At 71.5% G+C, this 57,671-nt stretch carries 44 protein-coding genes and 2 pseudogenes (1 of these 46 running past the window's edge); 26 read left to right on the top strand and 20 right to left on the bottom strand.

What is annotated here, in order from left to right; translation table 11 throughout:
• Together FJ309_10640 and FJ309_10635 are read left to right on the top strand one after the other, a co-directional pair.
• Positions 1-252, top strand: the 3' end of a protein-coding gene (locus FJ309_10640; protein MBM3955053.1) for a MarR family transcriptional regulator. 255 nt of this gene lie to the left of the window's left edge; 252 of the gene's 507 nt are visible here — the last part of the coding sequence; the start codon falls outside the window, past its left edge; the stop codon is at positions 250-252.
• Positions 245-937 (top strand): hypothetical protein, encoded by a 693-nt coding sequence (locus tag FJ309_10635; GenBank protein ID MBM3955052.1) that lies wholly within the window; start codon positions 245-247, stop codon positions 935-937. The genes FJ309_10640 and FJ309_10635 overlap by 8 nt, the downstream gene beginning before the upstream one ends.
• Positions 938-1,165: 228 nt before the next feature.
• Here FJ309_10635 and FJ309_10630 read toward each other — a convergent pair.
• The 3 genes and pseudogenes from FJ309_10630 to leuB form a co-directional block, all read right to left on the bottom strand.
• Positions 1,166-2,208 (bottom strand): annotated as a pseudogene (locus FJ309_10630) (PEP-CTERM sorting domain-containing protein).
• Between the two features lie 375 nt (positions 2,209-2,583).
• Positions 2,584-3,126: a hypothetical protein gene (locus tag FJ309_10625; GenBank protein ID MBM3955051.1), complete on the bottom strand. Its 543-nt coding sequence runs from the start codon at positions 3,124-3,126 to the stop codon at positions 2,584-2,586.
• 551 nt (positions 3,127-3,677) lie between these two features.
• Positions 3,678-4,787: a 3-isopropylmalate dehydrogenase gene (leuB, locus tag FJ309_10620; GenBank protein MBM3955050.1), complete on the bottom strand. Its 1,110-nt coding sequence runs from the start codon at positions 4,785-4,787 to the stop codon at positions 3,678-3,680.
• 230 nt (positions 4,788-5,017) lie between these two features.
• Here leuB and FJ309_10615 point away from each other — a divergent pair, with 230 nt between their 5' ends.
• The 7 genes from FJ309_10615 (at position 5,018) to FJ309_10585 (ending at position 13,054) form a co-directional block, all read left to right on the top strand.
• The gene (locus tag FJ309_10615; GenBank protein MBM3955049.1) at positions 5,018-6,067 is read left to right on the top strand and encodes a sialate O-acetylesterase; all 1,050 of its coding nucleotides are present in this window, start codon (positions 5,018-5,020) and stop codon (positions 6,065-6,067) included.
• Between the two features lie 71 nt (positions 6,068-6,138).
• Positions 6,139-7,911, top strand: coding sequence for a cyclic nucleotide-binding domain-containing protein (locus FJ309_10610; protein ID MBM3955048.1), 1,773 nt, complete (start codon positions 6,139-6,141; stop codon positions 7,909-7,911).
• Between the two features lie 218 nt (positions 7,912-8,129).
• Positions 8,130-8,387 carry a nucleotidyltransferase domain-containing protein gene (locus FJ309_10605; protein MBM3955047.1) on the top strand — a complete coding sequence of 86 codons (258 nt, stop codon included), beginning with the start codon at positions 8,130-8,132 and terminating at the stop codon, positions 8,385-8,387.
• 19 nt (positions 8,388-8,406) lie between these two features.
• Positions 8,407-8,889 carry a hypothetical protein gene (locus tag FJ309_10600; GenBank protein MBM3955046.1) on the top strand — a complete coding sequence of 161 codons (483 nt, stop codon included), beginning with the start codon at positions 8,407-8,409 and terminating at the stop codon, positions 8,887-8,889.
• A complete protein-coding gene (locus FJ309_10595; GenBank protein ID MBM3955045.1) occupies positions 8,886-10,184 on the top strand; it encodes a hypothetical protein in 1,299 nt (432 codons plus the stop codon). The genes FJ309_10600 and FJ309_10595 overlap by 4 nt, the downstream gene beginning before the upstream one ends.
• A gap of 306 nt (positions 10,185-10,490) precedes the next feature.
• The gene (locus FJ309_10590) at positions 10,491-11,960 is read left to right on the top strand and encodes an FAD-binding oxidoreductase (GenBank protein ID MBM3955044.1); all 1,470 of its coding nucleotides are present in this window, start codon (positions 10,491-10,493) and stop codon (positions 11,958-11,960) included.
• 83 nt (positions 11,961-12,043) lie between these two features.
• The gene (locus FJ309_10585) at positions 12,044-13,054 is read left to right on the top strand and encodes a 6-bladed beta-propeller (protein ID MBM3955043.1); all 1,011 of its coding nucleotides are present in this window, start codon (positions 12,044-12,046) and stop codon (positions 13,052-13,054) included.
• A gap of 92 nt (positions 13,055-13,146) precedes the next feature.
• On the opposite strand, the gene FJ309_10580 is transcribed toward FJ309_10585, so the two are convergent.
• The gene (locus FJ309_10580) at positions 13,147-13,491 is read right to left on the bottom strand and encodes a hypothetical protein (GenBank protein ID MBM3955042.1); all 345 of its coding nucleotides are present in this window, start codon (positions 13,489-13,491) and stop codon (positions 13,147-13,149) included.
• Positions 13,492-13,715: 224 nt separating this feature from the next.
• Complete coding sequence (gene rnc / locus FJ309_10575) at positions 13,716-14,471, bottom strand: ribonuclease III (protein ID MBM3955041.1); 756 nt, start codon at positions 14,469-14,471, stop codon at positions 13,716-13,718.
• Between the two features lie 441 nt (positions 14,472-14,912).
• Between rnc and FJ309_10570 the strand changes: the two genes are divergently transcribed.
• The 4 genes from FJ309_10570 (at position 14,913) to FJ309_10555 (ending at position 21,367) form a co-directional block, all read left to right on the top strand.
• Positions 14,913-16,484, top strand: a complete 1,572-nt coding sequence (locus tag FJ309_10570; protein ID MBM3955040.1) for a Do family serine endopeptidase — start codon at positions 14,913-14,915, stop codon at positions 16,482-16,484.
• Between the two features lie 116 nt (positions 16,485-16,600).
• A complete protein-coding gene (locus tag FJ309_10565) occupies positions 16,601-17,317 on the top strand; it encodes a pyridoxine 5'-phosphate synthase (protein MBM3955039.1) in 717 nt (238 codons plus the stop codon).
• Positions 17,318-17,507: 190 nt separating this feature from the next.
• Entirely contained in the window at positions 17,508-18,611 is a 1,104-nt protein-coding gene (locus FJ309_10560; protein MBM3955038.1) for a fatty acid desaturase, read from the top strand.
• A 26-nt stretch (positions 18,612-18,637) separates the two neighbouring features.
• Positions 18,638-21,367 (top strand): phosphoenolpyruvate carboxylase, encoded by a 2,730-nt coding sequence (locus tag FJ309_10555; GenBank protein MBM3955037.1) that lies wholly within the window; start codon positions 18,638-18,640, stop codon positions 21,365-21,367.
• 14 nt (positions 21,368-21,381) lie between these two features.
• Here FJ309_10555 and FJ309_10550 read toward each other — a convergent pair whose 3' ends face one another.
• The 7 genes from FJ309_10550 to FJ309_10520 form a co-directional block, all read right to left on the bottom strand.
• Entirely contained in the window at positions 21,382-22,476 is a 1,095-nt protein-coding gene (locus FJ309_10550) for a beta-lactamase family protein (GenBank protein MBM3955036.1), read from the bottom strand.
• The gene (locus tag FJ309_10545) at positions 22,473-23,006 is read right to left on the bottom strand and encodes an aldehyde-activating protein (protein ID MBM3955035.1); all 534 of its coding nucleotides are present in this window, start codon (positions 23,004-23,006) and stop codon (positions 22,473-22,475) included. Before FJ309_10545 ends, FJ309_10550 begins: the two co-directional genes overlap by 4 nt.
• A gap of 185 nt (positions 23,007-23,191) precedes the next feature.
• Positions 23,192-24,031 carry a cyclase family protein gene (locus tag FJ309_10540; protein MBM3955034.1) on the bottom strand — a complete coding sequence of 280 codons (840 nt, stop codon included), beginning with the start codon at positions 24,029-24,031 and terminating at the stop codon, positions 23,192-23,194.
• An 83-nt stretch (positions 24,032-24,114) separates the two neighbouring features.
• Entirely contained in the window at positions 24,115-25,482 is a 1,368-nt protein-coding gene (locus FJ309_10535; GenBank protein MBM3955033.1) for a hypothetical protein, read from the bottom strand.
• A 47-nt stretch (positions 25,483-25,529) separates the two neighbouring features.
• On the bottom strand, positions 25,530-26,645 hold the full coding sequence (locus FJ309_10530) for a nuclear transport factor 2 family protein (protein MBM3955032.1): 1,116 nt from the start codon (positions 26,643-26,645) through the stop codon (positions 25,530-25,532).
• A 64-nt stretch (positions 26,646-26,709) separates the two neighbouring features.
• Positions 26,710-29,298: a penicillin acylase family protein gene (locus tag FJ309_10525; GenBank protein MBM3955031.1), complete on the bottom strand. Its 2,589-nt coding sequence runs from the start codon at positions 29,296-29,298 to the stop codon at positions 26,710-26,712.
• Positions 29,258-30,574 (bottom strand): hypothetical protein, encoded by a 1,317-nt coding sequence (locus tag FJ309_10520; protein MBM3955030.1) that lies wholly within the window; start codon positions 30,572-30,574, stop codon positions 29,258-29,260. Before FJ309_10520 ends, FJ309_10525 begins: the two co-directional genes overlap by 41 nt.
• A 162-nt stretch (positions 30,575-30,736) precedes the next feature.
• On the opposite strand from FJ309_10520, the gene FJ309_10515 reads away from it, so the two are divergent.
• On the top strand, positions 30,737-32,089 hold the full coding sequence (locus FJ309_10515; protein MBM3955029.1) for a Gfo/Idh/MocA family oxidoreductase: 1,353 nt from the start codon (positions 30,737-30,739) through the stop codon (positions 32,087-32,089).
• A 52-nt stretch (positions 32,090-32,141) separates the two neighbouring features.
• On the opposite strand, the gene FJ309_10510 is transcribed toward FJ309_10515, so the two are convergent.
• From FJ309_10510 to FJ309_10495, 4 genes are all read right to left on the bottom strand, one after another.
• Positions 32,142-32,645 carry a hypothetical protein gene (locus tag FJ309_10510; GenBank protein ID MBM3955028.1) on the bottom strand — a complete coding sequence of 168 codons (504 nt, stop codon included), beginning with the start codon at positions 32,643-32,645 and terminating at the stop codon, positions 32,142-32,144.
• 139 nt (positions 32,646-32,784) lie between these two features.
• Positions 32,785-34,053, bottom strand: a complete 1,269-nt coding sequence (locus FJ309_10505) for an NAD(P)/FAD-dependent oxidoreductase (protein ID MBM3955027.1) — start codon at positions 34,051-34,053, stop codon at positions 32,785-32,787.
• 34 nt (positions 34,054-34,087) lie between these two features.
• Positions 34,088-34,585 (bottom strand): MarR family transcriptional regulator, encoded by a 498-nt coding sequence (locus tag FJ309_10500; protein MBM3955026.1) that lies wholly within the window; start codon positions 34,583-34,585, stop codon positions 34,088-34,090.
• Between the two features lie 140 nt (positions 34,586-34,725).
• A complete protein-coding gene (locus tag FJ309_10495) occupies positions 34,726-36,678 on the bottom strand; it encodes a YjhG/YagF family D-xylonate dehydratase (protein ID MBM3955025.1) in 1,953 nt (650 codons plus the stop codon).
• A 96-nt stretch (positions 36,679-36,774) separates the two neighbouring features.
• Between FJ309_10495 and FJ309_10490 the strand changes: the two genes are divergently transcribed.
• The 3 genes from FJ309_10490 (at position 36,775) to FJ309_10480 (ending at position 39,964) form a co-directional block, all read left to right on the top strand.
• Positions 36,775-37,659 (top strand): fumarylacetoacetate hydrolase, encoded by an 885-nt coding sequence (locus tag FJ309_10490; GenBank protein ID MBM3955024.1) that lies wholly within the window; start codon positions 36,775-36,777, stop codon positions 37,657-37,659.
• A gap of 73 nt (positions 37,660-37,732) precedes the next feature.
• Positions 37,733-39,295, top strand: coding sequence for an aldehyde dehydrogenase (NADP(+)) (locus FJ309_10485; protein MBM3955023.1), 1,563 nt, complete (start codon positions 37,733-37,735; stop codon positions 39,293-39,295).
• A 57-nt stretch (positions 39,296-39,352) separates the two neighbouring features.
• Positions 39,353-39,964, top strand: coding sequence for an HD domain-containing protein (locus FJ309_10480; GenBank protein MBM3955022.1), 612 nt, complete (start codon positions 39,353-39,355; stop codon positions 39,962-39,964).
• A gap of 22 nt (positions 39,965-39,986) precedes the next feature.
• Here the strand turns inward: FJ309_10480 and FJ309_10475 are convergent, their stop codons facing one another.
• Entirely contained in the window at positions 39,987-40,925 is a 939-nt protein-coding gene (locus FJ309_10475; protein ID MBM3955021.1) for a histone deacetylase, read from the bottom strand.
• A gap of 72 nt (positions 40,926-40,997) precedes the next feature.
• Here FJ309_10475 and FJ309_10470 point away from each other — a divergent pair, with 72 nt between their 5' ends.
• A complete protein-coding gene (locus FJ309_10470) occupies positions 40,998-42,248 on the top strand; it encodes a hypothetical protein (protein ID MBM3955020.1) in 1,251 nt (416 codons plus the stop codon).
• A gap of 343 nt (positions 42,249-42,591) precedes the next feature.
• A complete protein-coding gene (locus tag FJ309_10465) occupies positions 42,592-43,134 on the top strand; it encodes a hypothetical protein (protein ID MBM3955019.1) in 543 nt (180 codons plus the stop codon).
• A 60-nt stretch (positions 43,135-43,194) separates the two neighbouring features.
• Here FJ309_10465 and FJ309_10460 read toward each other — a convergent pair whose 3' ends face one another.
• Both FJ309_10460 and FJ309_10455 read right to left on the bottom strand, forming a co-directional pair.
• Positions 43,195-44,073, bottom strand: coding sequence for a hypothetical protein (locus tag FJ309_10460; GenBank protein MBM3955018.1), 879 nt, complete (start codon positions 44,071-44,073; stop codon positions 43,195-43,197).
• Between the two features lie 114 nt (positions 44,074-44,187).
• Positions 44,188-45,171, bottom strand: coding sequence for an rRNA methyltransferase (locus FJ309_10455; protein ID MBM3955017.1), 984 nt, complete (start codon positions 45,169-45,171; stop codon positions 44,188-44,190).
• Here FJ309_10455 and FJ309_10450 point away from each other — a divergent pair.
• The 4 genes from FJ309_10450 to FJ309_10435 all read left to right on the top strand — a co-directional run bounded on the left by FJ309_10450 (position 45,166) and on the right by FJ309_10435 (position 52,566).
• A complete protein-coding gene (locus tag FJ309_10450; protein ID MBM3955016.1) occupies positions 45,166-46,140 on the top strand; it encodes a sugar phosphate isomerase/epimerase in 975 nt (324 codons plus the stop codon). The genes FJ309_10455 and FJ309_10450 overlap by 6 nt on opposite strands.
• Before the next feature lie 100 nt (positions 46,141-46,240).
• Positions 46,241-47,944 (top strand): amidohydrolase, encoded by a 1,704-nt coding sequence (locus tag FJ309_10445; protein MBM3955015.1) that lies wholly within the window; start codon positions 46,241-46,243, stop codon positions 47,942-47,944.
• Positions 47,941-48,363, top strand: a complete 423-nt coding sequence (locus FJ309_10440) for a YjbQ family protein (GenBank protein ID MBM3955014.1) — start codon at positions 47,941-47,943, stop codon at positions 48,361-48,363. The genes FJ309_10445 and FJ309_10440 overlap by 4 nt, the downstream gene beginning before the upstream one ends.
• A 141-nt stretch (positions 48,364-48,504) precedes the next feature.
• Entirely contained in the window at positions 48,505-52,566 is a 4,062-nt protein-coding gene (locus tag FJ309_10435; GenBank protein ID MBM3955013.1) for a hypothetical protein, read from the top strand.
• 6 nt (positions 52,567-52,572) lie between these two features.
• Here the strand turns inward: FJ309_10435 and FJ309_10430 are convergent, their stop codons facing one another.
• Complete coding sequence (locus FJ309_10430; GenBank protein ID MBM3955012.1) at positions 52,573-53,502, bottom strand: D-2-hydroxyacid dehydrogenase; 930 nt, start codon at positions 53,500-53,502, stop codon at positions 52,573-52,575.
• A 146-nt stretch (positions 53,503-53,648) separates the two neighbouring features.
• Between FJ309_10430 and FJ309_10425 the strand changes: the two are divergent.
• The 3 genes and pseudogenes from FJ309_10425 to FJ309_10415 form a co-directional block, all read left to right on the top strand.
• Positions 53,649-54,671: pseudogene (locus tag FJ309_10425) on the top strand (HlyD family efflux transporter periplasmic adaptor subunit).
• 2 nt (positions 54,672-54,673) lie between these two features.
• Positions 54,674-57,415, top strand: a complete 2,742-nt coding sequence (locus tag FJ309_10420; GenBank protein ID MBM3955011.1) for an ATP-binding cassette domain-containing protein — start codon at positions 54,674-54,676, stop codon at positions 57,413-57,415.
• 1 nt (position 57,416) lies between these two features.
• On the top strand, positions 57,417-57,671 hold a 255-nt coding region (locus FJ309_10415), incomplete at its 3' end, for a hypothetical protein (GenBank protein MBM3955010.1).

Below are 57,671 nucleotides of genomic sequence, written 5' to 3'. Positions count from 1 at the left end.
CCGACGGCCCATGCGGCACTGCCGCTTTCGGAACTGATCCACGCCGACCTCGATCCGATTCCCGTCTGGCCCGACGCCCAGGGGGAGGCCCGCGGCGCGGCGATCGAGCCGCTCTATCCGTCAGTGCCCGCGGCCGCAAGGAACGACCCGCAGCTCTACCAGTGCCTGGCCCTCATCGACGCCCTCCGCAGCGGCCGAGCCCGCGAGCGGAACCTCGCCACGGAACACCTCACGAGGCTGCTCGATGGCTGACCGGGTCTCCGACAACGTGGCCATGCTGATGCAGGTCGCGGATCGCCTCGGCCCGCTCCGGGAGCGGCTGGTGTTTCTCGGCGGCATCGTCACCGAGTTTTTCATCACCCAGCGAGGCGGCCCGGGGCCACGACAGACCAAGGACGTGGACGTGGTCATCGATGTCGTGAACCTCGGCGAATACTCCGAGATCCTTCGCGAGCAGCTCGTGGCCCTGGGACTCCGCGAGGACACCCGCGAAGGCGCTCCTGTCTGTCGCTGGATCCTCGACGACGGCATCGTGGACATCATGCCCACGGGGGGCGAGATCCTCGGCTTCTCGGCCGAGTGGTACCCCTTGGCCTACGAGACGGCGACGCCCTTCACGCTGCCCGACGGCACGGTCATCCGTCTCGTGACGCCCGCCTGCTTCGTCGCCACGAAGCTCGCGGCCTTCGGCAACCGCGGCCGCCGCAACCCGATGGCCAGCCACGATCTCGAGGACGTGATCGCCGTGATCGACGGGCGGCCGGAGATCATCGCCGACGTTGCCGCGGCCCCGGCCGAACTGCGGGCCGCGATCGCCGCGCGGCTCGAGGCGGTCTTGGCTCTGCCCGAGGCGGAGGACGTGATCGCCCCCAGCTTCTGCCCGACGCCAAGAGCCAGGATCGCCTCCCGCTCGTACTCGACCGCATTCGCGTCCTGATCGCCGCCGCCTGACCGCCCCCGCAGCCGGAGCAAGCAGTTCCGCCGGTCACGGAAGGAGTATCGCAGCGTCCCATAGGGCGACACGCCGCGAAGCATCGCCGCCGCGAGACAGCGACGGCGACGCCCCGGCAGGGAGACAGCCCCTGCCGGGGCACACGCCGACCTCACTCCCATCCGCAATCAAAAGGGGACAAAGGGTCAAAGCGACAAAGCTCGCAGGCAACCGTCAGCGGCCGTGCCGGCGTCGCTCCAGGAGCGCCAGTCCACACACGATCAACCCCGCCACCAGGCGCGCTCCCGCCGCGTCGATCTCCGGTACGCCGGCGGGGCCGCTGACCGGACTTGCGAGACGAAAACCGAGGTAATTGCCTTCAACAAACGTGGGGGGCATGCCACTGACGGAGGACGACATGCTATACGCGAAAGAGCCCCAGGAGCCGCCCCGCTGCCCACGAGACGAGCCAGGGGTGCCGTCAAGATCGTTCCACTGCGTCACATTGCCGCTCTGGTCAAATGTGCCGTAGAACGACGCGGAGTTTGGGAAGGCGTCCACGTTCGTAAGGTAGTTCTGGGCCGATGAGAATATCCCCGACTGCGTCACTGAATACCCTGCACCCGTGATGTAATTCGCCTGATTCGTCCCGCTGCCGATATTGTTGCCCGGAGCAGTGTCGCTCTGCGTAGCGTAGGTGTAGTAGCCCGGCGAGCCCGGCCCGCCCTTTACTGGCGAGTAATACGCCGCCTTGTACCACTCGTTCTCCGTAGGGATGTAGAACGTGGCACCGGCATTCTTCGCCGGGGCCACACCGCTCGTCTGGCCGCCCACGAGCGTGTACGCTCCTGTCTCCGTGCTCCCCGACCCTTGGCCGTTCTGCATCCAGTTGGCAAACGGGCCGCGTCGAACCACGAGACGTACGTGACCGGTCGGTTTCCGCTGAAGCCGCCGTTGTTGATCACGCTGTAGGTGTGCGACCCACTGTCTCCGCTTCGCTGTATCCCGGCAATGTTCAGGTCGGTGGCCATACTCGAGTTGTAGAGCGAGTAGGGGTCGCTCTTGGCAGCGGCGTTCAGAAAGTCCGTGTACTGCTGGATCGTCACGCCGTACTTGCCGATCTGGTACGAGTCGGCGACGGCACCATAGCCTGTCGTGTCATTGGCATTTCCCGGGTTCCCCACCGTCACCATGTCGATCGTGACGGCGCGGGCTGCTCCGGCCGAGAGCGCGACCAGCACGAGCGCGGCCAGAGTCTTGAAGCAAAACGCATTCATCAGTCATTCTCCTTTGAAGAGTGGTCAAAAACGAAGACGCAGCAGATTCAGGAAGGCGAAACCGGGCGCAGCCGCTGACCACGGCACGAGGCGGTATCGGAGGCTTGCACGCGGGTGTCAGGTGGTCAGGCGGACTTCGGGAGTAACGAGGTGCACAGGCACGCACCTCGTCACGACACTCCCCCGGCGGCAGACGCAATCACCGCGCAGGCTCTCCGCGGGATATTCACCCCGGGGAAAACCCAAGCACCACCGGCAGACACGAGGAGAAAAACTCCCCGCGAGAAAAACGCCGGTCAGATTGCCGTCGGCAGCCGATGGCCGTCGCGACGGGTGGGTGCTTGCAGGAGCGGATCCGTGGTTCTCGAGCAGTATCTACCAGCCTCTTGGCCGGTAGGAGGTCGCACTGTCAGGACTACGGCACCACGGCGGTAAATCTGACGCCGGCTTTTTCGGCCGGCCGATTTTTCCAGCATCCGCTTTACGCAAGCCATTTTCTGGACTGGGTTTGCGATCCCTAACAATCCTGGCCGCGTCGCGGCCAGCCAGCCAAGCAACGGCCCGATGGCTCCGCCCCGTCGCCTTCACCATCGCCACCATCCCGGCCCGGACCGCGTCGGGCAGTCGCTCCCAGCACTCGACGACAAGCGGCGGGTCGGTCCGTGTCATCCCCACGCGCCGACGCCCCCATGTCAACGTGTCGAACTGCACCTGCGGATCAAAAACCACGACTGGCATCAGCTCTGCCACCACACGCTGGGTCGGTTCGCCGTCAGCGGCATCGACGACGACATCGACGTCACTGGTCGAACGGGGAACGCCGTAGATACTCGTGGCAAAGGCTCCGGTGAGCATGTGCTCGACACCGGCCTGCTCACAGGCGCTGATCACCGCCGCGGCAAGCTGTTCGACGGTCATCGCGGTACCTACTCGCTGTCGGCAGATGCACCGTTCGGCGGCAACCCGCTTCGCGCTCGCACCGACCGAAGTCGCTCCAAGCGCCTGCGAATCTCCCGCCAGGCGGTTGCTGCATCCGCCGTTTCCAACTCGGCCATCACCCCTTCGTGCATGCGCCTGAGAACGCCGTTGGTGAGGGCGAATGCCTCTGCCAGCCGCTGATCCTCGGTCAGCCGCCGGGCTCGGGCGACACGCGTTTGCAGCAACTCATGCTGCAGCCGTGCCAGATCGGCAGAAGAGTTGTCAGACGCAGCCGGGGCAGGTCGCATGACCGAATCTTATGCGAAAGAGCTGCCGGATAAAGCAGCGACCCTTCTGGAGATCGCGAGTGCAGAGGGGGGTCGTCTGGCGCCCCGGGGTCTTCTATCCCTCAGCTCGCGAGCGTCCCGGCTGCCGCCGGACGTAACCTCTCGATGCGGCTTCGATGGCCAGTCGCAGCCGTTCGGGATCTTCCGCATCGCGGCCGATCAGGGCAGGAAGATCGCGATACAGCCTGAGTTGGCCCGCTTCCGTCACAGCCGAGCGAGGATCGCTTCACCCAGCGCACGGGTTCCCACGGCCGGGCCGCCGGCGGCGATGTCGGCCGTGCGGATACCGGAGGCGATCGCCCCCTCCACCGCGGCTTCGATCTGTCGCGCCTCGGCCTCCATGCCGAACGAGTGGCGGAGCATGAGCGCCGCCGACAAGACCTGCGCACAGGGATTGGCTTTGTCCTGCCCGGCGATGTCGGGGGCCGTCCCGCCGGCCGGCTCGTAGAGCCCGAACGGGAAGCTGTGGCGATTCGCTCCGATCCCCAGCGAGGCCGAGGCCAGCATCCCGAGCGACCCGCAGACGACGGCCATCTCGTCGGAAAGGATGTCGCCGAACATGTTCTCCGTGAGCAAGACATCGAATCGCGCGGGGCGCAAGACGAGCTGCATCGCGGCGTTGTCGACGTACATCGTCGTGAGGCTGACGTCGGGGGCGAGCGACCGCACTCTCTCGCCGACCACCTTCCGCCAGAGCACCGAGGTTTCGAGGACGTTCGCCTTGTCGACGAGCGTGAGGTGCTTCCGCCGCGCCCGCGCCGCGGCGATCGCCACGTCGGTGATCCGCTCGATTTCCGAGCGGCGGTAGACCATCGTGTCGATCGCCTCGACGTCGCCATCGGGGCTGCCGTCGGCAGGCACCGGCCGGGTCGATTTGGCACCGAAATAGAGTCCCCCGGTCAACTCCCGGATGCAGACCATGTCGATCCCGTCGGGAATGCGGTCGGGCCGCAGCGGCGAGGTATCGACGAGGGCCGGGAGGAGCCGCCCGGGGCGCACGTTCGCGAACAGCCGGAAGTGCCGGCGCAGCGGCAACAGCGCTGCCCGCTCGGGCTGCTCGGAAGGCGGGAGGCCCTCCCACTTCGGGCCCCCGACCGATCCGAAGAGGATCCCATCGGCCGCACGGCAGGCTTCGAGCGTCGGATCGGGAAGCGCCTTGCCGTGGCGGTCGATCCCCGTGCCGCCGACGTCGCAGACGACGTGGTCCAGGGTGTGGCCAGACCGGCGGAGCACGGTCTCGAGGATCGGCAGGGCGACATCCATGACCTCGGGGCCGATGTAGTCGCCGGGCAGGACCGCGATGGAAAGTTTCATGCTCGGAATCGTAGCAGGCCATGATGACGAGCCCCACAGGTCCACGAGGACTCCGGCTCGGGGCCTGCCCCCACGGTCAAGCGCGAGCCCGGTGACCGTCCTGAAATCGACTCCCACGGTCGCGTTGGAAGGATGTCGACACCCCTGGGCGACCGTTGTCGTTATCTTTCTTGTTGCGATCGTCACCACGCTTCTTCCGATCGTCGCCTCGTCTGTTCGCGGAGATCCCGATGCGCCATCGCCACGCGGCCCGATACTCGCAATTGCATCTGGCGCGGCGAGCCTGGCTCGCCGCCTTCGCCTCGTCGGTAGCGGTCGCCTGCGCCGCCGAGCCGGCACCGGTGGGCGAGCGCGTCGCGCGGGTGTTCGTCCTCGCGGGCCAGTCGAACATGGAGGGTCAGGCCGTCGTCGATCTCGACGGGCGCGACTACAACGACGGCAAGGGCACGCTCGCCACGCTGTTTCGCGAACTGCCGTTCGCCACGCGGTTCGCCCACCTCCGCGGCACCGACGGCTCGTGGACCACGCGCGACGACGTGTTCGTCTCCTACCAGCGCGAGAATCGGCCGCTCCTCGCCGGCCCGCTCGGCATGGGCTACGCCGTCTACGGCGGACGGCACCACTTCGGGCCCGAGTTGCAGTTCGGCCACGTCGTCGGCGACTTCTTCGCACGGCGCGGCGAACCGGTGGTGCTCGTCAAGACCGCGTGGGGGGGCAAGAGCCTGTTTGCCGACTTCCGCCCGCCGTCGGTCGGCCCGACCACCGACACCCGCGGCAGAGACGTGCCGGCGCCGGGGCCGTATTACACGCGGATGATCGCCGACGTGAAAGAGGCCGTCGCCGCCGTGCCCGCGCTCGTGCCGGGCGTGCGCCGCGGGGAACTGACGGGGTTCGTGTGGTGGCACGGGTGGAACGACGGCGTCGACCCGAAACTCGCGATCCCGGCCTATGAAGAGAACCTCGCCGCCCTCGTCCGCGACGTGCGCCGCGACCTCGCCGCACCGGGGCTTCCGGTGGTCGTCGGCGAGCTCACCGGGCCGTGGGTCGACGCACCGCCGGAATGGGAACGCCTCCGCGCGTCCCAGAAGGCCGTGACGCAGCGCGACGAGTTTCGTGGTACGACGCGGTTCGTGCCGACGCGCGACTTCGTCCGCGCCCCGGAGCAGTCGCCGAATCCTGGCCACGGACATCATGAGTTCGGCAACGCCGAGACCTATCTGCTCGTCGGCGACGCCCTCGGCCGGGGCATGGTCGAGCTGCTCGATACGCGGCCCCGCTGAGCCCCGCTGCCCGGGAGCGGCGGTCCCGGCATGTGGTAGGATCCCGTCTCTGTCGGCGGGGGACGACGGCGATGACCGACGTGATCGTGATCGGGGCCGGGATCGCGGGGCTCGCCGCGGCGCGGGCGCTGGTCTCGAAGGGGCTCCGGGTGGTGGTCGTAGAGGCCCGCGACCGGACCGGAGGACGGATCCACACCCGCGAGCGATTCGATGCCGGCGCCCACTGGATCCACGGCACCGAGGGCAATCCGCTCACCAATCTGGCCCGCAGCGAGGGCCTCGCCACCTACTTCGTCGGTGGTGATTCGACCTACACCGGCGGCTGGGACCGGATCGTGTTTCCCGGCCACGACGACGACGAGATGGACAGGAGCATCGTCGCCGCCGACATGCTCTTCGACGCGCTCGACGCGGCCCGAGGCACCGCCGACCGCTCGCTCGCCGAGGCCGTCGAAGCCGTGCTCCCCGCGCTGGCGCTCGACGAGCCCCGTGCCCGCCTCGCCCGCTGGCACCTCCAACTGCTCGTGCGCGAAGACTGCGCCACCGACGCCGACCGGCTCTCGGCACGCCACTGGGACGAGGGATTCGAGGTCTATGGTTACGGCGACAGCATCCTCCTCGACGGCTTCCAGGCGCTCACCGACCGGTTGGCAGTCGGCCTCGACATCCGCCTGGGCACGGTGGTGCGTCGGATCGAGTATGGGCACGGCGGTGTCCGCGTCATCACCGACGGTGGCGAGCTGCGGGCGCGGCGGGTGGTGGTGACACTGCCGCTGGGGGTGCTCAAGGCGGGCCGCGTGGCGTTCGATCCACCGCTCCCGGTGGCAAAACAGCACGCCATCGAGCGCCTCGGTGTCGGCACGCTCGCCAAGGTCGGAGTGACGTTCGAACGGGTCTTTTGGCCAGCGCAGGTGTATGTGTTCGGCCTTGCCGACGGGGCCGGCGACGGCGCGACGGTGGCCGTGAGCAAGGCGGCGATCGACGGCACGCCGGTGCTCGTGCTCCTCGCCGGCGGCGCGCTCGGCCGCCGCGTCGAGGCGCTCGACGATGCCGCGGCGCGCGACTGGGCGACAGAGCAACTGCGGCGCACGTTCGGCGCGGGGGTCCCCGAGCCGATCGCGGTCTGCCGCACCGGGTGGTCGCTCGACCCGTTCGCGCTGGGGTCGTATTCGTTCATCGCCGTCGGCTCGAGCCCCGCCGACCTTGCCGCGCTCGCCGAGCCGGTGGACGACCGGCTGTTCTTCGCCGGCGAGGCCACCAATCCGACGCAGTGGGCCGTGGCTCACGGGGCGTATGTTTCGGGCCTCCGCGAAGCCGCCCGGATCACCGGCGATGCGGCGCTGCTGCCGCCGCGCAACTTCACCGAGAACCGGCGCTGGCGCGCCCAGCTCGGCCGTGCGAGCCGGTTTTTCAACCTCCGCATCGCCGCCATCGATCCCGACGAGCTGGCCAGGCGAGCCCGGCTGCTGTCCGGGTGCGAGCCATTTGCCGATATCGCCCCGGCCGAGGTGCGCTTGCTTGCCACGATGCTCGAGCCACGTTCCCTCGCCGCCGGCGACTGGCTGTGCCGCGCGGGGGACGACGCGGCAGGCGTGTTTCTCGTCGCCGCCGGACAGCTCGACGTGTTCGTCGCCGATCACGCCGAGCGCGTCCGCACCCACGGGCCTGGTGATCTGACCGGCGAATACGGTCTGTTTGCCGGACGGCGTCGGACGGCATCGATCAGGGCACTGTCGGCCGCGACCGTCTACGAGCTCGACTACACGCGCTTCGAACGCTTCCTGCTCGCCTTTCCGCAGGCCAGCCTGGCGCTGCTGCGCCGAGCGGTGACGGCGTTTGCGTGAGCGGACGCGGACTGCGACGCATACGCACGTGTCTGCCATCGCCGCTCGGGACCGATACCCGCCGACACGGGCCTTCACCGCACGCTATCGACGTGTGATCGGCTCGGCCTCTGGTTCCGATGTGAACGAGGTACACTTGACCAACAGGTCGGCCTTCTCACCCAAGGCGATGCACCGTGCGTCTTTCACTGGCAGACCGGCAACTGATTCGGCAAACCGTGGCCGCTCGGGCGGGGCCAGCGGCGGAGATTCGACTGTTCGGCTCGCGCGTCCGAGATGACCGTCGAGGTGGAGACATCGATCTGCTGGTCGACCTGCCGGATGCGGTTGCGAATCGGCTGCACCTGGAGTGCGAGATTGCCGCCGCCCTGGAACGGGCTTTCGACGGACGGCGAGTCGATGTCGTGATCGCCGCCCCGAATGTTCCGCACCTTCCCATCCATGCCATCGCCAGAGCGACCGGCATTCCCCTCTGACGTGTGGCGACGAAGCCGAATGACAGGCACGCCCGACGATCCTGACCGCATCCGCCTCCGCCGCCTGCTCGCCACCGCGGCGGCCGAGGAGCGGAATCTGCGCGATACCGACAGGCGGCTTTTCACAGCGGCATCGGCGGCAGATGTCGCGGCGGCTGCCGCGAGCGACCCGGTGATCGCCGAACGGGTCGAAGCCTTCGTCGCCCGGTTCAGTCGCTTCCAGGACATTCTCGGCGACAAACTTCTGCCGCTCGTGCTGCGAATGAGTGGCGAGGAGCCACAACCGGTCATCGGCAACCTCGACCGCGCGGAACGGTTTGGTTGGTTGTCCTCGGCCGACGACTGGCTGCGCGTGCGGAAGCTCCGCAACCGGATGGTGCACGAGTACGTCGACCTCGCCGCGGACATGGTGGCCGCCCTGGCAGAGATTCACGGTGCCGTTGCCACTCTGTGTGAATTCCTGGCACACGTTCGCTCCTACGCCCACGCTCGTCTCCTGTGAGCCCCCTCGTCCTCGTCGCCCTGCTCCTCGTTGCCGCGCAGTGCGCGGGCGCCACCGAGCCGCCGGTTGCCGCGGCGACACACGGTGCCCCAGCGCGCCCGCAGGTGGCCGTGGGTTACACGGCCCACGCCACGGCGCTCGCCGGCGGCCGGCTCGCCAACGTCGCCACCAGCCGGGCGCTGCTCCTCCTTCCCGACCGCGAGCCGGTGGAGCTCGTGCCGCACCTGGCCGCCGAAGCCGACTCATGGACGCAGTTCGCCGGCTGGTTTCCCGACGGTGCGACGGCGATCGTCGTCCGCGGCTGGGAGTCGCGCGACAACGCCGCCTGGGAGGAAGAGCACGGGCAGTTCCGCTTCCGGCCGGGCGACTGGCTCGTCGACACGTGGCTGCTCGACATGGCCACCGGCCGGGCCGACAACGTCACCGCGGTCGAGCGCGTGAGCGATTACAACAGCGGCCTGTTTGCCTGGCCGGGTGATCCGACGCGGCTCGGGTTCACGGCGCTCGTCGACGGCGTCTCCAAGCCGTTTGCCATGGACCGCGACGGACGGAGGAAGACCGACCTGGCCCGCGAGTCGCGCGGGTTCGCCTACGGTTTTTCCGGATCGCCCGACGGCAGCCGCGCGGCCTGGCACGAAAACTACCAGGTGTGGCTCGCCGACGCCGATGGCGGCAACCGGCTCAGGATCGACACCGGCCGGCCCTTCAACTTCGCCCCGTCGTGGTCCCCCGACGGCCGCTGGCTGCTGTTCCTCGCCGGCACGCATCACGACTGCCATCCGCACGTCGTCCGCTCCGATGGCAGCGGCCTGCGAAAACTCGCCGACCGCGGCGGCTACCGCGGCGTGACACAATTTCTCGACGTGCCCGACTTCCATGACGGGTCGAGCGACGTGCCGACCTGGTCACACGACGGCCGCGCCGTGTTCTTCACCGCCAGGGTCGACGTCCCACGGGCGGCTGGCGACGCCCCGCCGCCCCCCGAGACCGTCGAGCTGTTTCAGGTCCACCTCGACGGCGATGCCGAACGCAGACGCCTGACGACGTCACCGCCGGGCACGACGCACTACCACCCGCGCCCTTCGCCCGACGGAGCCTGGCTGCTGTATGGCTCGCGGCGCGCCGTCGCCGGCGGCATGGCGCGCAATCTGTTTGCCCGGCGGCTCGCCGACGGCATCGAGGTCCAGCTCACCGCCGAGCCCCCGGGGCGCGCGGCGATGCACGGCCACTGGCAGCCGGTCGCCGTCCGCCCCGCGCCGGCGCTCGTTCCCGCGGCGGCCGCGCCGGCGAAGTGAGCGACGCACCGAGCCGACGGGCGGCTCACTCGAACCCGGCGGGCCCCGCACCGCCGGGCACGGCTCCGGAAGCGAGACAGACCATCAGCACCGCGATCAACCACATGGCCCGCGTCATCGGATAGCCCTCCCCTACGGCGGCGGCATGGCCCCGATCACGCGCACCGCGCGGAATCCTACGGCGTATTGCTGCAGGGGGGAAAACCGGTTTCAACACCAAGGGCGTGTCGTCGTTCCCGGCACGTCCGGTCACGACAGGCTGCGGGACGGTGCCGCCACCGGAGCCCCTGCGATATCCTGGGTTCCATGAGTTTCCCGACCCGCCGCCGCGTCCTCCGCCGGGCTGCAGCCGCCGCCGCAGGCCTGGTCGCCGCACCGGCCGGTGCCCGCGATCCCGGCGCCGCGACACCGCCCGTCGATGCCCGGGCACTCGTCGCCCTTCGCGAAGCCCTCGACGGGTCGCTCGTCGCACCCGACGACGAGGCCTACGCTCTCGCCCGGCGCGTCTTCTACACCAATCCCCGCACCGCCACGGCACCGCGCGCGATCGTTCGCTGCGCGACCGAGGACGACGTCGCCCGCGGGATCGGGTTCGCGCGGCGCCACCGGCTCGAGATCGCCGTCCGCGCCGGGGGCCACGCCCACCTCGCCTGGAGCAGTTCCGACGGCCTCGTCCTCGACCTTTCGCCGCTGAAGCGCGTCGTCGTCGATCACGAGCGCCGCGTCGCGCACGTCGGCGCCGGGGCGCTCGGCGGCGAGGTCGCCCGGGCCTGCGCGCCGTTCGGGCTCGTGCCCGTGCTCGGGCAGTGCCCGGGGGTGGGGGCGACCGGCGTCACGCTCGGCGGCGGGCTCGGCTGGCTGTCGGGGCTGTTCGGCGCCAGCTGCGACAACCTCGTCGCCGCCCGGATCGTGACCGCCGACGCGCGCCTGCTCGAGGTCGACGCCGACACCGCGCCCGATCTCCTCTGGGGTCTGCGCGGCGCCGGTGCGAATTTCGGCGTCGCCACGACGATCACGCTCCGTCTCCATCCGCTCGGCGACGTTCTCGGCGGCGACGTCCACTATTCGGCCGCCCATGCCCGGCAGGTCGTCGCCGGGTTCGGCGATCTGATGGCCGGATGCCCGGACGCCTTCCAGGCGACGCTCAACCTCACCCCGGGCCCGCGCGGCCTGTTCGTCAGCTTCTCCCACGCCGGCGACGCGCGCGAGGGGGAGCGGCTGCTCGAGGCGCTGCGCCGGCTGGCGCCGCCGACCCGCGAGGCGGTGCGCAGGCAGCCGTTCGCCGACCTCGCGGAGAAGGCGGCGGCCACCAATCCGGGGAACACGCCGGCGCCGGTCGCCCGGGCGATCGAGACGGTGTACCGCGAGCGGATCGACGACGACCTGATCGGGATCGTCGTCGACCGGCTCGCGCGGGCCGCCCCCGAGACGGTCCTCGGCCTCAGCCACTTCATGCACGGCGCCGTCTGCACTGTCGATCCCGCGGCGACGGCGTTCCCCCACCGCCAAGCGCACTCCGTCCATCTCCGCCTCGCCACCACCTGGACCGACCCCGCCGAGTCGGCCGCGCGGTTCGCGGAAGGAGAGGAATGGCTGCGGCTCCTGCGCCCCGCGCGCGACGAGCGGATTTATTCCAACTACCAGACGTATGCGGCGCCGGCCGGCGCCGCGGCGATCTACGGCGTCAACCACCCCCGACTCGCCGCGCTCAAGGCACGGCATGATCCGGACAATCTGTTCCGCCGCAATGCCAACGTGCCGCCTGCGAGCGGATGAGGCATGCAACCGGCGTTGACCGCCCCCGGGCCGCCGTCCACCGTCGACCGACTCCCGTACCCTCGTCCCCCTGGAGGATCGTCATGGAAGCCATCCGCCCCTTCGTCGCAGAGCTGTGCATCCTCGCCGCATTGCTCTCCGCCGCCGCCAACCCGGTCCGTGCCGCCGAGCCGGTGCGGATGGGCTGCGGGACGATGACGTTCGACACCGTGCCCGGCTGGGGGCTCGGCGACGACGGCAAGTCGGTCCTCGGCTCGACCCATGGCGGCGTCGCGATCGGCCGCGACGGCACGATCTGGACCAGTTCGAGCCTCGGCCTGTTCGGCTTCTCACCCGACGGGAAAGTCGTCCGCCGATTCCTCGGCGATGCCTACTCCAACGTCCATGACCTGAAAATCGAAGCGGACGGGGACCGCGACTTCCTCTACGGTGCGCGGAACGTTGCCGGCGAGGGGATCAAGGTCGATGCGGTCAGCGGCGAGGTCGTGCTCCGTCTCGGGATCCCGGCCGAGTCGGGGCTGGGCCTCACGAAGTGGGCGCCGACGGCGATCACCGTCGCCCCCGACGGGGCGATCTTTCTCGCCGACGGCTATGCCTCGAATCACGTGTTCAAGTTCGATCGGACCGGAAAATACCTCGCCCACTTCGGCGTCAAGGGGAACGGACTGAAGGAGTTCAACACCGCCCACGGGATGACGCTCGACCCGCGCTACGATCCGCCCCGGCTGTTGGTCTGCGACCGCAACCACGAGCCCAAGGGACGGCTGGTCCACTACGACCTCGACGGGAACTTCATCGAAGAGGTGGTGACGGGCCTGGGGATGCCGACATCGGCACGCGTCCAGGGAGACTACGTCGCCGTTCCCGATCTTCACGGCCGGCTGGTGATCCTCGACCGGAGCAACACGATCATGGCCGTACTCGGACACAATCCCGACCCCGCGACCCGTGCCAATTTCAACGTGCCCCGGGACCAGTGGCGCGAGGGAATTTTCAGCGGCACCCATGGCTCCGCATGGGACGCCGAGGGAAACCTGTACGTCCAGGACTGGAACGTGTCGGGGCGGATCATGAAGCTCGTGCGCATGAAGTAGCGCGTTGCGATCGACTCCATCACGCGTCGCCCTGCAATGGCCGGAGATCACGGGGATCACCGGCCATTGCGAGGCTCGACGACCGAGAGCGGTCACGACAGGCGGGCGAGGGCCCGGAGAGCGTCGATCGCCCGTTCGGCACTGCCGAACTGCTCCACCACCTTCTTGGCCGCGATCAGATCCTCGATGCTGATCGCCGACTTGGCGGCCGCACGGCCAGCCGCCGGCTTCGGCCCCGTCGCCCGGGCCTTTCGCGCCCGGCGCTTGAAGCCGGCCCGCTTCAGGACCATCGAGCACTGCGGCGAGGAAACCGTGATCCCCTGCTTCTTGAGCAAGTCGATGATCGCCTTCGGCGAGATCTTCTGCCCCTTCGCCTTGAGCTCGTTGGCGACGCGGCGGATCTCCTCGGACTTGTTGATGTCTTTCTTTTCAGCCATGGAATTCACGGGACTCCGGGGGATGTGACAGACTTCGAAACCAGCAGCTCGTGCCGGAAGTGACGACCGGCCAAGCCAGATGATAGTTCACACGGGTCATCGGTCAACCGACCGGCAACACCGACCCTCGCCTCAGGGGATGTTTCCCCGGGCTGCCATGGAGCCCCGACATTATCACGACGTTCACACCGCGTGCAGAAACCCGTCAGCGGCGCCGCATGGCTTTACTCGACGGGCGCGAGCGGCGCCGGATCGGGATCGTCACCCACGGTGACCCCACGCAGCTGCGCCAGGGCGTTGGAAGCGGCCCGTTGCTCGGCTTCCTTCTTGTTACGACCCCAGGCCGGGGCGTAGCGGCGGGCACCGATCTGGGCCGACACCTGGAAGCTCTTGCTGTGATCGGGGCCGGTCTCCTCGACGACCTCGTAGGTGGGCGTGACGCCGTAGTCACGCTGCGCGACCTGCTGGAGGACCGACTTGTGATTCGACCCCTCTTCGCCGCTGGCGACCTTGAGAATTTCCGGTTCGAGGAGCCGGGTGACGAGGTCGCGCACCGGCTCCAACCCGGCATCGAGATACACCGCGGCGACGACCGACTCGAACAAGTCGGAGAGCACCGACAGCGGCACCTCCTGGTTCGCCACCAGCCCCTTGCCGACGATCAGGAAATCGGTCAAACCGAGCTGCCGTGTGATCCGGGCACACGTCTCCCGGCTCACGACCACCGACTTGATCCGCGTCAGATCACCCTCGAGCGAATCCGGGAAGGCACGGTACAGGTATTCGCAGACGATGAAGCCGAGGATCGAGTCACCGAGAAACTCGAGCCGCTCGTTGCTCGCCAGCCGGTGCTGGGCACCGGACGCATGCGTCAGCGCTGCCCGGAGCAGGGCACGATCGGCGAATGCATGACCGATCCGCCGTTCGCACTCGACGACGTCGAGGACTGCCGCCGTCTCGCCCCGCGCCCGCTTGGCCATGCACGAAACCCTGGCAGGCCCCCGGGAGGAACGCCGCAGTAGCCGGACGCCGCGCCGATCGCGTCACACGCGGGGGCGGATCGACGCCGTCTACCGGCCGGGCCGACCCTTTTCGAAACCGTCCAGACTAAAAACGATCGCGGATCCCTGTCAAACCGGCATCCCGGCGGAAAGCCGGCGCACGCCCCGGGGACTGGCTATTCCGTCCGACTCCCGGCCGACGCCATGCGGGCCGAACCAACCGTCGACCGGCCCCGTATCCACTCGGTGGCGCCCATCGGTCGGTGCGCCATCCGGACGCTTCGCAGCGGACGCGACCTGCCCGCTGGGCTACAATCCGCCGCCGTGAGCGTGAACCGCACGCCCGGCGGAGCGCCGTGACGCGACGGGAGATGGTCGCGGGCACGGTTCACACCAACGTCGTTACCAGGAGTGTCACTCATGATCGTGCCAGGTTCGATTCGGGCCGCCGTCGCCGGGTGGCGTGCCGCGCGGTGGCAGCGGGTTTTCCTCCTCGGTCTCGCCGCCGCCGCGGCGGCCGGCTCCTCCACCCCCGCCCTCCGGGCAGACGAGCCTCCGGCCGAGGCGATGGCCCATGCCAACGCCCTGTCGCGGGCGTTCCGCTACGCCGCCGGGCGGGCGACGCCGAGCGTCGTCGTCGTCCGCAGCGAGGTCCAGGCCAGGCGCCAGCCCAGCGGTGGCCAGCGGCGCGACAATCAGCAGAACAACCAGGAGAACCCGTTCAAGGGCACACCGTTCGAGGACTTTTTCCGTGACGGCGTCCCGGAGGGCTTCCAGTTCGGCCCCGACGGTCCGATGCCGGGCCCCGGCGGCCGCGGCCGTTCGGGCGTCGGCTCCGGTGTGATCGTCGACTCGAAGGGGATCGTGCTCACCAACAATCACGTCGTCGAGGGTGCCGACGTCGTCACCGTCGAATTGTCCGACGGACGCGAGTTCAAGGCGGCCGAGATCAAGACCGATCCGGCCAGCGACCTGGCGGTGATCCGCCTCGCCGACGCCGATTCGCTTCCGGTCGCGAAACTCGGCAACTCCGACGATCTCGACATCGGCGACTGGGTGATCGCGATCGGCAATCCGTTCGAGCTCGAGACAACCGTCAGCGCCGGGATCATCAGCGCCAAGGGGCGCGAGCTCGACAACGTGCGCCGGGCGAAGTTCCTCCAGACCGATGCCGCCATCAACCCCGGCAACTCGGGCGGGCCGCTGGTGAATCTCGCCGGCGAGGTGGTCGGGATCAACACCGCGATCGCCTCCAACACCGGCTCCTACAACGGCATCGGGTTCGCCATTCCCGTCAACCTCGCCAAGTGGGTCAGCAATCAGCTGATCGCGCGCGGTAAGGTCGAACGCGCCTGGCTCGGCGTGTCGATCGGCTCACTCGACGGTCCGATGGCCGCCAAGCTCGGCGTCAAGGACCGCCGCGGCGTGCTCGTCACGGAGGTCATCCGCGATTCGCCTGCGGCGCGGGCCGGCGTCGAGGAGCTCGACGTGATCACGGGATTCGACGGGGCCGCGGTCGACGGTCCGCGGACGCTCCAGGAGGTCGTCGAGCGGGCCGAGGTCGGCCGGTCCCATTCGCTCGCCGTTCTCCGTGACGGCCGCAAGGTGAACCTCGACATCAAGGTCGCCCCGCTACCCGACCGGGTCGCCGCCGGCCCCGACCCGCGCCCCCGGCGCCTCGAGCGCGAGGACAGCTTCACGTCGGAGGCGTTCGGGCTCACGGTGCGTGACAAGGAGGCGGCCGTCGGCGAGGGGGAGGATCCGTTCGCGGGATTCGACGGTGTGATCATCGAAAAGGTCGCCCCCGACGGGGTCGCCGACGACAGTGGGCTCGTCCCCGGCCTGCTCATCCGCAAAGTGGGGCGCGTGCCTGTCGCCACTGCCGCGGACTTCGCCGCGGCGATCGAGCGGGTGTCACCCGAGGATGGCGTGATGCTCCAGGTGCGGACGCCGCGCGGCAACGCCGTGATCCTCCTCAAGAAGGGCGGCTGAGCCCCGTTTGCCTCCGCCGGCCCCGCTGGCCATCACAGCCGCGGGGCCGGCAAGGGGCGCGCCTGCCGTCCGGTCGCGACCGGACGGCATTCCAGGTTTTGGAGTCTTCCGCCGCGATGGCCACGCTGGGCGTCAACATCGATCACGTGGCCACGATCCGCCAGGCGCGGCGGACGGTGGAGCCCGATCCCGTCTGGGCGGCAGCCCTGGCGGAGCTCGGCGGCGCCGACACGATCACCGTCCACCTCCGCGAGGACCGCCGCCACATCCAGGATCGCGATCTGGAGGTCCTGCGACGGACCGTCCAGGTGAAGCTGAATCTCGAGGCGGCGATCGCGGCCGACATGATCGCCATCGCCTGCCGCGTCCGCCCCGACCACGTGACGCTCGTGCCGGAGCGGCGCGAAGAAGTGACGACCGAAGGGGGCCTCGACGTCGTCGGCCACCGCGCGGGGACGGCCGCGGCCATCGCCCGTCTCCGCGACGCGGGCATCGGCGTGTCGCTGTTCATCGACGCCGACCCGCGCCACATCGACGTCGCGGCCGAGCTCGGCGCCGACGCCGTCGAACTGCACACCGGCCGCTACGCCGACGCGCCGACCGCCGCCGAGCGCGAGGCCCGGCTCACCGAACTGGCCCATGGCGGAAAGCTCGTCACCGGCGCTGGGATGGAGCTCGCCGCCGGGCACGGGCTCACCTACCGCAACGTCGGGCCGGTGGCGCGGATCGACCGGATGGGCGAGCTCAACATCGGCCACTCGATCGTGGCCCGCGCCGTGCTCGTCGGTTTCACCCAGGCGGTGCGCGAGATGAAGGCGCTGATCACCGGCTGAGCGCGACGACGGCCCGCCTGGCCCTCGCAGGTCGTTTCTGGTCTACTCCGCCGCCGAGGCGTCGGTCGTGCCCTCCTCGGGCCCGAGTCATCGCGACACCTGCCGGAACGGTCTGGCGGCCGGGGCGCGGCCGCCGGCTGTGCTCGCTCGATCGACAGGCCAGCGGGGTCGTCCCGCAGGGAGACGCCGGATGGCCAGCGAGATTCTCGACACCGCGCGCGGTTCGGCCACCCACTCGGCCCCTGAAGGTGGCCACGACGGTGCCGTCTGGATCCGTGACGCGCGCTGCGCCGTGAGCGGTGGCCCGGAGGATTATTTCGCCGTCGATCCCTGGCGTTACTGGGTCGATTTCCTCGTCGCTCTCGTCTGCGGCTACGGGGCCGCGACCATCTACCTGCTGGCCCCGCTCGGCTCTTGGGCGCAGCTGGTCGCGTTCCCGATCGCCGTCTTCTGGCTGTACCGCCTCGGCTCGTTGATCCACGAGGTCTGCCATCTCGGCCACCACGAGATGCGCGCCTTCAAGGTCTGCTGGAACCTGCTCGTCGGGGTGATGACGTTCACGCCGTCACCGTTCTTCACGCGGCACCACCGCGACCATCACAGCCTGCGGATGTACGGCACACCGGAGGATCCCGAGTACGTCGCCAACGTCCTCACCGGCGGTGACTGGCGCAGTGCCCTCGGCTACGGGGCGTTCATGCTCGTGTTCCCGTTGCTGGTCTACCTCCGCTTCCTGCTGGCCCCGCTGACGTTCCTCCACCCGCGCCTCCGGAAGCTGGTGCTCGAGCGGGCCAGTTCGCTGACGCTCAACACGCGCTACCGCCGCCGCGTCAACGCCTTCGACCGCCGCGCGATCACGGCCGTCGAGCTGCTCTGCTTCCTGCGGGCCGCGGCGATCCTCGTCGCCGTCGGCAGCGGAGCCGCCCACCCCAGCCGCATCCCCCTGCTCTACCTGCTCGGCCTGGCGACGTTCGTGATGAACCAGATGCGGCAGCTGGCCGACCATCACTTCCAAGGCGACGGGTCGGTGGCCCCCGTCGAGCAGCACATCCTCGACAGCTGCAACTTCCCGGCCACCGATCCGCTCACCTGGCTGTTCTTCCCGTTCTCGATCCGCTACCACGCCCTCCACCATCTGTTCCCGTCGCTTCCGTACCACAACCTCGCCGCTGCCCACGCCCACCTGATCCGCACGCTGCCGGCCGACTCCCCGTACCGCGGTCTCGACCAGCCCGGCTGGTGGCCGGTCGCGCGGCGGACCGTGTGGGGGCGCGGCGCCGTCCGGGCCGGGTAATCGGGCCATCGCCCCGTCGCCACGCCATGCCCGCCGACGAACCGCTCGACCGCGACGTCCGTCTCCTCGCCGACATGCTCCGGGGGACGATCGTCGCCCTCGCCGGCAGCGCGGCGGCCGACCTCGTCGAGCGGATCCGCGGGCTGGCGCACGACCGGCGCCTCGGCCGGCCCGGTGCCGAGCCGGCACTGGCCGCCTGCATCGAGGGGCTGTCGCCGGCCGAGGCCCGGTGCGTGACCCGGGCGCTGAGCATCCTCTTCGACCTGACGAACATCGCCGAGGACCGGCAGCGCGTCCGCGTCCTCCGCGAGCGTGAACGCCAGCGCTTTCCGGCCCCGCCGGCCGAGTCGCTCCCCGCGGCGATCGCCGAGCTGGCCGACCTCGGCTGGCCCGCCGCCGCGGTCCAGGCGGCGCTCGACGGCCTCGCCATCGAGCTGGTGTTCACCGCGCATCCCAGCGAGGCGAAGCGGCGCTCGATCCGCGCCAAGCTCCGCCGGATGCGGCAGTGCCTCGAGCGCCTCGACGGCGGCGATCTCCTCGCGCGCGAGCGCGAGGCGATCGTCGGAGCCCTCGCGGACGAGCTCGCCGTCCTCTGGCAGACCGAGTTCCTCCGCCCCACGCGTCCCACGGTCCTCGACGAGGTCGACCGGGGCCTGTCGATCATGCCGCGCCTCTGGGAGGCGGTACCGGCGGTGTATGCGTCGCTGCGCCACGGGCTGGCGGCGCGCTATCCGGGGACGACGTTCACGATTCCCCCGTTCCTGTCGTTCGGCTCCTGGATGGGGGGCGACCGTGACGGCAATCCGTTCGTCACCGCCGACGTCACGCGCGAGACGCTGCTCCGCCTGCGGACGGCGGCCATCGACGCCCACCTGGCGTGGTGCCGCCGCCTTCACGGCCAGCTGACGCTGTCGGCCGCCGCCGGGCACGGCGCCGCCGGTCTCGAGGGGCGGATCGAGGAAGCGCGGCGGGCGTGGCCCGACCTCGGGCCAGCGCTCGACGCCATCGCCCCCCACGAGATCTACCGCCGCTGGCTGCGCGTGATCCGCCACCGGCTCGAGCGATCGCGCGACGTCGGGCTCGACGGCCCCGTGCCGGCGGGGGCATATCGGCCCGAGGAGTTCCGGGCCGATGCCGAGGCGCTGCTGGCCGGGCTCCACGCCGATCTCGCGCCAGGAACGGAGACGGCGGCGGGGCAGTGGCTCGACCTGGTTCGCACGTTCGGGCTCCACATGACGAGCCTCGACGTCCGCCAGGACGCCAGGGCCTACGAGTCGATCATGGACGAGCTGCTCGCCGCTGCCGGCCAGCCCGCCAAGGCCGTCGGCGCCGACCACCGCCGCCGCCGGATCGTGGCCTCGATCGACGCCACGCCGCCGATCGCCACGGCGGGCCTCTCGCCCCTCGCGCTCGACACCCTTCGGCTGTTCGACGTGCTCCATGCCGCGGTGACGCGGTTCGGGCCTGAAAGCGTCGGCGCCGCGATCGTGAGCCTCACCCGGCACCCGACCGACGTCCTCGCGGTGCTCTGGCTGTGGCGCGGGGCCCGGCGGCGGGCCGAGGCGCGGGGGGAGCCGGCTGCCCCCCGCGACCTGGCGATCGTGCCGCTGTTCGAGAAGATCGCCGACCTGTCGGCCAGCCAGGACACGCTCGCGGCGATCCTCGACGAGCCCGCCTACGCCACCCATCTCGCTGCCCGCGGCGCTCGACAGATCGTGATGCTCGGCTACTCCGACAGCACGAAAGACGGCGGGTACCTCGCCGCCTGCCAGGGGCTGCAGGTCGCCCAGGGCCGGCTTCACGCCGTCGCCGCCGCCCGCGGCGTCGCGCTGACCTTCTTCCACGGCCGTGGCGGCTCGCTCGGCCGTGGCGGCGGCCCGGCTGCCCGCGGGATCCTCTCGCTCCCCGCCGAGACGCTCGACGGCTCGTTACGGCTCACCGAGCAGGGAGAGGTGCTCGCCGAGCGCTACGACGACGTCCAAATCGCCGTCCGCCACCTCGAGCAGGTGTCGTGGGCGACGCTGATCGCCTCGACCGCGCGGAGGCAGGTGCCGGCGGCCGAATGGACCGCGCTGCTGTCGCGATTGGCGGAGCGGTCGTTCGCCGTCTACCGCGAACTGGTCGACCAGCCGGGGTTCATCGGCTACTTCGCCGACACGACACCGATCGACGACATCGAGACCCTGCCGATCGGATCACGGCCGTCGCGCCGGCGCGGCCCCGACGGCGCCCGCTCGCTCGACGACCTCCGGGCGATCCCCTGGGTGTTCGCCTGGACGCAGAGCCGGTGCATGATCCCGGCCTGGTACGGGCTCGGCGCGGCACTCGTCGAGGTCAAGTACGACGACCGCCATGCCTGGCAGGCGATCCAGGACATGTACCGCCAATGGCCCTTCTTCCAGGCGACGATCGACAATGCGGCGCTCGCCCTGGCCAAAGCCGACATGTACATCGCCCAGCGCTACTCCGAGCTCGCCGCCGACGACGACGCGCGACGCCGGATCTGGCAGCGGATCGCCGCGGAGCGCGACCGGACGCGGCAGGCGATCCTCGACACCGTCGGCGGGGGTGAGCTGCTGGCGACCACCCCCTGGTTCCAGCGTTCGATCGAGTCGCGCAATCCCTCGATCGATCCCCTGAACCTGATCCAGATCGAGTTCCTCCGCCGCCGCCGCTCGGGCCATGGCGACGACGGCGGCGACCTCCCCCGGCTGTGCGTCCAGGGGATCGCCGCGGGGATGCGGACGACCGGCTGACGGGGGCCCGTGGCTCAGCCGCGCCGTGCCGCGATCAACGCCGCGCAGGCGTCGTCGCAGCCCTTCGTCGCCGCAGCCCCCCCCTGATTGGCCGCGGCGACGACACCGAATCCGCGCTCCGGGGCCAACCAGGCGACGCAGTACCAGCGGGTGTTGGAACCGGCATGATTGAGGACCCTGCCGCCCCATGGGCGCCGGGCGGTCACCCACCCCAGCGCCTCGCCCGGCGGCGTCGGGGACGGGCGCTGTAGGTCGGGCAGAAGCGGCGCGAGTGCCGCCAGCGCCTCAGGCAACGGGCCGCCGAGGTGGACGGCGAGGAACCGGGCCCAGTCGGCGACCGTCATGTGGAGTGTGCCGGCCGGGGCGATTGCGGCGGGGTTGTCGGCGTCGTCGGGCTTTCCCGCGCCGTCGTGGCCGACCGGGGCGTCGGGCTGCAAGGCCGACGGCGGGCCGAATCCCGCACTCGTGATCCCCAGGGGCACCAGCAGCCGCTCGCCGAGCAGCGCTTCGTAGGGGCGGTCGGCCACCGTCTCGAGCATCCTCCCGGCGATGGCGTAGCCCTGATTGGAGTAGTGGTGTTCGCCCCGGCGCTCCGGTGGATCGTCGGCCAGCAGCCGGCGCACGAACGCCTCCCGGCACTCGTGCGCCGGCTTGCCGCACTCCCAGGCCTCGCGCCAGGCGGCCGGCGGCGCCTTCTCGGGCGCACCGCCGCGGTGGCGCAGCAACTCCTCCAGCGTCACGTCGCGCCACCCGCGGGAGATCACCGGTTCGGCCGCGAGCGTGCTGCCGACGGTCGCGCCCCAAGCGATCCGCCCGTCGGCGACGAGCAGCGCCGCGAGGGTGGCCGTGAACGCCTTGGTGCAGGATCCGAGATGGATCCGGTCGTCGACGGAAAACGCGGCGTCGCCCCCCTGCCGGCGCACGCCCGCCGTGACCGCATCCGCGAGGCCATCGCGTTCGACGACGCCGGCGACCAATCCCGGAAGCTGGTGGCGCGTGCGGATGGCGTCGAGCGGCGGACCGGCAGGCTCCTCGGCTCGAATGCCCGATGCATACGGCAACCCGACCATCGCCGCCCCGACGGCCGCGCCAAAGCGCCGCCGCGTCATAGCTCCCCCTTCACGCCCAGTTCGTGGAAGTAGTGGCCAACCTTCGCCTGGTTTTTCAACAGCCAGTCGATCGAAGGCTCGTTGTGCATCGCTTTGTGGATCGCCTTGGCCGTCGCCTCGCGGTGGGTGCGGAACAGCACCTCGTGGTCGATCTTCGTCTTCGCGTCGGCGACCGCCGGATCGAGCCATACCGCCACGATGATCCCCACGTCGTTGACCGCGGCCTTGGGGATGTCGCCGGCGCGGACGGCGTCGAGGACCGCGTTGGCGATCGCCGCCTGGACAGTCCCCATGAGGATGTTGGTGTAGCGGGCGTTGGGGGCGGTGTACTTGCTGACCATCAGCGTCGCGGGGCGCACCTGGACGTCGCTGTTGAGGATCGCCCACACGCGCGTGTGCCCCTTGACCTGGTCGCCGATGAGCGTGGCGATCGCGTGGCCGACGGGGCCGTCGAGCTCGCCGATCACCACCTCCGGCTCGGCGGCGCTCCACGCCTCGTCGGCCTCGACGAGGGCCTCCCCCGACCGCATCACGATCCGCTGCCGCCGCGTCGAACGGACCCGCGCCACGATGCATCCTCCCCAGCGCCGCGAGCCGCCGCCCGGCGACCGCGCAGAGAGTATGGCGGCGGCGATCCGAAGCTGCCACCCTCGACCGACAGGGTCCGGCCAGCGGGTGCCCGCGCACTTGGGCCGGAACCCCTTGGGCCACGCCGTCAGCGGGCCGCGCCCGGCACCCGGGCGACGATTCGGAGGGGCCCACCACTCCCGCCGGCGATCTTCATCGGCAGGGCGACGACGAAGCTACCGGTCGGAGGCACCCGATCGAGAGACGCGACGTTCTCGAACACCGGAATGTTCGCCCCACAGAGGACCACGTGGCTGCCGAAATGGGTACTCGGGCCATGGTCGATGCTCGCCGTGTCGATCCCGACTGCCAACGGCCGGCGGTGCTCGGCAAGCCACCGCGCCGCATCGGGGGCGAGGCCCGGAAAGCGCAGCTTCGCCACCGCCTCCGGGCCGATGGCAGCGGTGCCCAGGTAAGCCGACCGGTCGCCCCAGCGAGCGCCCCAGCCGGTGCGCAGCAGCACGATCACGTCGACGAGTTGCCGGCCATGAGCCGCCTCCCACGCCACCAGCTCGTCGGCGGTCACCTCGTGGACCGGATCAGCCGCGCAGCGCCCGGAGACGTCGACCACCGCCGCCGGCCCGACGAGCCGCTCCAGCGGGATCGCGTCGGCCGTCAGGCCCGTGGCAGAGAAATGGCGCGGCGCGTCGAGGTGGGTCCCGCCATGCTCGGCCGCGGCGAACCGGTTGGCCGCATAGTAATAGCCCTTCGCGGTCGGACCGTTGCTCCCCGGCTCGAAGAGGAACCCCCGCTCGGTCGGCCAGTAGATCGTGCGCTGGCCGAAGGGATGCGTGAGGTCGATCCACGGGCCGTCCGCCGTCGACGGGTCGGCCGGCTCGCCGCGTGCCGCGACAGCCTGCTCCTGCGCGGCCGCACCGTGCGGCGCCACGACACCTGGAACCACAACTCCGGCGATCACGGTCGCCATGAGGCGGCTCCACCGGGCAACCACCGCTCCGGCCGTGCCGGCGTCGGACTGCCGCCACCGACGAATGGCGACCGCGGCCACCATCAGCGATCACCGCCACCCGGAGGATCGACGTCGGCCGGCGGCGCGTTCCCCGCTCCGCCGGCGGCTTTGGCGGCGTCGCCGCCTTGCGGGTTCTCGACGCGCACGAGCAACAGTTGCTCGACGGCTGCCTTCCCGTCCTTGCCGTCGCGGTGGACGAGGATCGTCGTCTGCTGCTGGAGGAGGTTCGTCAGGCCGGCCTCGTAGACGGTCGTCTTCTTGTCGCCGATCGTCCAGGCGGCGCGCTGCGTCTTCTTGTCGACCTTGCCGGTGATGTTGATGCTCGTGTCGGAGACGGCGTCGTAGTACGTGCCGCGGAGCAGCCCGGCCTGGTCGAGGGCGAGGCTCATGAACGTCGAGGGACTCGTCTCCTCGCCACGGGCGACGGCGTACACGCCCAACGGCCGCCACTGGTCGTCCTTCGCGATCTGGACGTCAGCGTTCCCCGACGCCGCGATCGACTGCGCCTGGGCGGCATACTCCTCGGCCGACCCGACGCGCGTCCCCTGCACGTAGACGCCGTCGTCCTGGTAGCAGACGGTGGTGCCGTAGTTGTAGGCGACGGGCGCGGCGGCGTAGCCACCCCACGAGGCGAGCCCGCCCCAGGCGAGGCCACCGAGCATCCCCACGCCCAGGCCCCAGCCGAAGCCACCCCACCAGCCGCCCGGCCACCAGGCATTGAAATGGTTGGCGTACCAGCCGCGGCCGCCGTACCAGCCGCCGTTGTAAAAATTGTTGCGGATCATCGTGCCGCGGTTGGAGAGATTGGCGATCGAGTAGGGGCGGACGCCATTGACGATTCCGCGATTGGCGACGCGCTGGAGATCCCCGCGCGAGATGCCGGCATCGCCGGCGAAGTGACCGGCCCCGACGCGGTCGAAACCACCCCGATCGAAGCCGTCCCGGTCAAAGCCACCCCGATCCAGCCCCCCGCGGTCGATGCCGCCCCGATCCAACGCCCCGCGGTCGATGCCTCCCCGGTCCACTCCGCCGCGGTCTTCTCCGATCGGCCGGCCTTCCCCGATCGGCCGGCCGCCGTCGGACCCACCGGGACGGAAACCGCCGTCGAATCCTCCCGGGCGCATGCCGCCGTCGAACCCACCGGGGCGCATCCCGCCATCGAAGCCGCCGGACCGCATGCCTCCCCCCTCGAAGCCACCGCCGCTGAACCCGCCCATGTGAGCGCCGCCGCCCCCCATGTGCATCCCGCCGGCCATGCCGCCCATGTGGCCACCGCCACCGCCGTGTGCGAACACCACTGGCGGGGGCACCGCGACCACGGCGGCGAGCATCCAGGCGACCGTCGCGCGGAGGCGCGGCGTGATCGCCAGCGGCAACCGGCCGGTGGCACGAACGGGCGACGACGACATGGCAACCTCCGGGTGAACGGGGACAGGACGCGGGGAACCGGCGCGCGTCACGGCTTGCGTTTCAAATGCCAGGGGCGACCGTCGGGAACCGGGCGGCCGTCGAGCGACCGTTCGATGGCCTGCATGACGAGCGTGTCGCGGTCGGTCGGGACCACCATCTGGACCCACGAGGTCCGCGTGCCGGCGCTGCCGGGAGCCGCGGTCCCCTGGTAGACGCGGTTGAAAACCGTGCCGTCGGTCTCGAACACCCCCTCGGCGCGGGCACCGGTCGAGTCGAACACCCAGGAGCGGACCGTGCCGCTGGCGGCGTCGGCGTGGATCACGTCGACCGACTCGAGCACGGCACCTTCCTTGGGGGTGATCTTCGTCCGGCCGATGATCACGTGGCCGTCGGCAGCCCGCTCGTAACGGCATTCGAGGACGGCGCCGTCGGCGGGGTCGCTCGCGGTCCAGGTGCCGAGCAGCCAGCCGAGCTGCTCCATCGCCACGTCCTGGCTGGGGGTGACGATCGATTCCGCCAACCGCCACTTGCCGTCGACGCGGACCCGGAGGCTGACGAATTGGGAGTCCACTGCCCGAGCGCCCGGCTTCGGCACGAAGCGCATCGTGCCCCGTACCCTGGCGATCGTGGCCCCGAGCGGCACGACGCCGGTGAGTGCGATCTCGAGCTTCGCCTCGGGGTACCGCCCCGCCCACGCACCGATCGACTGGATGATCTGTTCCCGTCCGACCAGTTGCCCCCCTCCTTCGACGAGCAAAGCGCCCGCGGTCCACTGATTGGACAACGCCGTGTAATCACGGGCGTTGAACGCCGCCGCATACTCGGCGGTCGCCTGCTCGAGTTGGGCGCGGAGATCGGCGTCGGTGGGGGGCTGCGTGTCGCCAGGTTGCTCGGCCGTCGCCGCGGCGGGGGCGGCCGACGGGTTGGCCGGGGCCTGGACCACCTTCCCAGGGGCCCCGGGACGCGTGCCCGGCTGCGGCTGGCCGTCTGCCGGCGGCGCGGCCGATGTCTGCGCACGTGCCAGTCCCGCGGCGGGTCCCACGGTGAGCCCCGATCCGATCAGGCACACGAGCGCCGCCCACGATCCGCCACGACAGCCCATGCTCGGTCTCCTCGACGGGCAGCGACGGGACCGGCCTCTCCGGCCGCCCCGGGCAAACATTCCAGCACCGCGCAATGTACCGCGTCCTACGGACCGCGACAGCGTCGGGCGCGGCACCACGCCGTCAGGGGCGGAGCACGAGCGTCTGACGCACCGGCCCGGGGATAAACGGGGTCGGCTCGCCGCGGACCCAGGCCTCGTGGCCGTCGCCGTAATGGCGGGAGAGCGGGTGCCCCGACTGCCCGGCCGGCATGTGGAACATCCCCTCTTCCTCGCGCCCGGGGGAGACCACCATCCGCTGCGAGGCCCCCGCCTGCGGCGCCTGGACGCGCGGCATGTGGGCGTCGCCCGGCAACGGCTCGGCCGGCATGTCGAGCCAATCGGACAGCGCCGGCACGGCGGCGGAGAGGGGATGGCGGATCCGGGCGGTGTTCCATTCACCCCAGGTGCGTTCCGAGAGCGGCCCCTCGTCGTCGAGGCCGTCGAGGGCCTCATCGAGCCCGGAGAGGAAGAGGTCGTCCCAGTCGCGGTGCCGCGGGTCGAGCAGATGGGTGGGACGCCCGACGACCAACTGCCACAGCGGCTCCTCCCAGCGGCGGAACGTCGCCAGGTAATCGCAGCGTGGGTCGGCGGCTGCGACCGGCGCCGTCAGCGATCCCAGCGCCCGCCGGGCCACGGCGCTGCGGAACGCGCGGACGATCCGGTAGCCGGCCGACTCCACCGTGGCCCGCGCCCCCCAGGCCTCGACCAGCCGGCGTACCTCCGCCCGGCGTGGAACAGCGGCGACGTGGGCCGGAGTCAGCAGGTCGAGGAGGAGTTGCTGCCAGCGCCCGAGGAACAGCGCCCGGTCGTCGAGTTGGAGGGCGAGCATGTCGGCCGCAGTCGCCTTGTCGAGGGCGAGCAGGGTGTCGCGGATCTGCCCCTGGCGGGCGCCGAGGTCCTGCCCCTCGTCGCCGACGAGTTTCGCTCCTTCAGGGTCGGCGACGCGCGCGTTGGCGCTCCACAACCTGCCGGCCGGCGGGTCGACGAGCCGCGGATGGTCGTCGCCGGCCAGCCAGCCGTCCCAGCCGCACGAGCCGTCGGCCCAGGAGACCGGCAGTTGACCGTCCCATCCGCGCCGTTTCGGGATCCGGCCGATGATCGTCCAGGCGATGCGCCCCGACGCGTCGGCGCAGACCAGATTCTGCGCGGGCACGCCGACCGACGGGGCGAGGCGCACGGCGGCGTCGACGTCGGCCACCTCCTCGAAGTCGACGAGGCGGAGGTTGACGGCGGCGGGGTCGTGGGCGGTCCAGCGCAGCGCGCGGCGCCGGCCGCGGTGATCGCTGTCGAGCACCGGTCCCCAGATGGTCGTGAGAATCTCGAGCGTCTCGTCGGCCGCACCACGGACCGCGATCGTCTCGGTCGCGCGGCCGAACGGACGCGGGCCGTCGGGCGTGCGGTAGCTGGCCGGATCGGCCGGATCGGACTCGATCACCACCAGATCGGCCCAGTCCCCTTCGGTGTTGGTGAACGCCCAGGCGACGCGGCCGTTGCTGCCGGCGACGACCGCCGGTGTGCCCGGCAGCGTCACGCCGACGACGCGCCGGTCGCCATCATCGACAGGCCAGTGGAGTGCCGCGCGGTACCAGATCCCGGGAACGCCGAGACGGAGGTGCATGTCTCCTGCCAGGAGCGCCCCTCCCGACGCGCTGTGCGCGCCGGCGACCGCCCAGTTGTTGCTCCCGATCACCACCTCGCCACGTCGGCCTCCCGACGGCGCCCAGACGTCGTCCGCGGCGCTCTCGGCCGGCCGCTCCGCCTGCAGCGGCGGAGGCGTGCGCCGCAGGTCGACGATGGCGGCACCCGGAAGGGGCGCCGAAGGCAGCGCGTCGCCCGCGACCGGCGCGTCCCAGGGGCTGCCGGCCGGAAGGAGAAACGCCGCCACTTCCGGCGGGAGCGTGTCGTGGATCGCGCCCCGCAGCGATTCGAGCGCGGCCGAGTCGTCGTGGAGATCGAGGAACATCGCCAGCACGCAGAGGAACGAGTCCTCCGCCAGCCACGGGCGCGGCGTGCCCCCGAGCGCCAGATACTCCACCGGTGGTGCGGCAAGCGCCGCCAGGCCGGCATTGGCGCCGGCGGTGTAGGCATCGAGAAGGCCGCGGTCGCGCGGCGAGGCGTCGGCATAGGCAGCGCGGGCGACCTGCCGCAGGCGGTGGACGCGTGCCTGACGATCGACCGCCAGCGCCATCGGCCCGACCAGTTCCGCCAACTCCCCCGCCGCGCGGCGGCGGAGGAGATCCATCTGGAAAAACCGGTCCTGGGCGTGGAGGAAGCCGAGCGCCCGCGCCGCGTCGAGCCGGCTGCCGGCATGGACACTCGGCACGCCGAGCGCGTCGCGCTCGACACGGACCTCGGCCGCGAGGCCGTCGAGCTGCCGGGCCCCCTCGAGCTGCGGCAGGCTGCCGCGCATCTTCGCCACGCTCCATCCCGCCGTCCCGGTCGCTGCGGCGGTCACGGTGGCCAGCCCGGCGAGCCGCCAGCGCCGCCAGCGCTCTCCGCGAGCGTTCCGAGCGCCGCCCGCGCGATGACCGCCATGCCCCCCGTCACGCGCCGGCGGCGCGGCGTGCAGGACAGGTTCCGGCTTTCCATCGACCCGTTCCATGGTCACCTTCCCCGTCGTGGGATTCCGATCACGGCGCCCGTGCCGCCGCCGGGAGCGCTGCCACCGCATGGAGCTTCGACTTCGAGCGGAACAGGAGGTGTCCCCCGGCGACCGCGGGGCTCGAGCGGCATTCCTCCCCGAGCGCGGTGCGGCCGAGGATCTCGAACTCCGCACCGTCGGCGAGCACCACCACCTCGCCGTCCGCCGCGACGTTGACGACCGTGCCGCCGGCGACGAGCGGCGATGCCGAGTAGGTTCCACCGACGCGACCGCGCCAGCGGACCGCGCCGTTTGCCGGATCGACGCAGGTCACCACGCCGCGGTCGCCCCACAGATACAGGCCCGCCACACCGGGGACCGGCGTCGGCACGTAGGGGGCGACGCTGCGGTCGAGCTGGAAGGCGATCGGCGGCTCGGCCGCCGCGGCAGCGTCGTTCGCCACCGGCAGCCGCAGCGCGAACAGGCCGTTGTCTCCGCCGCCGTCGCCACAGGTGCCGATCACGAGCCGCTCGGCCGCCGGGCCGACCAACAGCGGCGACGACACCGCGCGCTTCGGGAAGCAGCGCCGCTCCCAGAGGACGCGCCCGGTGGCCGGATCGATCCCGGTGAGGCCGTGCGTCGTGCTGGCGACGACCAGCAGCGGATCGGGCCCCGGCGCGACCAGCGGCGTGGCGTAGGTCGCGCGCCCCGGCTCACGCGGCAGCCGCCAGCGCTCGCGGCCGGTCGCGCGGTCGAACGCCGCGACGAAGCTCGGCCCCTCGTGCTCGACGGCGATGATCACGAGGTCGCCGTGGAGCGCGGGGGAGCCGGCGTAGCCATGTTCGGAGACGAACGGCCCGAGATCGACCTGCCACTGCCGCGTGCCGTCGTGTCCGACCGCGACGAGGTGGATCCCGGCGGCGGTGCCCCATGCCCAGCAGACGCCCTCGGGCCCGGCGGTGAGCGTGCCGGACGCCGAGGAATTGAAGGCGTGATGCCGGTCGAACGGACCGGGCAGGCGCAGGTCCCACGTCTGCTTTCCCCCGGCCAGGGCATGGCGGGTGATGATCCGCGTTCCGCGCGTGGGGTCGGCCGGATCGACCTCGGCCGACGCCGTGTAGACGCCATCGCCCCAGACGACGGGCGAGGCGTGGCCCGAGCCGGGCAGCGTCGCGCGCCACGCCCAGCCGTCGTCGGCCCACTGGCGGGGAAAACGGACCACGCCCCCCTGCCCCGCGCCATCGGCACCCCGAAACCGTGGCCAGGGCTCAGCGGCCCCGACGGCACCCACGTCGACGACGACGGCGAACAGCGTCGCCACGCGCCACGCCGCTCGCCGCCCCCCGTCACGTTTCCATCCGCCCATCACCACCTCCCCGGCTCCCGAACCGTGCCGTCATGCCGCGTCCGCCGCCGCGGCTTATTATGGCGTCCCGGCCGTCCTGCGGGGTTCATGCCACGGCCGCCGCGTCGCTACACTCTCCCCCCGAGACATGCCGCCGACACTCGTCCACTCCGGGAGCCGACCATGAGCAGCACGCGCCAGCGTTCCACCCGCCGGGAGGTGTTCCGTTCCACCGCGGGGAGCGTCGCCGCGCTCACCGGCGGATTCGTGCCGGCCTTCGCCTGGACGACGCCGGCGTTCGCCAACCGGGCGGCAGCCGACCGGCCGCGGATCGGCTGCATCGGCACCGGCTCGATGGGCACCGGCGACGCCCACGGCCACGCCGAATTCGGCGACATCCTCGCCGTCTGCGACGTCGACGACCGCCACGCCCAGCGTGCCAAGCACGACGAGCGGATCGGCAAGGGGAAGGCCGACGCCTACCGCGACTACCGCGAGGTCCTCGAGCGCCCGGACATCGACGTGGTGAGCATCGTCACCCCCGACCACTGGCACGTGAAGATCGCCATCGAGGCCCTTCAGGCCGGCAAGCACGTCTTCTGCCAGAAGCCGCTGTCGTTCACGCTCGAGGAAAACCGGCTCGTGCGTGCCGCGGCGGAGAAGTATCCGAAGCAGCAGTTCCTCATCGGCACGCAGCAGCGCAGCGACCGCGACCGGTTCCTCCGCGCCGTCAACATGGTCCACAAGGGGCTGCTCGGCGAGATCGTCAACGTCACCGTGGGGATCAACGGCGCCCCGACCGGCGGGCCGTTCCCGGTCGTCGACGTGCCCAAGGAACTCGACTGGGAGATGTGGCAGGGCCAGGCGAAGGCCGAGCCGTACCGTGAGAAGCGCTGCCATTACGAGTTTCGCTGGTGGTACGAATACTCCGGGGGCAAGTTCACCGACTGGGGCGCGCACCACGTCGACATCGCCCAATGGGCGCTGCGCGAGGACTCCCTCGGCAAGGGGCCGGTGCGGATCGACGGCACCGATTCCAAGCACCCGGTCCCGTTCAAGGACGGCTACCCGACCGTGTCCGACAGCTACAACACGTCGCACGACTTCGCCGTGAAGTGCGTGTTTCCCAGCGGCGTCGGGATGGTCGTCGACAGCCGCTCCGACAATGGCATCCTGTTCGAGGGGACGAAGGGTCGGATCTTCGTCAACCGCGAGAAGATCGTCGGCAAGCCGATCGAGGAGCAGTGGGACAAAGACCAGTTCACCGACGCCGACATCGTCGCCCTCTACAAGGGCAAGCCGTTCGAGGGTCACAAGCAAAACTTCTACCGCTGCATCCGCGAGGGGGGGCTGCCGGTCTCCGACCTGTTCAGCCACGTGATCGCGATGAACACCTGCCACCTGACCGCGATCGCCGCCCGGCTCGGCCGCACGATCCGCTGGGATCCGAAGACCGAGACGATCCCCGGCGACGAGCAAGCGGCGGGGCTCGCCGCGCGGACCCCGCGGGCCGGCTACGGGATCCCGCGCGTGTGACGAGGATCGGGAACCGAGCTTGCAGCTTCCACGGCAGGGCGACGACCGCGGGTCACAATCCCGACGCGCCGGTCGTTTCCTGCTGCCGCTGTTCCTTCTTCAGCGGGAACTCGACGACGACGAGCTTCTTGGCTTCGGGGTCGTAGGCCCATTCCTGGTAGTAGGGCAGCATCGGGAGCTGGATGCCGTCGGGCTTGCCCTTGCCGATCACCTTGGCCATGAACTCGTCGTAGTTCATCGGCTTCGGGCCGTGCTCCGCCTCGACGAGCTGGAGTTGGTGCTCGACGGCGATGATCCCCATCTTGCCGACGCTCGTCCGGTAGGCGTCGGAGGTGATCGCGCCCAAGCCGCCACTGGTGATCGACATCTCGGCCAGTTGCCCTCCTTGCTGGAGGGCGTCGGCCAGCGGGAGCACGTTTTGCGTCGTCTTGCCGATCGTCTTCCGCGTTTCGATCGGCTGCTGCGTCGAGGTCGCCGCCGGCTTCTTCGCCGGCGGGGCGCACCCGACGACGACGACCATCACGATCCCCGCGACACGGCCAGCGGCGTGGTTCATCTGCTCTCCCCCGAAAGACACGACGCGATCCCTGAGACTCGGATGAGACTACCGCGTCGCCGCGGCCACCGGCAAACCGGTGTCGCTCGCCCCCCTCGCGGTGGAGCCGATTGGACGAGCGGCCAGGCCCGTACCGCACTCAGCCTGCCGCGGGCAGCGCCTGCCGTTCGGCCCGAAACGAGTCCATCGGCTCGACGAGGACGTCGGTCCTGGAGGTGAACAAGTCGCCGATCAACAGGTCGGTGATGTGCCCCTTGAGGTCGGGATGCTTCTTGACGAACCCGCCGAAATTGAAGCCGTCGTAAAACTCGCAGACCAGCCGCCGCATCCGCTCCATCCCGGCGACGTACTCCGCGCCCCAACTGCCGAGCCGCTCGGCCGACGTGTCGCCCGCCGCCAACCCCGCGACGATCGCGTCGGCAGCTTTGGCACCGGAATGCAGCGCGAGGAGGATTCCCGACGAGTACAGCGGATCGAGGAATCCGAAGGCATCGCCGACGAGCACCCAGCCGTCGCCGGCCACCTGCCGCGAGCGGTAGGAATACTCCTTCGCCGCCCGGTACGGGCCGAACTGCGTCGCCTCCCCGAGGCGCGACTGCAAACCGGGGCAGCGGGCCAGCTCCTCCCGGTAAATCGCCTCATGGTCCTTCGTCGGGCGATCCTTGAACAGGTACTCGAACGGCGCGACGACGCCGATGCTCGTGACATCGTCGCGCAGCGGGATGTACCAGAACCAGCCGAGCTTGTTGTCGAGTTGCATCACCAGCGTCGCACCCGAATCGCGGCCGGTGTCGCGGGTCGCCCCCTTCCAGTAGGTCCACAGTGCCGCCTTCTTGAGGACCGGGTCCCACTCGCGGAGGCCGAGGCGGTCGAGAATCAGGCCGCTCTGCCCGGCGGCATCAACGACGACGTCGGCATGAATCTCACGGCGGCCACCGGGTGCCGCCGGGTCGGCGATCGCCACGCCACGGGCGCGCTCGCCGTCGAACAAGACCTCGAGGACGCGCGTCCCTTCGTGAACCTCGACGCCCGCCTCGCGGGCGTTGTCGAGCATCATCAGGTCGAAGTCGGCCCGCTCCACCTGCCAGGTCTGCGACGAGTCGTGCGGCTTGTGCTCCTGGAAATAAAACGGCGCCGACAGCTTCCCCGTGCCGGTCACGAACTGCACGCTCCGCTTTTGGACGTACGCGGCATCGCGGAGCCGGTCGAGCACACCGAGGCGTTCGAGGACCCAGAACGTCTCGGGAATCAGCGATTCGCCGATGTGGTAGCGGGGAAACCGCTCGCGCTCGAGCAGCGTGACCCGGTGGCCAGCGCGGGCGACGAGCGTGGCCGCGGTGGAGCCGGCGGGCCCGCCGCCGATGACGACGACGTCGGTCCGCGACGGGGTTTCGGGCAGGGCGACCATCATGGGACGTCTCCGCGTGGGGATCGGGGTCGGTTCAGGCGTCGCCGCGCCGCTCGCGCTCGTGAGGGGCGCGTGCCGCACGGAGCAGGTCGACGAGGAGGCGCAGGTCAGAGGGCTTCATGTGACCGAGTTGGCGGTGACCGCAGGCGACGATCTCGTCGGCCAGGTCGTCGAGGAGCGCCGTGCCGGCCCAGGTGATCGAGACGGCGACGACGCGGCGGTTGTCGGCACGGCGGTCGCGGCGGATCAGACCGCGTCGCTCGAGCCGGTCGAGGAGCCGGGTAATGTCCGGGGCCCGCGACACCAGCCGGCCGGCGAGGGCGAGCGTTGGCAACGAGTCGGGGGCGGCGTCGGCGAGAATCCGCAGGGCGTTGTACTGCTGGGCGGAGAGGTCGTGGCGATCGAAGACCTGCTCTTCGAGAGCCTTGAGCAGGTCGTAGGTCCGCCACATGTGGAGGTAGGCCTCCTGCTCGGGCGAATCGCACTTCCCGCGCGGCGAGTTGGCACGCTGAACGGAGACTTTTGCATGCATCGGCGGCACCGGCGAAACCACGTCGCCGTCTCTGACTCGGGCAACTGGCGTAAAAATAGCCGTCTCGACATCAGTCGTCCACACAAGTTATCGGCCGGACACGGCTTTTTCCGCGGCTGAACGCCGAAAACCGTCGGTTTTCAGCCCCCCAGCCGGCGGGCGATCCGGTCCGGGTCGTAGACGCACCCGGCCCACGTGCCCCCGCTGATCCCCTGGAGCACGGCCCACAGCCGGGTGTCGGCCGGGAGGCAGGCATCGGGGGCGAGGTCGCTCCGCAACGGCCGCCGGTCGAGCTCCGCCTCGGCTTCGGCAACGGTGAATTCGCGCTTCCCGTCGCCGACCAGGTCGATCCGTCCCGTCGCCGTGGCCGGATCGATCGTGATCGCGATCTCGTCGCCGTCGACGAGCTTGCCGAGCGGCCCACCGGCCAGCGCCTCAGGCCCGACATGGCCGATGCACGCCCCGGTCGAGACCCCGGAGAACCGCGCGTCGGTGACAACCGCCACCCGAGCGGCGAACGGGAGCTGCTTGATCGCCGAGGTCACCTGGTAGGTCTCCTCCATCCCCGTGCCGAGCGGCCCGATGCCCGCGAGCACGACCACGTCGCCGGCCCGGATCCGCCCCTCCTTGATCGCCGCCATCGCCTGCCGCTCGCTGGTAAACACGCGCGCCGGCCCGCGGTGCCGGTAGCGCCCCTGGTCGTCGCAGGCTGCCGGGTCGATGGCCGTCGCCTTGACCACGCTCCCCTCCGGCGCGAGCGTGCCGCGCGGAAACGCCATCGTGCCGCGCAGCCCCCGGTGTCGCGCCCGCGCGGGGGGCAGGATCACGTCGTCGGGTTCGATGCCGTCGGCGGCGAGGCGCTCGCGGAAGCGCTGCCGCCTCTCGCTCGATTCCCACCAGGCGAGCTGGTCGGCAAGCGTGCCCCCCGACACGGTCCGCACGCTCGTGTCGAGGAGGCCGAGGCGGTCGAGGTGGAGCATCACCTCGGGGACGCCGCCGGCGAGGAACACGCGCACCGTCGGGTGGTGCTCGGGGCCGTTGGGAAGCACGCTGACCAGGCGCGGCACGCGCTGGTTGACGTCGATCCAGTCGGCCACGCTCGGGGGCTCGAGACCGGCGGCGTGCGCGATCGCCGGGACGTGGAGGAGCAGGTTGGTCGATCCGCCGAACGCGGCGTGGACGACCATCGCGTTGCGCAGCGCCGCGGTCGTGAGGATCGCGGCGAGCGTGTCGCCGGCGGCGATCCTGGCGACGACCGCGCGCGCCGAGCGGACGGCCATGTCGAGCCACACCGGCTGGCCGCTGGGCGAGAGGGCCGCGTGGGGCACGGTCAGTCCGAGCGCCTCGGCCACGACCTGCGCCGTGGCCGCGGTCCCGAGAAATTGGCAGCCGCCGCCGGGGGAGGCGCAGGCGCGGCAGCCGAGGTCGGCCGCCTCCTCGAGCGTGATCCGGCCGTGGACGTAGCGGGTGCCGATCGTCTGGATCGTCCCGGCATCTTCTCCGCGCTCGGGAGGCAGCGTGACTCCGCCGGGCACGATCGCTCCGGGCCGGTCGCCGAGGCCGGCCAGCGCCATCATCATCGCCGGGAGCCCCTTGTCGCAGGTGGCGATCCCGATCACCGCCCGGCGCTGCGGCAGCGACCGGGCAAGCCGCCGCAGCACGATCGCCGCGTCGTTGCGGTACGGCAGGCTGTCGAACATCCCCGTCGTCCCCTGCGTGCGCCCGTCGCAGGGATCGGAGCAGGCAGCGGCGAACGGGACCAGGCCGGCCGACTCGAGTGCCGCCGCCGCCGCCTCGACGAGCAATCCGATCTCCCAGTGGCCGGTGTGGAGGCCGAGGGCGACGGGCGTGCCGTCGGGGCGCCGGATGCCCCCCTGCGTGCTGAGGAGCATGACCTGCGCCGCGGCGGCGTTGGCCGGCTTCCATCCCATGCCGACGTTCTGCGACAGCCCGAACAGGTCGCCGCTGGGGCTGTCGCGGAGCATCCGGTCGGTGAGCGGCAGCTTTCCCGTCGGGCCGGGCGACGAGGTCGCGACCGCGTAGATCGACTCGTCGGCGGAGTCGAACCCGGGCGTGGCGGCGGATGAGGTCATCGGTTGGTCTCTCGCTGCGGACGACGCACGGCACAAGTCACGGCTCGGCACGGCGATATACTCTGCGTCCTCGCCCCGTCCCCGCCAAGTCACGCCATGCCCCCCGCCGCCGGCCCCTTCCTCTGCCGCTTCTCGCTGGCCGACGATCCCGCCGACATCCGCGTCGGCGGCAGTCTCGACGGCAAGCGGATCCACGACCTGTCGACCAGCGGCGTGCCCCGGCTGCGGACGATCCTCGCGGCCGGCGATCCCGCCGCCGCCCTCGCCGACGCGGTCCGCCGGGCACTGCATTCTCTGTCGCTGGCCGACGTCGTGCTCCGCGCTCCGGTCGATCCCGACCAGGAGGTGTGGGCGGCCGGGGTCACCTACCTGCGGAGCAAGACGGCCCGGATGGAGGAGTCGGAGTTTGCCGCCACGGCCTACGACCGCGTCTACGAGGCGGTTCGGCCGGAACTGTTCTTCAAGGCGGTCGGCGCCCGGGCGGTGGGCCCCGGCGAACCGGTCGGGATCAGACGCGACGCGGCGTGGAGCGTGCCGGAGCCGGAGCTGGCGCTGGTCATCGCGCCCGACGGCCGACTGGTCGGCTGCACGGTCGGCAACGACATGAGCAGCCGCGACATCGAAGGGGAGAACCTCCTCTACCTGCCGCAGGCGAAGGTCTACGACCGCTCCTGTGCCCTCGGCCCGTGGATCGTGCTCGGCAGCGACGAAGCGGCGATCCGCACCTGGCGGATCACGATCGAGATCCGCCGCGGTGACGCGGTTGTGTTTTCCGGCGAGACGACGGTCGACCGGATCAAGCGCCCGTTCGCCGACCTCATCGGCCATCTCTGCCGCTGCAACACGTTTCCGGCTGGCGCCGTGCTGCTTACCGGCACGGGCATCGTGCCCGACGAGTCGTTCACGCTCGCCGGCGGCGACGCCGTCGCGATCACGATCGACGGCGTCGGCGCGCTTGCCAACCCGGTCGTCGTCGTCTGATCGTCAGCCCGGCCCACGTGCCGGCGTCCCGTCGAGGAGTCGCTCCGTGACCGCGTTCCATGGGCAGCAGTTCATCGCCGGCACCCGGCGCGGCGGCACGACGACGTTCGCGGCGACCGGCCCGGCCGACGGGGCGGAGCTGCCTGGCCGGTTCGCGCTGGCGACACCGGCCGACGCGGCCGACGCGGTGTGCGCCGCCGCCGACGCGTTTCCCGTCTTCGCCGCGACGACCGGTGCCGTCCGCGCCGCGCTGCTCGAGGGGATCGCCGAGGAGATCCTCGCGCTCGGCGACGACCTCATCGCCCGGGTCCGCGCCGAGACGGCGCTGCCCGAAGCGCGCGTCGTCGGCGAACGGGGGCGCACGGTCGGCCAGCTGCGGCTGTTCGCGGCGCTGGCGCGCGAGGGCACGTGGTGCGACGCGCGGATCGATCCCGCCCAACCCTCGCGCCAGCCGCTGCCGCGGGCCGACATCCGCCGCGTCAAGGTGCCGCTCGGACCGGTGATCGTGTTCGGCTCCAGTAATTTCCCGCTCGCGTTCTCCGTGGCGGGCGGCGATACCGCCAGCGCCCTGGCGACCGGCAATCCGGTCGTCGTCAAGGCGCACCGCGGCCATCCGGGCACGTCGGAGCTCGTCGCCGGGGCGGTCGAACGCGCGGTCGCGAAGGCGGGCTTGCCGGCGGGGGTGTTCGGGATGCTCCATGGCGCGGGGGCGACCGTCGGCACGGCGCTGGTCGAGCATCCGCTCGCCGCCGCGGTCGGGTTCACCGGATCGCGCGCCGGCGGCCGGGCGCTGTTCGACGCCGCCGCGCGGCGGCCGTTTCCGATCCCGGTGTTCGCCGAGATGAGCAGCCTCAATCCGGTGTTCCTCCTCCCCGGCGCCCTGGCGGCGCGCGCCGAGGCGATCGCCACCGGGTTCGTCGGCTCGATGACGCTCGGCGTCGGCCAGTTCTGCACCAAGCCGGGGCTGGTCGTCGGCGTCGAGGGGCCCGACTTCGCCCACTTCCGCGGGCTCCTCGCCAGCGCCGTCGCGGGCGCCGCGCCGGGGCGGATGCTCACAAGCGAGATCCTCGCCGCCTACCGGAAGGGCAGCGGCGACCTCGTCGGCAACGGCGGTACGGCGCTGCTGGCCACCGGTGCCGCCGGCACGCGCCCCGACGACGCGGTGGCGCTGGTGGCGACCACGACCGCCGCCGCTTTCCTCGGCGACGCGCGGCTCGGCGAGGAGGTCTTCGGCCCGGCGAGCCTCGTCGTGTCGGCGGCCACGCCCGACGAGCTGCTCGCCGTCGCCCGCCACCTCGACGGTCAGCTCACCGCCACCGTCCATGGCACGCCGGCCGATCTCGAGCAGGCGGCCGAGTTGCTGGCGATCCTCGCCACCAAGGCCGGCCGGCTGATCGTCAACGGCTACCCGACCGGCGTCGAGGTCGGCCACGCGATGCAGCACGGCGGCCCCTGGCCGGCGACCAGCGACCCGCGGTTCACGAGCGTCGGTGCCGCGGCGCTCGAGCGCTTCATCCGGCCGGTCTGCTATCAGGACGTGCCCGACGGCATGTTGCCGGCGGCCCTGCAAAACGCCAACCCGCTCGGGATCGTGCGCCTCGTCGACGGCCGGCCGTCGCGCGAGGCGCTCGCCTGACAGGCGCTTCACCGTTTCCGCCGAGTACCCCACCCCCACCGAGCTCGGAGGACCGCCATGGCCGCTCCCGATCGTGACGACCGCGAGCCCGCCGCCAGAGCCGACAGCGGCGATCCTCTGGCCGCGATCACGGAGCTGTTCGCGAAGCACGGCGACTCCGAATATGGCGGCGAGGCGGTGACGCAGCTCGAACACGCCTTGCAGGCGGCGACACTCGCGGCCGCTGCCGGGGCTGCCGACGCGCTCGTCGCCGCCGCGCTGCTCCACGACCTCGGCCATCTCCTCCACGGGCTCCCGGACGACGCCCCCGACCGCGGCATCGACGACCGCCACGAAGCCCTCGCGGCGCGGCGCTTGGCGCGGGTCTTCGGCCCCGAGGTCTGCGATCCGATCCGGCTCCACGTCGCCGCCAAGCGCTACCTCACCGCCGTGGAACCGGCCTACCTGGCGCGGCTCAGCGCCCCGTCGCGCACCAGCCTGACGCTCCAGGGGGGCCCGATGAACGCCACCGAGGTGGCGGTGTTCGAAGCCGAGCCCCACTGGCGGGCGGCGGTCCAACTGCGGCGCTGGGACGACGAGGCGAAGGTCGCCGGGCTCGAGACGCCGCCGCTCGAGGCGTTCGTCGACATCCTCCGCGCCTGCCTCCGCGACCCGGCCGGTGCTGCCTGAAGCCGTCGCGTGGGCACCGGGCTCAGGACACGAGCGCCCCCACGTGCGCCGCCGCGGCGCTGGCCAAGCCGGCGAGCGAATAGCCCCCTTCGAGGCTCGACACGAGCCGGCCGCCGCAGTGGCGCGCCGCGATGCCGCAGACGATCGCCGTCAACTCGGCGAAGTCGTCGTCGGTGAGGCGAAACCCGCCGAGCGGATCGCCGACCCGCGAATCGAATCCGGCCGACACGATCACCAGGTCAGGCCGAAAGGCGTCGGCCGCGGGGACGAGCTTCTCGCGAAACGCCGCCACCACCTCGTCGCGCCCCGCCCCGGCGGGAAACGGGCAGTTGATCGTGGATCCCTGCCCCGCCCCGCGCCCCGTCTCGTGGGCCAGGCCGGTGCCGGGATAGAGCGGATGCTGGTGGGTGTCGAAGAACAAGACGCCCGGGTCTTCATAGAAGACGTCCTGCGTGCCGTTGCCATGGTGCACGTCCCAATCGGCGACGAGCACCCGCGAGACGCCGTGGACGGCCTGGGCGTGGCGCGCGGCGAGGGCCACGTTCGAGAACAGGCAAAACCCCATCCCGCGCGCCGGCGTCGCATGGTGGCCAGGGGGGCGGACGACGGCGAACGCGTTGGCGACGCGGCCGATGCAGACCGCATCGACGGCCGCGAGCAGGCCGCCGGCCGCGAGCGTGGCCACGTCGGCCGACGCCGGGCAGATCGCCGTGTCGCCGGTGGACAGCGTCTCGCCGCCGCCGGCGACGTCGCGGCGCACGGTCGCCAGGTACTCGGCCGGGTGGACGCGGAGCAATTCGGCGTCGTCGGCCCCCCGCGGTTCGATTCGCTCGAGGCGCTCGAGCAGCCCGTCGGTCCGCAGCCGCTCCTCGATCGCCGCCACGCGCTCGGGGCGCTCGGGATGCCCGGCCCCGGTGAGATGCTCGCGGTACCGCGGCGAGAGGACGATTCCGGTGGCCATCGGTCGCCTCCTCGGTGACGGGAAGGTCGCGGTCGGCCGTAGACTACCCGGCGTCCGACGTTTCGTCGCTCCATGAGGCTCGCCATGAAGGTCGCCGTCCGCCTGTCGGCCCTGCTCGTCGCCGTCGCCACCCTCCCCGCCCGCGCCGGCGATTGGCCGCAGTTGCTCGGCCCGGCACGCGACGGCCGCGCGGCTGCCGACGAGCGGCTCCCCGACGCGTTTCCCGCCGGCGGCCCGCGCCGCGCGTGGCAGCGCGCGATCGGACCGGGCTACGGCGGGATCGTGGTCGCCGCAGGACGGGCATTCGTCTTCCACCGCGTCGCCGACGCCGAGCGCCTCGAGGCCCTCGATGCCGGCACCGGCGAGTCACTCTGGTCGCTCGACCATCCGACGTCGTTCGCGCCGCAGGTCGGGGGCAACACCGGCCCGCTGTGCACGCCGGTCGTCGCCGGCGATCGCGTGATCACGTTCGGCGCCCAGGGAGTGCTGTCGTGTGCCGACGTCGCCACCGGCAAGCGCCTCTGGCAGGTCGAGACCCACCGCACGTTCGGCGCCCAGGAGGGCTATTTCGGTGCCGGCAGCACGCCGCTGGTGATCGGCCAGCGCGTCGTGGTCAACGTCGGCGGCACGCGCCGCGACGCGGGGCTCGTCGCATTCGCCCTGGCCGACGGCGCGGTCGCCTGGTCGAAGACAGCCGAGCCGGCGGGCTATTCGGCGCCCGTCGGCGTGACGGTCGCGGGACAGCCCCACGTGGTCGCCGTCACGCGCTACAAATGCCTGTTGCTCGACCCCGCCGACGGGACGGTCCGCTGGGAGTTTGCCTTCGGCCAGCGCGGCCCGACGGTGAATGCCGCGACGCCGGTCGTGTTGCCGGGCAACCTGCTGCTCGTCACCGCGTCATACGGCATCGGCAGTGTCGGCGCCCGGTTCGACGGCGCCGGGGTGGCGCGCGTGTGGGACGGGATCGACGGGCTGGCAACGCAGTACTGCACGCCCGTGGCCGTCGGCGACCATGTGTATGCCTTCGACGGCCGCGAGGACGGGCCTCCCGGGACCCTGGTGTGCCTCGACCCGGCGACCGGCCGGCGCGCGTGGAGCGTGCCGGACGTCGGGTATGGCCATGTGATCGCGGCTGGCGACAAGGTGCTCGCCGTGACCAACGACGGCGAAACGCTGGTGATCGCCGCCGATCCGCAGGCCCCGCGCGTGCTGGGTCGCACGCGGGTGCTCGACGCGGCGGTGCGAGCGCCGCCGGCGCTGGCGGGTGGAAGGTTGTATCTGCGGAACGACAGCCAGGTGGTGGCGCTGGAACTGGGGCTCTGACCAGGCAGCCTCGGGTCGGTCTCTGCAAAGGGACGCCGATCGCGCTTGATGTCGCCTCGGGGCGCGGTGCCGGAGGGGACCTCAACTCGGGCTCTGCAGAGGGGGGCGCCCCTCGCGCCTTTGCCCTCGCATCGACCCGCACGAGGTTGCGACGGGCCGATGCGAGGGCGACGGCGGAGGGGCTTCGCGGGTCCCTGGGATCGGGGCGGCGGGCGCGCCCGTTTGTTGCTTCCGGGGAGGCGAGGCCCTATTGTTTGCGTACGCATTGCGTGCGCAGTGCGTCGAGCGAGTTTGGGTTCGGGGATCGGTTCTGGCCGCGCGGCGGCCGTGAGGGAGCAAGAAAATGGCGTTTTTGATGGTCGATCTCGACGACCCACGCGATTGCAGGCGCGGGCTCGAGCTGCTGTGGCGGCTGGCAGCCGGCGGACGGCCGCGCGGGGGCGGGGAAGGGCCTGGTGGCCCGGAGATGGGCGGCCCGCGCGGCAGACGGCGCGGGATGTGCGGTGATGGTCCCGGTCCGGGTGGGCCAGACTGGATGCCACCTCCGCCACCTCCTCCGCCTCCGCCCGGCATGGCCGATCCGCGCGACCTGCCGCTCGGGCAGAAGCTGCGGCTCATCCGCCGGCGCGGGATGTGGACGCACCTCCTGGCGATCGCGCGGCTGAGCGAGACGCCGCGCAGCCTCACCGAGTGGGACGAGGCGATCGGCCTGCAGCCCAACAAGATGCGCTCGCTCAAGGCGATCATGGCCAAGCTCGAGAAGCGACTCGGGCTGTCGCTGCTCGTGCCGGCGCCGGGGGCCGACCCCGACGCCGCCGGCAACCCGCGCTACGTGATGCCGCCGCGGGTGCGGAAGAAGATCCTCGAGCTGGCCGGCGAGGAGTGAACCGGGTGGGGCCATGGAGGGCTTTGTCCACGTGAAGCTTGCCGTTCCGCGGCTGGCGGCTCAGTCCCGCCAGTCGCGGAACGGCTCGTGGACGCGGATCGTGAACATCAACTCGCTCGCGCTGAACGCCGTTCCCACCTGATCGCTGATGGGGCCGAATGGCGGGATCGTGAAGGTGACGTCGGCCGGCCCGCCGTCGACGGCGAAGAACCGGTAGCCGAGATCGAGGGTGGTGCGGTCGCCGAGCGCCCAGGTGACTCCCGTGCCGGCCTGCCAGGCGAAGCCGGTGAGGCCGGTGCGCCCCCCGAGCTGGATCGTGATCGGCAGCGGAGGGCTCGAGACGGCGCCGCTGAATTGCATCGTGTAGCCCCCGGCGCCGATGCCACCGCCGAGATAGCAGCCGAGCCGGTCGGTGATCTCGATGTCGCGCCACACGTTGGCCAGCGCCGACCAGCCGCCGACTGCCGTGGCCGTCACGCCACCGACAAGCAGTGGGTCGGTGCGGGTCTCGGTGATCGGGTCGCGGCCACGCCCCTCGAACTCGACGCGGAGCCAGCCCGTCTCACGTTCGAAGGCGACACCCGCGGCGGCACCGGCGGTAAGGAGGTCGTCAACGATGCTCGGCGGCTCCCCCACCTCGAGCGTCGCGAACGAAACCCCGAGCAGGCCGGCGATGTAGAACCGCTGCTCGTCGGGCAACACGGCATCGGCATAGCGCTCCAGATCGCGGTCGATCCCGTCGCCATCGACCGGCGGCGCGAGGGTCGGGCGGTCGTCGAGGATCCCGGTGGTGGGGAGGCAGACGCCGATGCCGCCGGCCCGACCGACCGACGATCCGAACGTCGCGAACCCCGACAGATCGAGCTCGCGCGGCGCGACGTCGGCCCGAGCCACGACCGCCGCCAGCGCCACCGCCGTCACCACCACGATCCGCCGCATGTCCGCCTCCCTGCGGAGCGGAAGGCGACCGATCGCCTCCCTTGTGCGGGGATCGGGTTGTGGCGACGGTACCGAACAGTCCGGCGGCCGACGGCCGACCCACCGGCACGACCGTCAGGGTCGGCGCCGCCCCGGGCCTCCCGGCTGCGGCGGGCGGTCGGCGTGGGCGGCGGACCATTCGGCGAGGAGGATCCCGCAGGCGACGGCGACATTGAGGCTCTCGACGGCGCCGGTGCCCGGAATCCGCAGGCAGCGAATAAGCAGCGGTTCGATCTCCGGCGACATCCCCTGCCCTTCGCTGCCGAGGACGATCACCGTCCGCAGCGGCAGCGGCCGGGCCCGATACGGATCGCCGCGATGGCTCGACGTGCCGACGATCACCCAGCCGTCGCCGCGGAGCACGGCCAGGTCGGCGGCGACGTCGGCGAAGTCACACAGCGGCACGGCGTCGGCGGCCCCCTGGGCGACGCGGGCCGCCGCCGGCGACACGGCCGGCAGATCGCCGGACCGGCCGCTCACCGCCGCGGCGCCGAAATGGGCGGCCGAACGGAGGATCGAGCCGAGGTTGTGCGGATTGTGGACGCCGTCGAGATGGACGATCGGCCCGCGGCGCTGGCCGGCGGCAAGCGCGTCTCGCAGCTCGGCCAGCCCCAGCCGCCGCGCCGCGCGGGCCACGATCGCGATCCCTTCGTGGTGGATCGAGCCGGTGAGGCGCCCGAGGTTCTCCTCCTCGACGATCTGGAATCCGCGGCGCGACCGCGCGCACCAGCCGAGCAGGTCGGCGAAGTCGGCCCGCCTCCCCGCCGCCAGGTAGACGCGCACGATGTCGTCGGGACGGCGGGCAAACAGCGCCTGGCAGGCGCGGACGCCGTGATAGACCTCCTCGTCGGCGCGACGATGCCGCCCCGGCTCACGGTCGGTGGGCCCGGGAGCGGAGCCCTTGCCACGGCGGATTCCCGGCGGCGGCGCGGGGCGGGCGCCCGTCGTCCGGCGCGGTCGGCGTGCAGGTGTCATGGGATGGCAGTCTAATGTTCGGGCCGGCGGCAGCGCCGGCTCCCCGCCCCGACTCATCCACCGCGCCCGAGGAGATCGATGCATCCACCCCTTTCCCCTGGCTTGTCGTCGTCCGGTCAGCGGATCACGCGCCGGCACCTGGCGCGGCTGGCCGGCGCAAGCGCGCTGGCGACGGCCGTGCCCCGGGGCGTCGCCGCAGCCGACGGCCCGGCAACCCCCGCGCCCCGCACGAAGATCGGCGTCTCGACCTATTCGTTCTGGCAGTTCCGCGAGCCGCGCGTCGAGGTCGAGGCGTCGATTGCCGACGCGGCGCGGATGGGATTCGACGGCGTCGAGATCCTCGAGATGCAGCTCGGCGACGACCGCTCCAACGGTCGCCTCCAGCGGATCAAGCGCCAGGCGTTCGTGGCCGGCCTCGACCTCATCGGCCTGTCGACGCACCAGGGATTCGTCTCCCCCGATCCTGCGGTGCGCCGCGACAACGTCGCCAAGACGATCCGCTCGCTCGAGCTGGCCCACGCCCTCGGGATCCCCACGATCCGCGTCAACACCGGGCGCTGGGGGACGTCGAAGTCGTTCGACGACCTGATGGCCAACAAGGGGATCGAGCCGCGCCTCCCCGGCCACACCGACGACGAGGGCTTCGCCTGGGTGATCGACGCGTTTCGCGAGTGCGTGCCGCGTGCCGAGGCGCTCGGCGTGGTGATGGGCCTGGAAAACCACTGGGGGTTGGGGCGGACGGCGGCGGGCGTGCTCCGCGTCGTCGACGCCGTGGACTCCCCCTGGTTGCAGGTGACGCTCGACACCGGCAACTTCCTCGAAGACGCCGTGCCACAGATGGAAGCCCTCGCCCCCCGCGCGGTGCTCGTCCAGGCCAAGACGTATCACGGCGGCGGCAAGTGGTATTCGCTCGACATCGACTATCCCGGCGTCGCCGCGATGCTGCGTCGCCACGACTACCGCGGCTGGGTGTCGCTCGAGTTCGAGGGCCTCGCTCCGGCGGAAACGGCCGTCCCCCAGAGCCTCGCGATGCTCCGCGCGGCGTTTGCCTGAGGCCCGGCCCCGCCCGCAGACCCGACCCTCGCCCCCTGATCGACGCCCCCCTGACCGAATCGACCTCCACCTCCCGTCGTCCCGTCCCCCGGAGTGCCGCATGCGTGCCGCCGTCTCGATCCTCCTGTCCGCCGCCCTCGCGTTCGCGCCGGTCGTCGCCTGCGCGCAGCCGGCCGAGACGATTTATCACGGCGGCACGATCCACACGATGAACCGCGCCGCCCCCACGGCCGAGGCGATCGCGGTCGCCGGCGGGTCGATCATCGGCGTCGGCCGCCGTGCCGATGTCGAGGCGCTCGCCGACGGCAACACGCGCCGCGTCGACCTCGGCGGCGCCACGCTCCTCCCCGGGTTCATCGACGGCCACTCCCATTTCTGGAGCGCCCTGGAGGTGCTCACGCAGGCGGTCCTGTGGTCGCCGCCGGCGGGCGACTGCCGCTCCGTGGCCGACGTGATCGCCAAGCTCCGTGCGCTCAAGGAGCGGCGGCACCTCGGTCCCGGGAAGTTCGTCGTCGGGTTCGGCTGTGATCCCGAGCTGCTCGCCGAGAAGCGCATGCCGTCGTGCGCCGAGCTCGAGGGGGCGTTTCCCGACAATCCGGTGATCGTGATCCACGTCAGCGGCCACGGCGCGATGCTCGACGGCAAGGCGCTGGCCCACTTCAAGATCGGCCGCGACACCCCGGTGCCTGCCGGCGGCGTGATGCCCAAGGACCCGGCGACGGGAGAGCCGACGGGATTGCTGTTCGAGACGGCGTTCCTTCCGGTGTTCGCCGGGATGCCCGCCCCGCCGCCCGACGACCTGCTGGCGCTGGTGCCCCAGGCGGTCGAGCTGTATACCGCCGCCGGGATCACGACCGCCCAGGAGGGGGCGACCCACGCCGACCAGCTCACCCTGCTCCGCGAGGCGGCCAGTCGCGGGATGCTCTCGATCGACGTCGTGTCGCTGGCATTCATCACCGACCTCGACGCGATCTTCGGCGCGAAGCCGCCGCGGTCGGAGCGCGAGTACGTCGGCCACCTCCGCCTCGGCGGCGTGAAGATCGTCGCCGACGGCTCGCCGCAGGCGAAAACGGCCTACTTCACCACGCCCTACCTGACCGGTGGACCGGCCGGCGAGAAAGAGTGGCGCGGTGAGCCGACGTTCCCGCCGGCGACGCTCGTCGACCTGGTGAAGCGTGTCTACCAGGGCGACGCCCAACTGTTCATCCACTGCAACGGCGACGCCGCCATCGACCTCCTCCTCGACGCCCACCGGGCCGCCGCCCCCGACCCCGCCGCCGACCGGCGCACCGTCGCCGTCCACGCCCAGTTCGCCCGCCCCGATCAACTGGAGAAGTTCAAGGCGTTCGCGATCTCGCCGAGCTTCTATACGGAGCACTGCTTCTATTTCGGCGACACGCACGTCGCCAACCGCGGTGCCGAGCAGGCGGCGGGAATCAGCCCGCTGAAGTCGGCCCGGGCCCTCGGCCTGCACTGCACCAACCACACCGACTTCAACGTCGCGCCGATCGACCAACTGTTCACCGTCTGGACGGCGGTCAACCGCGTCTCCCGATCGGGCGCGGTGATCGGGCCCGACGAGCGGGTCACGCCCCTGGCGGCGCTCGAAGCGCTGACCATCGACGCCGCCCGGCAGTATCGCGAGGACTACCGCAAGGGATCGCTCGAGCCGGGCAAGCTCGCGGACCTCGTGATCCTGTCCCACGACCCCTGTGCCGTCGAGCCGATGACGATCCGCGACATCGAGGTCATGGAGACGATCAAGGAGGGGAAGACGGTGTGGCGCAGGGAGGCTGCCAAGTGAAGTCGCTCACCGACCACCTCGTGATGGAGATCCCGGCGCGGACGGGGTTCGTCAACATCACGCCGCGCGTCGAGGCAGTCGTCGAGCGCTCCGGCATCCGCGAGGGGCTGTGCCTGGTCAACGCGATGCACATCACCGCCAGCGTGTTCATCAATGATGACGAGTCGGGCCTCCACGAGGACTACGCCAAATGGCTCGAGCGGCTCGCCCCGTTCGACGCCTCGCCGCGCACCTACGCCCACAACCGCACCGGCGAGGACAACGCCGACGCCCATCTCAAGCGGCAGATCATGGGGCGCGAGGTGGTCGTGGCGATCACCGCCGGCAAGCTCGACTTCGGACCGTGGGAGCAGATCTTCTACGGCGAGTTCGACGGCCGCCGACCGAAGCGCGTGCTGGTGAAGGTGATCGGGGATTGAGGCCACGGTGCGGGCGACCGGCCCCGCGAACCGGGGCAAATTGGGCGACCTGTGCCGGCGGTGACGGCCGGGGCTGGTCCACGGCGCACGGGTCTGCCGATTGGAGCGTCGGTGTGTTCCCGCACCGATCGGAGCCGCTCGATGCGCACGTCGCACCGCCCGCTGCGGAAGGCCGTCACCCTGCTGACGGCCTGGGCCTGCCTCCTTCCACCGCCACGGGCTGACGGCGGGGAATGGGCCGATTCCCTGTGGCGCGGCCTGTCGCGCTCGTCGTCGCATCAGCGCGCCCGTCCCCCGGCGACGCCGATCGACGGCTGCGTCGAGCGTCTCGCCGGTGAGATCGACTGGCTCGAGAAATACATCGACTCCTACGGGTCGATCGTCGCCAAACACCCCGACGTCTGGGGCCAGAGCCGGCTGATGCGGCACCGCGTCGAATTCGAAAAGACGCTCGTCGACGAGCTCGGCAAGTTCCAGGATCTCAACAACGGCAGCCTGCGCCGCAGCGACCAGAGCTTCCTTGGGATGGCGATGGCGCTCCAGGCAGCCTCGCGCGGCCAGCCGATCCCCGGGGCGGGCCAGGGCTCGCCGACGGCCTCGGCGATCAGCCTGGTCACGACCGGAACCGACGGCGACGCGACGCCGATCTTCCGCAGCGCGCCGTTAGCCAACACCGGCACCGCGCCGTTCGCCACGTTCGGCCTCGGCGACGACAACGCGGTGTCGCTCGAGCCCAACGTCCACCTCGACCACCTCGCCGGCTACGTCAAGCACCTCCAGGAGCTGCGCCGGATCAACGAAGGCGACGACAACGGCGACTCGCCCGGGTACTCGCTGAACCTGGTGCGGATCCCGGTCTCGATCCTCCCGGGCCAATACACGCAGCGCGGCCACGGTGCCGAGATCACCGTGACCGCCGACCTCGTCCTCGGCGAGGAACTCCTCCCGATCACGTTCCGCAGTCTCGTGATCAACGACCTCGTCGACACGATCGCCCCGACGCTGACCTTCGCCATCAACGATCCCCTCAGCCGCCATGTCGCCTGGCAGACGGTCCACCGCGAGGCGATCGAGGAACGGATCGCCCGCACGGCCGACGATCTGGCCCGGGCACGGGAGCAGCAGGCGGCCGCCGCCGCCGCGATGACCGCGGCGCGCGAGCACCTCGCCGAGCTCGAAGCCGCCCAAGCCGAGCAGGCGGGGATCGCGGCCGACGCCCGCGATGCCGTCGTGAACGCGGCCACCGGGCAGGTCCAGGCGTTGCTCGGCACCAAGGAGGCGGAAGGCATCGCGGCGGAGATCCGCCGCTATGCCGCCGGCGGGGCGGGCGCTCGGGCGGAGGGCGGCGGCGCCGTCCGCACGGCCCCCGGCACCGCCGACAAGCCGCTGTCGAGCAGCGACGTCACGGCCGTCACGCGCCGGCTCGTCACCGACATGCTCGCCCCGTCCGCCGACGGCGCCTCCCGCGCGGCAGCCGCGACACGCTCGCCTGCTTCGCAGACGACGCTGGAGCTGATGGGGAAAGCCTGGCAATCGATCACCGAGCAGCATCCCGATCTCGTCGAGCAGTCGCGGTCGACGGTCCGGGTGGCCCAGCAAACGCAGGCCCAGATCACGGCCCGGATCGCCGACTTCGAATCGTCGCGGCTCGCCAGCGAGTCGGCGCTCGCCGCTGCCCAGCAAGCCCTCGCCGATGCCGAAGCACGCCAGGCCGAGGCGCGCACAAGCGCCCGTGACCTCGGCGATGCCCTCGCGTCGCTCCGGGCCCGGCTGTCGGTGGTCTCACCGGCCATCGTGCCGTCGACGAAGTCGCGCCGCTCGCGGCTGCCGATTCCCCCCAGCCAGCTCACCGAGGTCGGCGGCCTGCGCCAGGTGTCGCTGTTGATCACGGAGATCCACGGCGCCCTGCACACCCATCCCGCCAACCGCCCCTGCATCGACTACAACGACGTCCGCGGTCTCCTCGGCGAGGAGCTGCAGGCCGCCTACGACCTGCTCTCCCAGCCGGCCTCGCGCGGCGTGTGGGAGTCGCTGCCGGCGTGGAACCTCGCCGAGCTGGTGCGCACGCGGCGCTTCAACGAGCTGGAGCGGCGGCGCTGCGAGTTCTTCTCGCTGCTCGGCGGCGAGCCCGCCACGCCCGCCGGCGCCACCGGCATGCCCTGCTGCAACGACACGGCGTGCCACGCCACCTGCAACTCGATCACCGGTGTCCTCGCCTGGGGGATCCTCGTCGAAAGCGCGCTGCTCGGCGAGCGACTCGTCGAAGACATGCGCGAGGCCGCCAGCGCCCAGGGGCGTCTGTCGCCCCCCGACGGAAGCTGGGCCGGCCCGTTCTACGGCCCTGATCCCGGTCCCTCCGCCCGATCGGCGTTCAACGACTACGTCCGCCTCCGCTGGCCGATCCGGATCTTCGCCCTCGATCCGGTCGTCCAGGAGCAGAACATCGAAGACCTGTATTCCAAGCAGCGCGAACTGCAGATCACGATGGCGCTGGCGACCGCCGGCGGGCGGCTCAATTCCCAGGCCGCCAGCCGCTACGCGCGCCGACTCCAGACCGACATGGCGACGATCGCCCTCAACAAGACGGCGGTCGCCTTCTCCCACGGCAGCGACACGTTCGGCTGGCGCTTCTACCCGCGCTTCCAATCACCGCCGACGCGCAACAACATCGCCGCCTTCGCCGACACCCTCGTGGGGAGCAATTCGGAAAAGCGCGACCTCGCCGAGCGCCGCCTCGAGCCCGGGATCCGCGAGTGCACGGCGATCGTCGTCATGCCGTCGTTCGTGCCCTACGTGAACTTCGACGTCCGCACCAACTGGTTCTCGCTCACCAAGCCGAAGGACACCGAGCAGAGCATGCGCCAGACGCTGCAGCTGTCGCGGAGCATCAAGGCGATGCAGTCGTCCGCCGCGCGCTGCGCCGAGTGCGCCGGCGCCTACCGCGACGGCGAGGTCGCCCGCCTCATGCGCCGCGTCGAGCAGCTCGACCGCGAGCTCCCGTTGCAGTCGATGCTCACGCAGATTCCCTACGAGAACACGTCGGGGGGATTCGAGCTGCTGACCACCGGGATCACCGACCTGGCCCCGGAACTGGTCGGCTGGTACGGCGCGCCCGGAGTCAGTGCGACCGGCGAGACGACGATGTTTCTCGTCGGCAAGGGGTTCAGCGTCCTCGACACGCAGGTCATCGCCGGCGGGCAGCTGGCGGGGGTCGAGTTGATCAGCCGGCAGGTGATGCGGATCACGATCCCCGCCGGCGTGCAGCCGATCCGGCGGCCGTCGGCCGGCGACTGCGCCTGTCCGCCGCCTCCCCCGCCTCCCTGTCCGCCGACGCCCGCGACCGCGCGGGCGCTGCGGCCACGGGCGACGGGGCAGGTCGCGCGGACGGCGGCGATCGAGCCACTGCCGACGCCCGCCGGCAACCCGCTCCGCGCCCGAAGCCTGCCCGACTCGGTCCTCGTCGAACCCTGCCCGCCGGCCACGCTCGGCTTCGGTGGGCTCCCCGCACCCGAAGCCCCCCTCGTGTGCCCCGACGTGTATGCCGACGAGCTCGCAGCGAACTGCGGTCGCGACTGCATCGACGGCCAATTCGTCGACATCCACCTCGCCACGCCATACGGCGTCTCGGGGCATCTGCTGATCCCCTACCTCCCTCCACCGGCAGCACCCGCCCCGCCCCCGGTCACCGCGCCGCCCCCCGCCGCCTGCCCGCTGGCGATCGATCCCCCTGCCGAGATCGCGCTGACCGCGAGCCGGACCGGTGCCGGCACGTGGCGCGTCAACGAATACTTCGACGCCACGCCCGACGCGATCCGGATCCACGTGCCCCAGCGCTTCGCCGCGCCGTCGTTCGCCGAGCTCCGCAGCACCGTGCGCGAGCGCGACACCGGCGCCGTGGTCGCGGCGTTCGCGACGACGGCGCCTCACTTCGACGTCGCCGAAGGGGCGTATGTCCTCGCCGGCGGCGAGCTGCGCAACTTCATCGGCGATACCTCGCGCCCGGCCACCGACAAGACGCTCCGCGGCGCCATCAAGCCCTACCTCGACTCCGTCGGGGCCGCGGTGCCGGCCGACGACCCCGATCGGATCGCCTGCGACCTGGTGCTCACGATGGAGCTCGTCTCCGGGCAGCAGGTGATCCCGATCGACGGCGCGATCGACGTCTCGGTGCGCTACGCCCCACAGGCCGGCGACGACGGCTGAGCGCGGTCAGTTGACGACGTTGACCGGCGCGCCGGCGGCAAACGCGGCGACGTTGGCCGTCGCGATCTCGATCAGCCGGGCCCGTGCCGCACGCGTCGCCCAGGCGAGGTGGGGCGTGATCACGCAGTTGGGCGCCGTGATGAGCGGATGATCCGCCGCCGGAGGCTCGACGGCCAGCACGTCGAGGCCGGCACCGGCGATCGTGCCGGCGACGAGCGCCGCGGCGAGCGCAGCTTCGTCGACGAGCGGCCCGCGGGCCGTGTTGAGCAGGTAGGCCGTGCGCTTCATCAGGCGCAGCCGCCGCGCGTCGACCATCCGCTCGGTCGCGGGCACGAGCGGGCAGTGGAGCGAGACGACATCGGCCGCGGCGAACAGCCGATCGATCGCGGCGGCGTCGCCGCGGGCGCTGGCATGGATCACCTCCATCCCGAAGGCGGTCGCGATCCGCCCCACGGCCCGCCCGATCCGACCATGGCCGACGATCCCGAATGTCTTCCCGGCCAGTTCCACCAGTTCGCCGTCCCAAAAACAGAAGTCGGGGCAGGCGGCCCAGCGCCCCGCGCGGACGGCGTGGTCGTGGTGGCCGGTGCGGTTGGTGAGCTCGAGGAGCAGCGCGAACGTCGCCTGGGCGACGTTCGGGGTCGAGTATTCCGGCACGTTGACCAGCGCGATCCCCCGGGCCCGCGCGGCCGCGGCATCGACGACGTTGAAGCCCGTCGCCAACACGCCGATCAGCCTGACGCGCGGCAGCGCCGCGATCACGGCGGCAGGCAGCGGCGTCTTGTTGGTGAGGACGACGTCGGCGTCGCGGGCCCGCTCCACGACCTGCTCCGGCGCGCTGCGGTCGAAGACGGTGACGCTCCCGAGGCGCTCTAGCGCCTCCCAGGAGAGATCGCCGGGATTGGCCGTGTGGCCGTCGAGGATCACGATCCGCATCGGGCTCTCCGCGTGTCGGCTGGGCCGGTGCTGCCGCACCCTGCCGGCGGCGCCCCGGCGCGGCCCGCCCTCCTTCCGCCGCCGCGCCGGGTGGAGGATACTGCACGCCCCGTCCAGCGGCAGCCAGCCCCGCCACGATTCACTCCATGTCCGCCCCGCGCTTGAGCTTGGTGATCGCCGTCGTCGCCGCCGCCGCCCTGGCATTCCTCGGCTGGCAGGAGTGGACGCGCCGGCTCGGCAGCGGCATCCCGACGGGGATCGTGTCGGGCAACGGCCGGATCGAGGCCGTGCAGGTCGACATCGCGACGAAATACGCGGGCCGGATCGACACGCTGACGGCCCGCGAGGGAGACCTGGTCGAGCCAGGGCAGGTGCTCGTGCGGATGAACACGCTCGAGCTGGAGGCCGAGCGGGCCAAGGGGGAGGCGCGGATCGCCGAGGCGGAGGAGGAGGTGGCCCGCGCCAAGGCGGAGATCGTCAGCCAGGAGAGCCAGCGGCTCTCCGCCCGCCACCAGCTCGACCGCGCCGAGCGCTTGCTCGAGTCGAAGACGATCACGCGCGAGGAATACGAGGAGAAGGAGTCGCGGCTCGAGGTGGCCGACGCCGCCGTCAACGCCGCCACCGCCCACCTCCATGCCGTCGAGCAGTCGATCGCCGTCGCCCGGGCCGACGTCCGCCGCGTCCAGGCGCAGATCGACGACTCGCGGCTCGCGGCCCCGGTCCGCGGCCGCGTCCTCTACCGCCTCGCCAGCGAGGGGGAGGTGCTCGCCGCCGGTGGCAAGGCGCTGACGCTCCTCGATCTCGGCGACGTGTATATGGAGATCTTCCTTCCCGCCCGCGACGCGGCCCGGGTGAAGATCGGGGCCGACGCCCGGATCAAGCTCGACGTCCGGCCGGAATACGCCGCCCGCGCCGCGGTGAGCTTCGTCTCCCCGTAAGCACAGTTCACCCCCAAGCAGGTCGAGACGGCCGCCGAGCGCGACAAGCTGATGTTCCGCGTCAAGCTCCAGGTTCCCCCCGACCTCGCGCAGGCCCACGTCGAGCGAGTGAAGACCGGGGTCCGCGGCGTGGGCTACGTCAAGGTCGACGACACCGTCTCCTGGCCGGCCGATCTCGACCGCCCGTTCCCGCCCGAAGACACCCCCGCCGACGCCTCCCCGGGCCGCTGACCATGCCCCCTCAGCCGGCCGACAGCGTGGCCGTGGTCGACGGGCTCAGCCACCGCTACGGCGCCACGGTGGCGCTCGACGGGATCACGCTGGCGATCCCCGCCGGGCGGATGGTGGGCGTGATCGGCCCCGACGGCGTCGGCAAGTCGACGCTCCTGTCGATCGTCGCCGGGGCCAAGCGGATCCAGTCGGGGCGCGTCGCCGTCCTCGGCGGCGACATGGCCGACGCGCGCCACCGCGACGCCGTCTGCCCGCGGATCGCCTTCATGCCGCAGGGGCTGGGGCGCAATCTGTCGAACGAGCTGTCGGTGTTCGAGAACGTCGACTTCTTCGCGCGGCTGTTCGCGATTCCCGCCGCCGAACGTCCGGCCCGGATCGCGGCGCTGCTGGCGGCGACCGGCCTCGCGCCGTTTCCCGACCGCCCCGTCGGCTCGCTTTCGGGGGGCATGAAGCAGAAGACGGGGCTGTGTACGGCGCTGGTCCATGACCCCGACCTGTTGATCCTCGACGAGCCGACCACCGGCGTCGATCCGCTGTCGCGCCGGCAGTTCTGGACGCTGATCGCCCTGATCCGCCGCGACCGGCCGACGATGAGCGTCCTGGTGGCGACGGCCGACATGGAGGAGGCGGCGCGCTTCGACCTGCTCGTGGTCGTCGACCGGGGCCGGATCCTCGCCGTCGGCACACCGGCCGAGCTGATGGCGCGGACCGGCACGGCCACGCTCGAGGCGACCTACGTCGCCCTCCTGCCCGAGGCCGATCGCGGTCCGACACAGGCCCTCGTGATCCCGCCGCGCACCGTCCACGACGGCCCACCGGCGATCGTCGCCCGCCACCTCACCAAGCGCTTCGGCGATTTCGTCGCCGTCGACGACCTGTCGTTCGAGATCGCGCGCGGCGAGATCTTCGGGTTCCTCGGCTCCAACGGCTGCGGCAAGTCGACGACGATGAAGATGCTCACCGGCCTGCTCCCGGCGACGTCGGGTGAGGCGATCCTCCTCGGCTCCCCGGTGGAAGACACCGGCGTCGCCGCCCGGCGGCGCGTCGGCTACATGTCGCAGTCGTTCTCGCTGTACGGCGCCCTCACCGTCCGCCAGAACCTCCTCCTCCATGCCCGTCTGTTCCACCTCCCCGCGGCCCGCGCCGCCGCGCGGATCGCCGAGCTGGAGAAGCGCTTCGGCCTCGGCGCGCACCGCGACGACCGTGCCGAGATCCTCCCGCTCGGCGTGCGCCAGCGCCTGTCGCTCGCCGTGGCGGTGATCCACGAGCCGGAGATGCTGATCCTCGACGAGCCGACGTCGGGCGTCGACCCGGTGGCGCGCGACGCCTTCTGGGAGCTGCTCGTCGGCCTGTCGCGGGAGCAGGGGGTGACGATCTTCGTCTCCACCCACTTCATGAACGAGGCCCTGCGCTGCGACCGGATCTCGCTGATGCACGCCGGCCGGGTGATCGCCTGCGACACGCCGGCGGCGCTCCTGGCCGCCGCCGGGACCGACGACTTCGAAGAGGCGTTCATCCACGCGATGGCCGACGCCGCCGAGCCGTCGGACGCCGCCGCGCCGCCACCGGCCGCCGCCGTCCTCCACCACGGCGGGCCCGTGCGCCCGCCGCGCTTTCCCGGCCTCACGCGTCTCCTCGCCTACGCCCACCGCGAGTCGCTCGAGATCCTCCGCGACCCGGTCCGGCTGGCGTTCGCGTTCGGCGGGTCGCTGCTGTTGATGGTCGTGCTCGGCTACGGGATCACGACCGACGTCGAGCAGGTGCGCTACGCCGCGTTCGACCAGGACCGCAGCCCCACCAGCCGCGACCTCGTCGCCGCCTTCGCCGGATCGCGCTCGTTCGCCGGCCGGCCCGACCTCGCCGGGGCCGCCGACCTCGAGCGGCGGCTGCGCGCCAACGAGATCTCGCTGGCACTCGAGATCCCGCCGCAGTTCGGTCGCGCCGTCGCGCGCGGCGGCCCGACGGAGCTGTCGGCCGTCGTCGACGGCGCCAATCCCGCCCGTGCCGAGACGATCGCCGCCTACGCCACCTCGGTCGTCGCCGGCCACGTGGCCGACGTCGTCCGCCGCGGCGCCCCGCTTCCCGACCTCGCCAAGCGCCTCCCCGCGATCGAACCGCGCTTCCTCTACAACCCGGCCTTCGAGAGCAAATACGCGATCGTGCCGAGCATCCCGGCGACGCTCCTGATGCTCCTCCCGGCGATCCTCACCGCCGTCAGCGTGGTCCGCGAGAAGGAGCTCGGCTCGATCGTCAACTTCTACGTCACGCCGACGACGCGGCTCGAATTCCTCCTCGGCAAGCAGCTGCCGACGGCGGTCATCGCCCTGGTCGCCTACATGCTCCTGGTGGTCGTCGCCGTGACGCTGTTCGGCGTGCCCCTCCGCGGCCACGGCCCGATGCTCACGGCGTGCGCCTGCCTGTACGTGCTGGCGACGACGGCGATCGGCCTGGTGATCGCCTCGTTCACGTCCAGCCAGGTGGCGGCGGTGTTCGCCACGGCGATCGTCACGATGCTCCCCACGATCCAGTTCTCGGGCCTGTTCCAGCCGGTATCGACGCTCGTCGGCCAGGCCCGCGTGATCGGCACGCTGTGGCCGACGACCTATTTCCTCCACGCCAGCGTCGGCGCGTTTACCAAGGGGCTCGACGCCCCCCTCCTCGCCGCCGACGCGCTGGCCCTGGCGGCGTTCGTGCCGGTGCTCCTGGCGATCGCCCGCGCCCTGCTCCCGCGGCAGGAGGTCTGAGATGGCCTCCGCCGCCACGATCCTCTGGCTCGGGCTCAAGGAGCTGCGCGAGCTGTCGCGCGACGTGGTGCTGGTGGTGTTCGTGGCCTACGCGTTCACGCTGGCGGTCCTCAGCCAGGCCCGGGGCACGTCGTCGGAGGTCCACAACGCGTCGTTGGCGTTCGTCGACGAGGATCGCTCGGCGCTGTCGCGCCGGCTCGCCGCCGCCTTCCTCCCCCCGCGTTTCAAACCCCCGCAGGAGCTGGCCGCGGCCGAC

The organism is Planctomycetota bacterium, assembly GCA_016872555.1.
Lineage (GTDB): Bacteria > Planctomycetota > Planctomycetia > Pirellulales > UBA1268 > F1-20-MAGs016.
The sequence above is the reverse complement of the archived record's forward strand: the minus strand, read 5'-3'. Positions and strand labels throughout refer to the sequence as shown.

What these genes read in the sequence shown, in the direction of transcription:
- FJ309_10525 (MBM3955031.1), bottom strand. Translation starts at nt 29,298, where the DNA reads ATGCGGTGGCAGCGCTCCCGGCGGCGGCACGGGCGCCGTGATCGGAAT.
- FJ309_10570 (MBM3955040.1), top strand. Translation starts at nt 14,913, where the DNA reads ATGATCGTGCCAGGTTCGATTCGGGCCGCCGTCGCCGGGTGGCGTGCC.
- FJ309_10555 (MBM3955037.1), top strand. Translation starts at nt 18,638, where the DNA reads ATGCCCGCCGACGAACCGCTCGACCGCGACGTCCGTCTCCTCGCCGAC.
- FJ309_10500 (MBM3955026.1), bottom strand. Translation starts at nt 34,585, where the DNA reads ATGCATGCAAAAGTCTCCGTTCAGCGTGCCAACTCGCCGCGCGGGAAG.
- FJ309_10445 (MBM3955015.1), top strand. Translation starts at nt 46,241, where the DNA reads ATGCGTGCCGCCGTCTCGATCCTCCTGTCCGCCGCCCTCGCGTTCGCG.
- FJ309_10530 (MBM3955032.1), bottom strand. Translation starts at nt 26,645, where the DNA reads ATGTTTGCCCGGGGCGGCCGGAGAGGCCGGTCCCGTCGCTGCCCGTCG.
- FJ309_10520 (MBM3955030.1), bottom strand. Translation starts at nt 30,574, where the DNA reads ATGGGCGGATGGAAACGTGACGGGGGGCGGCGAGCGGCGTGGCGCGTG.
- FJ309_10435 (MBM3955013.1), top strand. Translation starts at nt 48,505, where the DNA reads ATGCGCACGTCGCACCGCCCGCTGCGGAAGGCCGTCACCCTGCTGACG.
- FJ309_10505 (MBM3955027.1), bottom strand. Translation starts at nt 34,053, where the DNA reads ATGGTCGCCCTGCCCGAAACCCCGTCGCGGACCGACGTCGTCGTCATC.
- rnc (MBM3955041.1), bottom strand. Translation starts at nt 14,471, where the DNA reads ATGGCCAAGCGGGCGCGGGGCGAGACGGCGGCAGTCCTCGACGTCGTC.
- FJ309_10585 (MBM3955043.1), top strand. Translation starts at nt 12,044, where the DNA reads ATGGAAGCCATCCGCCCCTTCGTCGCAGAGCTGTGCATCCTCGCCGCA.
- FJ309_10430 (MBM3955012.1), bottom strand. Translation starts at nt 53,502, where the DNA reads ATGCGGATCGTGATCCTCGACGGCCACACGGCCAATCCCGGCGATCTC.
- FJ309_10550 (MBM3955036.1), bottom strand. Translation starts at nt 22,476, where the DNA reads ATGACGCGGCGGCGCTTTGGCGCGGCCGTCGGGGCGGCGATGGTCGGG.
- FJ309_10635 (MBM3955052.1), top strand. Translation starts at nt 245, where the DNA reads ATGGCTGACCGGGTCTCCGACAACGTGGCCATGCTGATGCAGGTCGCG.
- FJ309_10420 (MBM3955011.1), top strand. Translation starts at nt 54,674, where the DNA reads ATGCCCCCTCAGCCGGCCGACAGCGTGGCCGTGGTCGACGGGCTCAGC.
- FJ309_10545 (MBM3955035.1), bottom strand. Translation starts at nt 23,006, where the DNA reads ATGCGGTCGGGGGAGGCCCTCGTCGAGGCCGACGAGGCGTGGAGCGCC.
- FJ309_10610 (MBM3955048.1), top strand. Translation starts at nt 6,139, where the DNA reads ATGACCGACGTGATCGTGATCGGGGCCGGGATCGCGGGGCTCGCCGCG.
- FJ309_10470 (MBM3955020.1), top strand. Translation starts at nt 40,998, where the DNA reads ATGAGGCTCGCCATGAAGGTCGCCGTCCGCCTGTCGGCCCTGCTCGTC.
- leuB (MBM3955050.1), bottom strand. Translation starts at nt 4,787, where the DNA reads ATGAAACTTTCCATCGCGGTCCTGCCCGGCGACTACATCGGCCCCGAG.
- FJ309_10460 (MBM3955018.1), bottom strand. Translation starts at nt 44,073, where the DNA reads ATGCGGCGGATCGTGGTGGTGACGGCGGTGGCGCTGGCGGCGGTCGTG.
- FJ309_10455 (MBM3955017.1), bottom strand. Translation starts at nt 45,171, where the DNA reads ATGCATCGATCTCCTCGGGCGCGGTGGATGAGTCGGGGCGGGGAGCCG.
- FJ309_10615 (MBM3955049.1), top strand. Translation starts at nt 5,018, where the DNA reads ATGCGCCATCGCCACGCGGCCCGATACTCGCAATTGCATCTGGCGCGG.
- FJ309_10510 (MBM3955028.1), bottom strand. Translation starts at nt 32,645, where the DNA reads ATGAACCACGCCGCTGGCCGTGTCGCGGGGATCGTGATGGTCGTCGTC.
- FJ309_10560 (MBM3955038.1), top strand. Translation starts at nt 17,508, where the DNA reads ATGGCCAGCGAGATTCTCGACACCGCGCGCGGTTCGGCCACCCACTCG.
- FJ309_10450 (MBM3955016.1), top strand. Translation starts at nt 45,166, where the DNA reads ATGCATCCACCCCTTTCCCCTGGCTTGTCGTCGTCCGGTCAGCGGATC.
- FJ309_10480 (MBM3955022.1), top strand. Translation starts at nt 39,353, where the DNA reads ATGGCCGCTCCCGATCGTGACGACCGCGAGCCCGCCGCCAGAGCCGAC.
- FJ309_10515 (MBM3955029.1), top strand. Translation starts at nt 30,737, where the DNA reads ATGAGCAGCACGCGCCAGCGTTCCACCCGCCGGGAGGTGTTCCGTTCC.
- FJ309_10565 (MBM3955039.1), top strand. Translation starts at nt 16,601, where the DNA reads ATGGCCACGCTGGGCGTCAACATCGATCACGTGGCCACGATCCGCCAG.
- FJ309_10495 (MBM3955025.1), bottom strand. Translation starts at nt 36,678, where the DNA reads ATGACCTCATCCGCCGCCACGCCCGGGTTCGACTCCGCCGACGAGTCG.
- FJ309_10600 (MBM3955046.1), top strand. Translation starts at nt 8,407, where the DNA reads ATGACAGGCACGCCCGACGATCCTGACCGCATCCGCCTCCGCCGCCTG.
- FJ309_10540 (MBM3955034.1), bottom strand. Translation starts at nt 24,031, where the DNA reads ATGGCGACCGTGATCGCCGGAGTTGTGGTTCCAGGTGTCGTGGCGCCG.
- FJ309_10590 (MBM3955044.1), top strand. Translation starts at nt 10,491, where the DNA reads ATGAGTTTCCCGACCCGCCGCCGCGTCCTCCGCCGGGCTGCAGCCGCC.
- FJ309_10535 (MBM3955033.1), bottom strand. Translation starts at nt 25,482, where the DNA reads ATGTCGTCGTCGCCCGTTCGTGCCACCGGCCGGTTGCCGCTGGCGATC.
- FJ309_10580 (MBM3955042.1), bottom strand. Translation starts at nt 13,491, where the DNA reads ATGGCTGAAAAGAAAGACATCAACAAGTCCGAGGAGATCCGCCGCGTC.
- FJ309_10475 (MBM3955021.1), bottom strand. Translation starts at nt 40,925, where the DNA reads ATGGCCACCGGAATCGTCCTCTCGCCGCGGTACCGCGAGCATCTCACC.
- FJ309_10490 (MBM3955024.1), top strand. Translation starts at nt 36,775, where the DNA reads ATGCCCCCCGCCGCCGGCCCCTTCCTCTGCCGCTTCTCGCTGGCCGAC.
- FJ309_10465 (MBM3955019.1), top strand. Translation starts at nt 42,592, where the DNA reads ATGGCGTTTTTGATGGTCGATCTCGACGACCCACGCGATTGCAGGCGC.
- FJ309_10625 (MBM3955051.1), bottom strand. Translation starts at nt 3,126, where the DNA reads ATGACCGTCGAACAGCTTGCCGCGGCGGTGATCAGCGCCTGTGAGCAG.